At 67.6% G+C, this 56,812-nt stretch carries 52 protein-coding genes, 1 tRNA gene and 1 pseudogene (2 of these 54 cut by a window edge); 26 read left to right on the forward strand and 28 right to left on the reverse strand.

Going from position 1 to position 56,812, the window contains the following annotated elements:
* From LRA98_RS01050 to LRA98_RS01090, 9 genes are all read left to right on the forward strand, one after another.
* Positions 1–77: the final stretch of a helix-turn-helix domain-containing protein gene (locus tag LRA98_RS01050; RefSeq protein ID WP_201167496.1), read on the forward strand. It extends 142 nt beyond the left edge of the window; only the last 77 of its 219 coding nucleotides appear in the window; its start codon lies beyond the left edge, outside the window; it ends in the stop codon at positions 75–77.
* Between the two features lie 218 nt (positions 78–295).
* Complete coding sequence (locus LRA98_RS01055) at positions 296–1,444, forward strand: ABC transporter substrate-binding protein (protein ID WP_238632823.1); 1,149 nt, start codon at positions 296–298, stop codon at positions 1,442–1,444.
* Positions 1,445–1,565: 121 nt separating this feature from the next.
* Positions 1,566–3,248: an ABC transporter permease gene (locus LRA98_RS01060; RefSeq protein ID WP_238632825.1), complete on the forward strand. Its 1,683-nt coding sequence runs from the start codon at positions 1,566–1,568 to the stop codon at positions 3,246–3,248.
* Positions 3,245–4,417 carry an ABC transporter ATP-binding protein gene (locus tag LRA98_RS01065; protein WP_238632827.1) on the forward strand — a complete coding sequence of 391 codons (1,173 nt, stop codon included), beginning with the start codon at positions 3,245–3,247 and terminating at the stop codon, positions 4,415–4,417. The genes LRA98_RS01060 and LRA98_RS01065 overlap by 4 nt, the downstream gene beginning before the upstream one ends.
* 77 nt (positions 4,418–4,494) lie before the next feature.
* Positions 4,495–5,700: a glycosyltransferase family 4 protein gene (locus tag LRA98_RS01070; protein WP_274519794.1), complete on the forward strand. Its 1,206-nt coding sequence runs from the start codon at positions 4,495–4,497 to the stop codon at positions 5,698–5,700.
* Positions 5,685–6,215, forward strand: coding sequence for a phosphatase PAP2 family protein (locus LRA98_RS01075; RefSeq protein WP_201167505.1), 531 nt, complete (start codon positions 5,685–5,687; stop codon positions 6,213–6,215). The genes LRA98_RS01070 and LRA98_RS01075 overlap by 16 nt, the downstream gene beginning before the upstream one ends.
* A gap of 39 nt (positions 6,216–6,254) precedes the next feature.
* Positions 6,255–6,686 (forward strand): arsenate reductase (thioredoxin), encoded by a 432-nt coding sequence (arsC, locus tag LRA98_RS01080; RefSeq protein WP_201167508.1) that lies wholly within the window; start codon positions 6,255–6,257, stop codon positions 6,684–6,686.
* A 151-nt stretch (positions 6,687–6,837) separates the two neighbouring features.
* Positions 6,838–7,347 (forward strand): CBS domain-containing protein, encoded by a 510-nt coding sequence (locus tag LRA98_RS01085; RefSeq protein WP_238632831.1) that lies wholly within the window; start codon positions 6,838–6,840, stop codon positions 7,345–7,347.
* A gap of 44 nt (positions 7,348–7,391) precedes the next feature.
* Positions 7,392–8,687, forward strand: a complete 1,296-nt coding sequence (locus LRA98_RS01090) for an arsenic transporter (RefSeq protein ID WP_238632833.1) — start codon at positions 7,392–7,394, stop codon at positions 8,685–8,687.
* Between the two features lie 152 nt (positions 8,688–8,839).
* Here LRA98_RS01090 and phoU read toward each other — a convergent pair whose 3' ends face one another.
* The 7 genes and pseudogenes from phoU to phoB all read right to left on the reverse strand — a co-directional run bounded on the left by phoU (position 8,840) and on the right by phoB (position 17,764).
* Positions 8,840–9,580 (reverse strand): phosphate signaling complex protein PhoU, encoded by a 741-nt coding sequence (gene phoU, locus LRA98_RS01095; protein ID WP_201167517.1) that lies wholly within the window; start codon positions 9,578–9,580, stop codon positions 8,840–8,842.
* An 11-nt stretch (positions 9,581–9,591) separates the two neighbouring features.
* Positions 9,592–10,344, reverse strand: a pseudogene (gene pstB, locus LRA98_RS01100) (phosphate ABC transporter ATP-binding protein PstB); the annotation flags it as partial.
* 116 nt (positions 10,345–10,460) lie between these two features.
* Positions 10,461–12,137: a phosphate ABC transporter permease PstA gene (gene pstA / locus LRA98_RS01105; protein WP_201167522.1), complete on the reverse strand. Its 1,677-nt coding sequence runs from the start codon at positions 12,135–12,137 to the stop codon at positions 10,461–10,463.
* 19 nt (positions 12,138–12,156) lie between these two features.
* Positions 12,157–14,490 (reverse strand): ABC transporter permease subunit, encoded by a 2,334-nt coding sequence (locus LRA98_RS01110; protein WP_238632836.1) that lies wholly within the window; start codon positions 14,488–14,490, stop codon positions 12,157–12,159.
* 185 nt (positions 14,491–14,675) lie between these two features.
* Positions 14,676–15,641, reverse strand: coding sequence for a PstS family phosphate ABC transporter substrate-binding protein (locus LRA98_RS01115; RefSeq protein WP_201167534.1), 966 nt, complete (start codon positions 15,639–15,641; stop codon positions 14,676–14,678).
* A gap of 68 nt (positions 15,642–15,709) precedes the next feature.
* Positions 15,710–17,050 (reverse strand): phosphate regulon sensor histidine kinase PhoR, encoded by a 1,341-nt coding sequence (phoR, locus tag LRA98_RS01120; protein WP_201167536.1) that lies wholly within the window; start codon positions 17,048–17,050, stop codon positions 15,710–15,712.
* A gap of 24 nt (positions 17,051–17,074) precedes the next feature.
* Complete coding sequence (gene phoB / locus LRA98_RS01125) at positions 17,075–17,764, reverse strand: phosphate regulon transcriptional regulator PhoB (protein ID WP_238632838.1); 690 nt, start codon at positions 17,762–17,764, stop codon at positions 17,075–17,077.
* 196 nt (positions 17,765–17,960) lie between these two features.
* Here phoB and LRA98_RS01130 point away from each other — a divergent pair, with 196 nt between their 5' ends.
* Positions 17,961–19,127, forward strand: coding sequence for an OprO/OprP family phosphate-selective porin (locus LRA98_RS01130; protein WP_238632840.1), 1,167 nt, complete (start codon positions 17,961–17,963; stop codon positions 19,125–19,127).
* 172 nt (positions 19,128–19,299) lie between these two features.
* On the opposite strand, the gene LRA98_RS01135 is transcribed toward LRA98_RS01130, so the two are convergent.
* Positions 19,300–21,204, reverse strand: coding sequence for a pyruvate kinase (locus LRA98_RS01135; protein ID WP_238632841.1), 1,905 nt, complete (start codon positions 21,202–21,204; stop codon positions 19,300–19,302).
* 253 nt (positions 21,205–21,457) lie between these two features.
* Here LRA98_RS01135 and LRA98_RS01140 point away from each other — a divergent pair, with 253 nt between their 5' ends.
* From LRA98_RS01140 to phnE, 3 genes are all read left to right on the forward strand, one after another.
* Positions 21,458–22,357 carry a PhnD/SsuA/transferrin family substrate-binding protein gene (locus LRA98_RS01140; RefSeq protein WP_201167557.1) on the forward strand — a complete coding sequence of 300 codons (900 nt, stop codon included), beginning with the start codon at positions 21,458–21,460 and terminating at the stop codon, positions 22,355–22,357.
* Positions 22,358–22,436: 79 nt separating this feature from the next.
* Complete coding sequence (phnC, locus tag LRA98_RS01145) at positions 22,437–23,228, forward strand: phosphonate ABC transporter ATP-binding protein (protein WP_238632842.1); 792 nt, start codon at positions 22,437–22,439, stop codon at positions 23,226–23,228.
* A 54-nt stretch (positions 23,229–23,282) separates the two neighbouring features.
* On the forward strand, positions 23,283–24,086 hold the full coding sequence (phnE, locus tag LRA98_RS01150; RefSeq protein WP_201167561.1) for a phosphonate ABC transporter, permease protein PhnE: 804 nt from the start codon (positions 23,283–23,285) through the stop codon (positions 24,084–24,086).
* An 86-nt stretch (positions 24,087–24,172) separates the two neighbouring features.
* On the opposite strand, the gene LRA98_RS01155 is transcribed toward phnE, so the two are convergent.
* The gene (locus LRA98_RS01155) at positions 24,173–24,589 is read right to left on the reverse strand and encodes a CBS domain-containing protein (protein WP_238632845.1); all 417 of its coding nucleotides are present in this window, start codon (positions 24,587–24,589) and stop codon (positions 24,173–24,175) included.
* A 274-nt stretch (positions 24,590–24,863) separates the two neighbouring features.
* Here LRA98_RS01155 and LRA98_RS01160 point away from each other — a divergent pair, with 274 nt between their 5' ends.
* A complete protein-coding gene (locus LRA98_RS01160) occupies positions 24,864–25,487 on the forward strand; it encodes a Yip1 family protein (protein ID WP_238632846.1) in 624 nt (207 codons plus the stop codon).
* Positions 25,488–25,562: 75 nt separating this feature from the next.
* Complete coding sequence (gene bcp / locus LRA98_RS01165; RefSeq protein ID WP_238632848.1) at positions 25,563–26,033, forward strand: thioredoxin-dependent thiol peroxidase; 471 nt, start codon at positions 25,563–25,565, stop codon at positions 26,031–26,033.
* 24 nt (positions 26,034–26,057) lie between these two features.
* Here bcp and LRA98_RS01170 read toward each other — a convergent pair whose 3' ends face one another.
* From LRA98_RS01170 to LRA98_RS01185, 4 genes are all read right to left on the reverse strand, one after another.
* On the reverse strand, positions 26,058–27,287 hold the full coding sequence (locus LRA98_RS01170) for a hypothetical protein (RefSeq protein WP_238632850.1): 1,230 nt from the start codon (positions 27,285–27,287) through the stop codon (positions 26,058–26,060).
* 57 nt (positions 27,288–27,344) lie between these two features.
* Entirely contained in the window at positions 27,345–28,352 is a 1,008-nt protein-coding gene (sohB, locus tag LRA98_RS01175) for a protease SohB (RefSeq protein ID WP_201167576.1), read from the reverse strand.
* A gap of 95 nt (positions 28,353–28,447) precedes the next feature.
* A complete protein-coding gene (locus LRA98_RS01180) occupies positions 28,448–29,062 on the reverse strand; it encodes a hypothetical protein (RefSeq protein ID WP_201167579.1) in 615 nt (204 codons plus the stop codon).
* Positions 29,063–29,439: 377 nt separating this feature from the next.
* A tRNA-Glu gene (locus LRA98_RS01185) sits at positions 29,440–29,516 on the reverse strand.
* A gap of 128 nt (positions 29,517–29,644) precedes the next feature.
* On the opposite strand from LRA98_RS01185, the gene LRA98_RS01190 reads away from it, so the two are divergent.
* From LRA98_RS01190 to LRA98_RS01200, 3 genes are all read left to right on the forward strand, one after another.
* Positions 29,645–31,144, forward strand: coding sequence for an AAA family ATPase (locus LRA98_RS01190; RefSeq protein ID WP_238632852.1), 1,500 nt, complete (start codon positions 29,645–29,647; stop codon positions 31,142–31,144).
* 73 nt (positions 31,145–31,217) lie between these two features.
* Entirely contained in the window at positions 31,218–32,276 is a 1,059-nt protein-coding gene (gene fliK / locus LRA98_RS01195; protein ID WP_238632854.1) for a flagellar hook-length control protein FliK, read from the forward strand.
* Positions 32,263–32,532: a hypothetical protein gene (locus LRA98_RS01200; protein ID WP_201167585.1), complete on the forward strand. Its 270-nt coding sequence runs from the start codon at positions 32,263–32,265 to the stop codon at positions 32,530–32,532. Before fliK ends, LRA98_RS01200 begins: the two co-directional genes overlap by 14 nt.
* On the opposite strand, the gene LRA98_RS01205 is transcribed toward LRA98_RS01200, so the two are convergent.
* The 3 genes from LRA98_RS01205 to gltX are packed head-to-tail and all read right to left on the reverse strand — an operon-like array spanning position 32,493 to position 35,744.
* On the reverse strand, positions 32,493–32,918 hold the full coding sequence (locus LRA98_RS01205) for a DUF2802 domain-containing protein (protein WP_201167587.1): 426 nt from the start codon (positions 32,916–32,918) through the stop codon (positions 32,493–32,495). The two genes, LRA98_RS01200 and LRA98_RS01205, sit on opposite strands and share 40 nt — an antisense overlap.
* Before the next feature lie 13 nt (positions 32,919–32,931).
* A complete protein-coding gene (gene cysS / locus LRA98_RS01210; protein ID WP_238632855.1) occupies positions 32,932–34,311 on the reverse strand; it encodes a cysteine--tRNA ligase in 1,380 nt (459 codons plus the stop codon).
* Positions 34,311–35,744, reverse strand: coding sequence for a glutamate--tRNA ligase (gene gltX, locus LRA98_RS01215; RefSeq protein WP_238632857.1), 1,434 nt, complete (start codon positions 35,742–35,744; stop codon positions 34,311–34,313). The genes cysS and gltX overlap by 1 nt, the downstream gene beginning before the upstream one ends.
* A 115-nt stretch (positions 35,745–35,859) precedes the next feature.
* On the opposite strand from gltX, the gene LRA98_RS01220 reads away from it, so the two are divergent.
* Positions 35,860–36,588, forward strand: a complete 729-nt coding sequence (locus tag LRA98_RS01220) for a UDP-2,3-diacylglucosamine diphosphatase (RefSeq protein ID WP_238632859.1) — start codon at positions 35,860–35,862, stop codon at positions 36,586–36,588.
* Between the two features lie 19 nt (positions 36,589–36,607).
* On the opposite strand, the gene dusA is transcribed toward LRA98_RS01220, so the two are convergent.
* A complete protein-coding gene (gene dusA / locus LRA98_RS01225) occupies positions 36,608–37,594 on the reverse strand; it encodes a tRNA dihydrouridine(20/20a) synthase DusA (RefSeq protein WP_201167595.1) in 987 nt (328 codons plus the stop codon).
* Positions 37,595–37,691: 97 nt separating this feature from the next.
* Between dusA and LRA98_RS01230 the strand changes: the two genes are divergently transcribed.
* The 3 genes from LRA98_RS01230 to LRA98_RS01240 are packed head-to-tail and all read left to right on the forward strand — an operon-like array spanning position 37,692 to position 38,883.
* Positions 37,692–37,946 (forward strand): glutaredoxin family protein, encoded by a 255-nt coding sequence (locus LRA98_RS01230; RefSeq protein ID WP_201167597.1) that lies wholly within the window; start codon positions 37,692–37,694, stop codon positions 37,944–37,946.
* Positions 37,947–37,951: 5 nt separating this feature from the next.
* Positions 37,952–38,530, forward strand: coding sequence for a L,D-transpeptidase family protein (locus LRA98_RS01235; protein ID WP_207189875.1), 579 nt, complete (start codon positions 37,952–37,954; stop codon positions 38,528–38,530).
* Positions 38,531–38,583: 53 nt separating this feature from the next.
* On the forward strand, positions 38,584–38,883 hold the full coding sequence (locus LRA98_RS01240; RefSeq protein ID WP_238632861.1) for an Lpp/OprI family alanine-zipper lipoprotein: 300 nt from the start codon (positions 38,584–38,586) through the stop codon (positions 38,881–38,883).
* A gap of 160 nt (positions 38,884–39,043) precedes the next feature.
* Here the strand turns inward: LRA98_RS01240 and LRA98_RS01245 are convergent, their stop codons facing one another.
* From LRA98_RS01245 to lipA, 3 genes are all read right to left on the reverse strand, one after another.
* The gene (locus LRA98_RS01245; protein ID WP_238632930.1) at positions 39,044–40,018 is read right to left on the reverse strand and encodes a L,D-transpeptidase family protein; all 975 of its coding nucleotides are present in this window, start codon (positions 40,016–40,018) and stop codon (positions 39,044–39,046) included.
* A gap of 96 nt (positions 40,019–40,114) precedes the next feature.
* Complete coding sequence (locus LRA98_RS01250; protein WP_201167624.1) at positions 40,115–40,720, reverse strand: CoA pyrophosphatase; 606 nt, start codon at positions 40,718–40,720, stop codon at positions 40,115–40,117.
* A gap of 7 nt (positions 40,721–40,727) precedes the next feature.
* Positions 40,728–41,732 carry a lipoyl synthase gene (gene lipA, locus LRA98_RS01255; RefSeq protein ID WP_238632863.1) on the reverse strand — a complete coding sequence of 335 codons (1,005 nt, stop codon included), beginning with the start codon at positions 41,730–41,732 and terminating at the stop codon, positions 40,728–40,730.
* A 176-nt stretch (positions 41,733–41,908) separates the two neighbouring features.
* Here lipA and LRA98_RS01260 point away from each other — a divergent pair, with 176 nt between their 5' ends.
* Entirely contained in the window at positions 41,909–43,039 is a 1,131-nt protein-coding gene (locus LRA98_RS01260) for a ChaN family lipoprotein (RefSeq protein WP_238632865.1), read from the forward strand.
* A 77-nt stretch (positions 43,040–43,116) separates the two neighbouring features.
* Here the strand turns inward: LRA98_RS01260 and LRA98_RS01265 are convergent, their stop codons facing one another.
* Positions 43,117–43,425, reverse strand: coding sequence for a c-type cytochrome (locus LRA98_RS01265; RefSeq protein ID WP_201167644.1), 309 nt, complete (start codon positions 43,423–43,425; stop codon positions 43,117–43,119).
* A gap of 209 nt (positions 43,426–43,634) precedes the next feature.
* Positions 43,635–44,495, reverse strand: coding sequence for an alpha/beta hydrolase (locus tag LRA98_RS01270; protein WP_201243115.1), 861 nt, complete (start codon positions 44,493–44,495; stop codon positions 43,635–43,637).
* A 102-nt stretch (positions 44,496–44,597) separates the two neighbouring features.
* Between LRA98_RS01270 and pepN the strand changes: the two genes are divergently transcribed.
* Positions 44,598–47,234, forward strand: coding sequence for an aminopeptidase N (pepN, locus tag LRA98_RS01275; protein ID WP_238632867.1), 2,637 nt, complete (start codon positions 44,598–44,600; stop codon positions 47,232–47,234).
* Positions 47,235–47,285: 51 nt separating this feature from the next.
* Positions 47,286–49,406 (forward strand): carboxy terminal-processing peptidase, encoded by a 2,121-nt coding sequence (locus tag LRA98_RS01280; protein ID WP_238632868.1) that lies wholly within the window; start codon positions 47,286–47,288, stop codon positions 49,404–49,406.
* Between the two features lie 39 nt (positions 49,407–49,445).
* On the opposite strand, the gene recJ is transcribed toward LRA98_RS01280, so the two are convergent.
* From recJ to alaC, 5 genes are read right to left on the reverse strand one after another with little or no spacing between them, the layout of a single operon-like run.
* On the reverse strand, positions 49,446–51,179 hold the full coding sequence (recJ, locus tag LRA98_RS01285) for a single-stranded-DNA-specific exonuclease RecJ (RefSeq protein WP_201167657.1): 1,734 nt from the start codon (positions 51,177–51,179) through the stop codon (positions 49,446–49,448).
* Positions 51,172–52,173, reverse strand: a complete 1,002-nt coding sequence (locus tag LRA98_RS01290; RefSeq protein WP_238632870.1) for a hypothetical protein — start codon at positions 52,171–52,173, stop codon at positions 51,172–51,174. The genes recJ and LRA98_RS01290 overlap by 8 nt, the downstream gene beginning before the upstream one ends.
* Positions 52,170–53,309, reverse strand: coding sequence for a threonine synthase (thrC, locus tag LRA98_RS01295; protein ID WP_201167663.1), 1,140 nt, complete (start codon positions 53,307–53,309; stop codon positions 52,170–52,172). The genes LRA98_RS01290 and thrC overlap by 4 nt, the downstream gene beginning before the upstream one ends.
* A 4-nt stretch (positions 53,310–53,313) precedes the next feature.
* A complete protein-coding gene (locus LRA98_RS01300; protein ID WP_201167665.1) occupies positions 53,314–54,624 on the reverse strand; it encodes a homoserine dehydrogenase in 1,311 nt (436 codons plus the stop codon).
* A gap of 50 nt (positions 54,625–54,674) precedes the next feature.
* On the reverse strand, positions 54,675–55,877 hold the full coding sequence (gene alaC / locus LRA98_RS01305; RefSeq protein ID WP_238632872.1) for an alanine transaminase: 1,203 nt from the start codon (positions 55,875–55,877) through the stop codon (positions 54,675–54,677).
* A gap of 101 nt (positions 55,878–55,978) precedes the next feature.
* Between alaC and LRA98_RS01310 the strand changes: the two genes are divergently transcribed.
* A complete protein-coding gene (locus tag LRA98_RS01310) occupies positions 55,979–56,350 on the forward strand; it encodes an Mth938-like domain-containing protein (protein WP_238632873.1) in 372 nt (123 codons plus the stop codon).
* Here the strand turns inward: LRA98_RS01310 and LRA98_RS01315 are convergent.
* On the reverse strand, positions 56,347–56,812 hold the final stretch of the coding sequence (locus tag LRA98_RS01315) for a diguanylate cyclase domain-containing protein (protein ID WP_238632875.1). It continues 1,355 nt past the right edge of the window; 466 of the gene's 1,821 nt are visible here — the last part of the coding sequence; its start codon lies off the right edge, out of view; it ends in the stop codon at positions 56,347–56,349. The genes LRA98_RS01310 and LRA98_RS01315 overlap by 4 nt on opposite strands.

Raw genomic sequence — 56,812 nt, forward strand, 5'->3', positions numbered from 1 at the left:
CTGCCCGCCGTAAGCACCCGACCCATGGCTACCCCGCAGAGCCCCGCCAAGTCAAACCCCAGCGGGCGGCACTCTGATCTGACCCGCGCAGGGCGGACGATACGGCTGTCCGCCGCTCACCCCTTTCCTCAGCACCCCCTCCCCCTAGCGCCGGCATACGCCGCGCGCCGTCTATGCCCGCGCGCAAAGAGCCCGCAACCGCAACGTCTTCCCACCGTTACCCGGCCGTAACCGAAGCGCAACACAGGGCTCCCATACTGCCGCACTGTTCCTACCGCAACTGAACAGGTGCGCCATGAGTCGACCCCAAACCTCCCGGCATGATGCCGCCCGCATTGGCCTCCCCAACCCGGGTACGCGCAGCGCCGTGCTCGCCCTCATCGCCGGAGGTATCCTGATGACGGCCGGCTGCTCCGGCGACGAGGACGTCCCGACCGGCGCGATCGATGCCGATGACGTCGACGCCGGTCAGGTCGAGCTGCGCGACGACGTGCTCACCGTCTACCTCCACGACCACGGCGATGCCATCGCCGAGCGGTTTACCGACGACACCGGGATCCCGGTCCAGATCGTGGACATGAGCGGCGGCGAGATCCTCGCCCGCATCGAGGCGGAGCGCGCCAACCCGCAGTGGGACGTGGTCTACGTCCAGGGCCACGGCAGCGTGAACCGCCTCTACCAGGAGGGACAGCTCCTCGACGATGGCTGGCAGCCGGACAACGCGGCTCGCTACAACGACCTGGGCCGCCAGATCTACGACCAGGACCCGGATGCGGCATGGTGGCCGGTCACCGTCAACGCCCCGGCGCTCCTGGTCTACAACCCGAACTGCGCCGACACGGAGCGGGTCGAGGAACTCGGCTGGGATGCCCTGCGCGACCCGGCCTTCGAGGGCAAGGTCGGCATGCCCGACCCGGCCATCTCGGGCCCGGCCTACCCCTACGTGTCCTGGTTCTTCGAGGAGAGCATGGACGACGGCTACGGCTTCTGGGAGGACGTTTTCGACAACGGGGTCCGCATGTACCGCTCCAACAGCCCGGTGGCCGAAGCCCTGGCGGCCGGGGACATCTGCGTCGCCGGCCTTGAGGAGCCGAACACCTACGGCGAGGTGGAGAAGGACGCCGACATCGAGATCGTCTACCCCGCGGAGGGCACCCCCGGGGCCGCCCGCGCCACCGGGATCAGCGCTGACACCACCGTGGCCGATGACGCCCGGGCCTTCATCGAGTGGATGCTCGAGGCGGACACCCAGACCTATCTCACCCAGATCGAGCACCGCAACAAGTACTTCGTGCCGCTGGTCGAAGGCGCTGATCCCAACGAGCTGCTGCCGCCGAACGAGTTTCTCGACCGTGTGACCCCTTACGAGTTCACGGACTACGAGTGGGCCGGCGACGTCGAGAACGAGATCAAGCAGTGGTTCGCCGACCAGTCGGGGTCGTGAGCCGGTGCAGGCAGCTCGACTCTCTCAGGTAGCAACCAGCACCATCGCCCGGCAGGCGGCCCGCAGCGGGGCCGCATTGACCGGGCGGTGGCGCCGCCTTTCCGGCCCGGGGGACCGATCAGTGGCTTGGGCGGTGACGGCCGCCCTGATCGTTTTGGTCGGACTCCCGCTGGCCGCCATGCTGGCCCACCTGGCCTTCCCGCAGCTGTACCTGGGCAGCCTGCAGCTGGGCAATTTCGATCTGTTCAGCGACCTGTGGGAACGCAGCCTCTGGCGCAACGCGGTGCGCAACTCGCTGCTGCTCGGCCTTGGGACGATGGTCCTCGGCGCGGCCATTGGCGTCGGACTCGCCTGGATGCGGCACCACTGGCGCTTCCCGGGATCGGGGTTGATCGACTTCTCCGCCTGGTTCGTCCTGGTGATGCCGTCGTTCATCATCGCCCAGGGCTGGGTGCTCTTCGCACGCAGCGGCGGCACCGCCTCGCTGCTCGGCATCCCGTGGGCCGGGGACGTCATCTTCTCGTTGCCGGGGCTGATCCTGGTGATGAGCCTGGCCAACTTCCCGCTGGCCTATCTGGCCTTCAGCGCCGCGCTGCAGTGGGACGTCAGCCGGTACGAGCACGCCGCCCGGCTCTCCGGCGCGCGGCCGTGGACGGTTTTCCGCGCCATCCGGCTACCACTGCTCCTCCCGGCCCTGCTGGCCGCCGGCATCCTGGTCTTCGTGGATACCATCGGTGACTTCGGGCTGCCAGCCGCCTTCATCTCGGTGTTCCGTTTCCCGCTCATTCCCTACGTCATCCGCACCGAGATCCAGACCGTACCCGTGTCTTTTGAGGGGGCCGCCGTGCTGGCCGCGGTCCTGGTCTCGATGGTTGCCGTGGCGATCGCCATCCAGATCCGTGTGCTGCGCGGCGGCGGCCGGGATTTCCTCACCGCGGCGGCAACGCCGCGGCAGCGCCCCAGGCCCCGGTTCTGGCCGCTCCTCTCGGCGATCACCTTCGCGTTCCTCGGCCTGGCGGTCTTCGCCCCGCTGGGAACCAGCCTCTCCGTCTCGTTCATGGAGCGCTACGGGGCCGGCCTGAGCTGGGACAATCTCACCCTGGCCAACTACCAGGCCGTGCTATCCAGCGGCTCGGCCTTGCTGCCGGCGCTCAAGAACAGCTTCGGCATCGCCTTCGCCGCTGCCGCCATCGCCCTGGTCATTGGCTTCCTGGCGGCGTATCTGCTGGCCTACAGCGGGCACCGGCTGCGGCGCTTTATCGATGTGGCCTCGACCGTCACCCTGGCAGTTCCCGGCATTGTTCTGGCCGTAGGCTACATCTTCTGGTGGAACCAGCGCTGGCTGGCCGACATCGGCATCCAGGTCTACGGCAGCGCCTGGGCCATCATCCTGTGTTCGGCGGCGGCCTCCGTGCCCATTGCCGTGCGCGTGCTCCTCGGAGCCATGTCCCAGACGCCGGGATCGTTCCTATCGAGCGCCGCACTCCAGGGAGCCGGCCTGTGGACGCGCATCCGCGCCATCCTCCTGCCGCTGACCCTCTCCGGCCTGCTCTCCGCCGGCCTGGCCGTCTTCGCCACCAGTGTCTTCGACCTGGCCATCACCACCATGCTGCAGCCCCCGGGCTTCCCGACCATCCCCGTGATCATCGACGAGCGTTTCCGCACGGTGCAGTACGAATGGGCGACCGCAGCAACGGTCGTGGTCTGCCTGATCACCGCAGCGGTCATCGTCACGGTCCGTTTCACCGCCCGACGGCTGTTCCGTAGCTACTTCGAAACCACGACGGAGACATCACGATCATGACCACCACGAAACCCGCCAACCGGGCGCAGGCCGCCGGCGTGGAGGTAGACGCCGTCAGCCGCCACTTCGACGGGGTCCCGGCGCTGGGACAGGCCTCCCTGAACATCCACCCCGGCGAGGTGGTTGCCATCCTCGGCCCTTCCGGTTGCGGGAAGTCCACCCTGCTTCGCCTGATCGCCGGGCTCGACACGCCCAGCGCGGGGGCCATCCGCATCGGCGGCCGGTGCGTATCCCGGCCCGGCGCGGTCGTTCCACCCGAGCAGCGCCCCGTGAACATGGTCTTCCAGGACTTCGCCCTGTGGCCGCACATGACCGTCGAGCGCATTGTCCGCTTCGGTATGCGTCATCGCGGTGTGCCCAAGGGCGTGTGGGCTTCGCGCACGGCGGAGCTGCTCGGCATGCTCGGCCTGGACGGCATGGCGCAGCGCTACCCGCGCCAGCTCTCCGGCGGGCAGCAACAGCGGGTGGCCATCGCCCGCGCGCTGGCCACGGACCCGCAGGTGCTGCTGTTCGATGAGCCCCTGTCCAACCTCGATGCCCAGCTGCGGATCCAGATGCGCATCGAGCTCGCCGAGCTGCTGCAGCGGCTCGAGACCACCGCCATCTACGTCACCCACGATATCCACGAGGCGGTCGCCCTGGGGCATCGGCTGGTGGTCATGCGCGGCGGTCGGGTCGAGCAGGTGGGCTCGGCGAAGGAGGTCTTCCAGTCACCGTCCAACGCCTGGATTGCCGGACTGGTGGGCTACAACAACCAGCTGCAGGCCGAGATCCTCGGCCGCGAGGGCGAAGGCCGCCTCAGCGTCCGCAGCGGCGGCTCGCACATGACGGTTCGCAGCCATGCCCGGGGCGAGCTCCACGGCACCGGAGCCACGCTCCGCATCCGTCCGGAAGCCATCCGTCCGCTGCGCGCGGACGAGCCGGCACGCGCCGACGAGCAGCTGGTCACGGCCACCGTGGAGCAGTGCTGCTTCGAGGGTTACCACTGGCGGGTGGTATGCCGCCTCGGCGATGAGCCGCTGACGTTCTTCTCCCGCCATCCGCTGGACGCCGCCGGCCCGGTGCAGCTGGCCATCGATACCGAAGGGACCTGCGCCTACAGCGACGAGCCAACCGCTGCCAACTCCGCCCCGGAAGGCGCCGCAGACTGCCAGCTGCGGACAGCCTGACGCCGGCGGATCACTGTCATCCCCGGCTCACGCAGCCATCACGACCCTGCAACATGGCCCCCGCAGACTCGGGGGCCATGAGCAAAAAGATCTTACCCCCGCCCGCCCCGTTGCAACGCGTGAGCATCGTGTCCGAAACCTACGCCCCGGAAGCCAACGGGGTGGCCACGACGCTCTCGCACCTGGTCGCCGGTTTGAGACAGGACACGACCCGGGTTGACCTGATCGTGCCCCACCACCCGGCGCGTCCACGCGGCCAGGAGACCAACCTCTACCCGGTCTGCGGCGTTTCGATACCGGGCTACCGGGAGGTCCGTTGCGGCCTCGTCCGCCCCCGCCTCCTCGAAGAGCTCTGGCGCAGCCAAAGACCGGACGCCGTCTATATCGCCACGGAAGGGCCCCTGGGCTGGTCGGCGCAGCGGGCGGCGGCCCGCCTGCGCCTACCCACCGTCAGCGGCTTCCACACGCGCTTCGATACCTACGCCAGCCACTACGGGCTCGGCCCGCTGAACGGGGCCGTCCAGCGCTACCTGCGCCGATTCCACAATCGAACCGACCGGACACTGGTTCCTGAAACCCGCTTGGCCGAGGCACTGACCGAGCGGGGCTACCGGAACGTCGAGACCCTCGGCCGGGGGGTCGACACCCACCGCTTCCACCCGGACCGGCGCTCGGCCACGTTGCGCGCTGGCTGGGGAGCCGATGACCGTGCCCCGGTTCTGCTCTATGTCGGGCGTCTGGCCGCGGAGAAGAACCTAGGCCTGGCCGTCGAGGCGTTCCGCCATATCCAGCACGTACAGCCGGCGGCAAGACTGGTACTTGTCGGCGACGGCCCGATGCGCGCGGAACTCCAGCGCCAGCACCCGGATCTGATCTTCGCCGGTGTGCGCCGCGGCGCGGACCTCGCCAGCTATTACGCCTCGGCGGATCTGTTCCTCTTCCCCAGCCTGAGCGAGACCTTCGGCAACGTGACGCTCGAGGCACTGGCCAGCGGGGTGCCAGTCATCGCCTTCGACTACGCCGCTGCCCATCGCCACGTCGAGGACGCCGTCAGTGGCCGCCTTGTTGCCCGGGACGACCCCGGCGGCTGGATCGAGGCCGCCGTCGGATCCGCGCTCCTCGCTCCGGAAACCCGCCAGCGCTGGCAAAAGGCCGCCCGCGCCGGGGTTGAATCCCTGAGTTGGCAACACGTCGCTCGGCGTTTCGGCCACATCCTGGCCGAGGCCGTGCGGGGACACGATGGCCTGAACCGAGGAGGGGTCACGCTATGCAGCAAGCCCTGATCCGCTTTCAGCAGTGGGAGCTGCTTCTCTGCCTGGCGCTGCGCCGGGTCCAGCAACGGCAGTTGTCGCGCCGGGTGTTCGTCGCGGCGAGTCGTCTGGGCGACGGTGGGCTCTGGTACGGCCTCATGGCCGGTATCCTCCTGATCGAGGGGATCAACGGAGCGACTGCGGTGCTGCACATGGCCGCAGCGGGCCTGGTCGGCACCCTGCTCTACACGCTCATCAAGCGCGGCACGCGTCGGCTCCGGCCGTATGAGGCAGACCCCTCCCTGACCCCGGGGACACCGGCCCTCGACCGCTACAGCTTCCCCTCCGGGCATACCTTGCATGCGGTCGGATTCACGCTGCTGGCTAGCGCCTACTACCCGGCCCTTGCCGTGTGGCTGATCCCGGTCGCCGGGCTCATCGCCGCCTCGCGGGTGGTCCTGGGGCTCCACTACCCGACGGACGTCCTCGCCGGTGCCCTGATCGGCGCCCTGATCGCCCATGGCAGCCTGTGGCTGTTCGTGGTTTAGACTCGGGAGCTACCGCGCCCCCATCCATGGAGGATGCCCATGACCAACACGCGCACCCTGCTCTTCCTCTGCACCGGCAACTCCTGCCGGTCCCAGATGGCCGAAGGTTACGCCCGAACGATGGCGGACGAAAGCTGGCGGGTGCTGTCCGCCGGCATCGAAGCGCACGGCCAAAATCCCCGCGCGATCGCCGTCATGCGCGAGGACGGGGTTGATATAGCCAACCAACATTCGACCGTCTTGACCGAGGATATGCTGAACCAGGCCGATATGCTGGTCACGGTATGCGGACACGCCGACGAGCACTGCCCCGTGGTGCCCGGCCGGGTTGTTAAACACCACTGGCCGCTACCGGACCCGGCCCGCGCCGAGGGCACCGACGAGGAGATCCTCAATGCCTTCCGTGCCGTTCGGGACGACATCAAGCAGCGTGTCCGCGCGCTCCTCACCGATCCGATCTCCACGACCTAGGAGAATCCACGCGGCAACCGGTCTGGCGGGCACCCGGTCTGTCGGGGTCCCGTAAAGCGCGTTTATATACGGTTGACCGGATATACGGACAAACGTACTCTTGCCGGATAACCGGAGAGATGGGCCGCGTCGATCCGCAGGAGGGCAGGCGATGAAGATCGAACGGATCATGACCCGGGAGCCGACCACGGTCCCCCCGGAAACCCCGATTCACGAGGTGGCGAATGCGATGCTCGCGCAATGCCTGAACAGCATCGCTGTGGTCGACGCGCAGGGAACCCTGATCGGCATCGTCTCCACCGGCGATCTCACGCACAGGATGGCGGATCTGCGGGTCCCGCAGCGTGAGTCCTGGTGGGTCGAGTCCCTCTACCGCTCCCCCCTGCGCGGCGCCGCTGCCGACGAGCCGGATCGGGTGGAAGGACGCACGGCGCAGCAGGTCATGACCCGCAAGCTAGTGACCGTCACCCCGCAGGATGACACGAGCGTGGCGGCCCGTATGCTCCTCGAGCACCGCATCCATGCAGTGCCAGTCGTCAACCGCGAGGGACGTCTGCTCGGGATGGTCACGCGCTTCGATCTGATGCGCTGCCTGACGCAGCACCCGGAGTGCTGTAACCCCATGAAAGGGGATCTGCCCAGCGACGACTCATCCCCGTGACCCCAACCACCCCAACACCCTCCTGACCCCGAAGACCGGAAGCCATGCTATTAGCCGCCATCGCGATCTTCGTCATCACCATCGCTCTGGTCATCTGGCAGCCCAAGGGGCTGGGCATCGGCTGGAGCGCGACCGCCGGTGCCCTGGTGGCGCTGGTCACCGGCGTGGTCGAGCTAAGCGATGTCCCCGTGGTGGTGGATATCGTCTGGAACGCCACCCTGACCTTCGTGTTCATTATCATCATCTCGCTGCTGCTGGACGAGGCCGGATTCTTCGAATGGGCGGCGTTACACGTGGCGCGCTGGGGCAAGGGCAGCGGCCTGCGCCTCTACGCCTTTATCATCTTCCTGGGCGCAGCAGTGGCGGCGATCTTCGCCAACGACGGCGCTGCACTCATGCTGACTCCGATCGTCCTTGAGATGCTCTTGGCGCTCGGCTTTTCGGCCGGTGCGGCGTTCGCCTTCGTCATCGCGGCGGGGTTCATCGCCGATACCGCCTCGCTGCCGCTGGTCATCTCCAACCTGGTGAACATCGTCTCGGCGGACTTCTTCGATATCGGCTTCAACCAGTATGCGATGGTCATGGTGCCGGTGACGGTGGTCTCGGTGCTCGCCTCACTGGCCGTGCTCACGCTCTTCTTCCGCAAGCAGATCCCGCGGGTCTACTCCGCGGCAGGCCTGCGCGAGCCGCGTCAGGCAATCAAGGATCCGGCCGTGTTCAGGGCCGGCTGGGGCGTACTGGCCCTGCTGCTTCTAGCCTTTCTGGTGATCGAGCCGATGGGCGTGCCCATCTCCGCGATTGTCGGCGCCGGTGCGGCCATCCTGCTGGCCGTTGCCGCCCGGGGCCACGCCATTGCCACTCGACAGGTGCTGAAGAACGCGCCGTGGCAGATCGTGATCTTCTCGGTAGGGATGTACCTGGTCGTCTACGGGCTACGCAACCAGGGGCTGACCGCCGAGATCGCCGGCGCGCTCGATGTCATCGCCGCCCAGGGCGTGGTCGTGGCGACGCTCGGCACCGGCTTCATCGCCGCGTTCCTCGCCTCGGTGATGAACAACATGCCCGGTGTCATGGTGGTGGCACTCTCCATCGATGAGTCCGGCGCCACCGGGTTGGTCAAGGAAGCCATGATCTACGCCAACGTCATCGGCTCGGACCTGGGGCCGAAGATCACCCCGATCGGCAGTCTGGCCACGCTGCTCTGGCTACACGTACTGGCCCGCAAAGGGGTGCACATCACCTGGGCGAAATACTTCGCCATCGGCATTGTCATCACCCCGCCGGTGCTGTTCGTCACGCTCCTCGCCCTCGCCGGCTGGCTTCAGGTGCTCCACGGCTAGGCCCTCACCGGCGAAAAACGGGGCTCAAGCGGCTTTACTGCGCCAACCAAGCCGGGGCGCTATTCAAGCCGACGCGCTGCGCCCCTGGCCCGCACAGACGGGCCCGGGGGCGCCAAGCGGGGGTACCGGGTGGTTGGTTGCGCGCCGTAGCCCTAATGCCGGTCTCCGGTGGCCTCCTGGGCCATCTGCTCGAAGCTGGTGTGGCGCACGTTCTTGCCGCGGACGAAGTAGACCACGTATTCGCAGATATTGCGGGCGCGATCCCCGATGCGTTCCAGCGAGCGGGCGGTCCAGACCACGTCCATGACCCGCGGTACGGTCTCCGGGCTGCGCATCATCTGCTCCATCAGACGGTGGACAATCACCTCGTACTGACTGTCCGCCTGGATGTCCTGCTGCGCCACGCGCACGGCCTGCTCGACATCCATGCGGGCGAAGGCATCCAGTGAACCGCGCAGCATCCCCTGCACATGCTCGCCCATCTCGCCGAGTTCCTCGATCGGACCGTTCTGCCGGTCCAGCTCGAGGAAGTGCAGCGCCATCCGCCCGATCCGCTCCGCCTCGTCGCCGATGCGCTCCAGGTCGGTGATGGTCTTGATCACCGCCATGACCAAGCGCAGATCCGAGGCGGTGGGCTGTCGGCGCACCAGGATCTGGGTGCAGTCCTCGTCCAGGGCCACCTCCAGGGCGTTGATCTGGTAGTCACTGGTTACCACCTTCTCCGCCAGTTCCGTCCGCGACTCGGCCATCGCCGCCACGGCATCGGCCAGTTGCTGCTCCACCAGGCCGCCCATGCTCAGAACGCGGTCGTGGATCGCCTCCAGCTCGGCGTTGAACCGCTGGGAGATGTGCTCCTGGAAGAAGCTCTTTTCGGTGGGGTTCTCGTCGGTCATCGGCGGTCTCCTCAGCCGTAACGGCCGGTGATGTAATCCTCGGTCTGCTTCTTGCCGGGATTGGTGAAGAGCGTATCGGTATCGTTGTGCTCAATGAGCTCACCGAGGTAGAGGAACGCCGTGAAATCCGACACCCGCGCGGCCTGCTGCATGTTGTGGGTGACGATGGCGATGGTGTAGCGCTCCTTGAGCTCGAACATCAGCTCCTCGATCTTGAGCGTAGCCAACGGATCGAGGGCTGATGCCGGTTCGTCGAGCAGCAGCACCTCCGGCTCCACGGCGATGGCCCGGGCAATGACGAGCCGCTGCTGCTGCCCACCGGAGAGGCCGAAGGCGTTCTCGTGGAGCCGGTCCTTGACCTCGTCCCAGAGTGCGGCCCGGCGCAACGACTTCTCGACAACCTCATCGAGGGTACGGCGATTGCGCACGCCCTGAAGACGCAGACCGTAGGCCACATTTTCGTAGATCGACTTCGGGAAGGGGTTCGGCTTCTGGAAGACCATGCCGACCCGGCGGCGCAGCTCGGGTACATCCATGCGCCGGGCGTGGATCTCGTCACCGTCGAGGGTGATGCGCCCTTCGATCCGGCAGTTGTCGATCAGGTCGTTCATCCGGTTGAAACACCGCAGAAGCGTCGACTTCCCGCAACCTGAAGGCCCGATGAAGGCGGTGATCTGGCCTCGGGGGATCTCCAGGTCGACCCCTTTGAGCACCTGCTCCTCCCCGTACCAGAGGCTGAGCTCATGGGTCTGCAGACAGATATCGCTGCCCAGCCGTTTTCTCGCCGCCGAGCCATCCCGCTGGCGGTCCTGCAGCGCCTCGCTGCTGAAACCGTGGGTGGGTGCGGACGGGGAATTGGTGGCGTTCATAGCTCCCTCTCTTAATCGCTCTCGGCCTTGTACTTCTCGCGCAGGAAGTTGCGGATCGAGATGGCCGTCAGGTTGAGCACAATGATGACCAGCACCAGGATCAGCGCCGTGGCGTAGACCAGCGGCCGCCCGGCCTCGACGTTGGGGCTCTGGAAGCCGACGTCGAAGATGTGAAAGCCCAGGTGCATGAAACTGCGCTCCAGGTGGATGTACGGGAAACTCCCATCCACCGGCAGCTGCGGGGCCAGCTTGACCACGCCGACAAGCATCAGCGGCGCTACCTCGCCGGCCGCACGGGCCACGGCCAGGATCAGCCCGGTGATCATCGCCGGCGTCGCCAACGGGATCACCACCCGCCAGAGCATCTCCGCCTTAGTCGCCCCCAGGGCCAACGCCCCTTGCCGGATCGACCCGGGGATGCGCGAGAGACCCTCCTCGGTGGAGACGATCACCACCGGCAGGGTCAGCAGCGCCAGGGTCAGCGAGGCCCAGAGCACGCCGCCCTTGCCGAAGGTTGGCGCCGGTAGGCGCTCCTCGAAGAAGAGCTGGTCCACTCCACCCCCGACGAAGTAGACGAAGAAGCCGAGGCCGAAGACGCCGAAGACGATGGACGGGACGCCGGCGAGGTTGTTCACCGAGATGCGGATCATCCGCGTCAGCGGCCCCTGTCGGGCGTACTCACGCAGGTAGATCGCCGCGAGCACGCCGAAGGGTGTGACAAAGACGGCCATGACGATGGTCATCAGCACCGTGCCGAAGATCGCCGGCAGGATGCCGCCCTCGGTGTTGGCCTCCCGCGGATAGCCGCTGACGAAGTCCCAGAAGTCGCCGACGTAGAAGCGGGCCTTGTCCCAGACGCTCATGGCGTTCGGTCGCCATGGCTTGACCACGTCGCCCATGGCGATGACCACCTCTTTACCCGCGGCGGTCTCCATCCCCACGGCGTAGCGTCCGACCTCCTCAAGCAGCTCGTTGCGCCGCTGCTCGAGCTCCGCGTACTCCCCCTCCCAGCGGTCCCGTTCGGCCTCCAGGGCCTCGAGCTGCTCGGTGCGCTCCTCCTCGCTCAGGGTTAGGTCGGCCTCGATTTGGCGCTCGGTCAGGCGGATCTCCTCGATCTCGGCGTTAACCGCGCCGATCTCCACGCGCTCGATGCGCTGGATCTCCTGGATCCGGGAGCGATTCTCCTCGTAGAGTTCCAGGAAGCGGTCCCAGGTCGCGTCGCCCTCGTCGCTGACCGTCTCGACCTTCTCCCCGTCGATGCGCACGTCGCGCAGGTAGCCGATGAAATCCCCCCACTGCCGGCGCTCGATGACCACCGCATCCTTGGGGTGACTCCACTCCGACATGTTGACGTCGGCGTACCAAACAAAGTCCCGGCCATCGACGTCCCGGTTGCCGCGCTTGATCCGGTAGCGGGTGATCAGCGCATCGTCGTCGTCCACCTCGAAGCCGCGCTCGCGGGCCGCCGGCGCGGTCAGGGTCTCCGCGGCGTCGACCTCGCCGAGAACCTGCTCGGCGTCACGCCCGGGCTCTTGGTATTCGAAGGCCACGACATTGCTGGGCCAGAAGTGCTGCAGGCCGTTGTAGGCAATATGGCCGATGAGCCCCGCCACCATGACCAGTGATACGGCCACGGCCCCGGCGTTGAGCCAAATCCAGGGTGTTCCCTTGTTGAACCAGTCGCGCATCGTTGCGGCATCCTCCGTATCAGAGCGCGCTGTACTTCTTGCGCAGGCGGTGGCGCACGATCTCCGCCACGGTGTTGACCGCGAAGGTCAGGACGAAGAGCACTAAGGCGGCAAGGAATAGGATCCGGTAGTGGCTGCTCCCCTGCGCGGTCTCCTTCATCTCCACAGCGATGTTGGCCGAGAGCGTGCGCATGCCCTCGAAGAGGTTGAAATTGGTGACTGGCGAGTTGCCGGTGGCCATGACCACGATCATGGTCTCGCCGACGGCCCGGCCGAAGCCGATCATCACCGCCGAGAAGATGCCGGGGCTGGCCGTCAGCAGGACCACGGTGGCCACTGCCTGCCAAGGCGTCGCGCCGAGCGCCAAGGCCCCCTGCGAGAGGTGGCGCGGCACGTTGAACACCGCATCCTCGGAGATGGAGAAGATCGTCGGGATCACCGCGAAGCCCATGGCGATCCCCACAACCAAGGCGTTGCGCTGGTCGTAGTCGATCCCCTGATTGGTGAGCCACTGGCGCATATCACCGCCGAAGAAAGCGAGCTCCATGTAGGGACTGGCGGTGACGCCGAGCCACCCGACCCCGATCACCACCGGGATCAGCAGTGCGGCCTCCCAGCCCGGCGGCACCCGGCTGCGGATGCCCTCGGGGAAGACCCGGGTCCACAGCCAAGCGGCCATCACCATGGCGATGGGCAGGGCGATCAGGATGGAGAAGACTGCCGGGAGATTCCGCTCGAACAACGGCGCAGCCCAGAGCCCCGCGAGGAAGCCGAGGATGACCGTTGGCAGCGCCTCCATGATCTCGATGGCGGGCTTGGTCATCTGCCGCATGCGTGCGGACATGAAGTAGGCCGAGTAGATCGCCCCGAGGATCGCGATGGGTGTCGCAAAGAGCATGGCGTAGAACGCCGCCTTCAACGTGCCGATGGTCAGCGGTACCAGCGAGAACTTGGGCTCGAACTCGTCGGTAGCGGAAGATGACTGCCAGACGTAGGCGGGCGCATCGCGGCCCTCGTACCAGACCCTCTGCCACAGGGCCTTGAACGAGACCTCCGGGTGCGGGTTGTCGACGTCCAGGTAGTTGAACCGCTCATTGGCACCGACGGCCATCAGCGCGTTCTGTCGCGGCGCCATCGACAGCGCGGCCACTGAGGGGCCGCCCTCCAGCGCCAGCTGCGTCAACGTGCGCGACGAGGTGGCGTAGTGCAGCTGCAGCGTGCCGTCGGCGGCGCCGGTAGCGAAGCCTTTACGGGCGTGCTCCGGTGCGATGCCAGTCACCGCCGCCGGGTGGCCATCGAAGGTACGGATGCGCGTGAGCTGCCGATCCCCCGCCTCGTCCCGGGTCACCATGTATTGCGACACCGATCCGTCGGAGCCACCGGCGATCATCGACGCGGCCCCGAGCAGGAACTGAAGCTGCGTGACCTCGGCATCGTCCCCCTCGATTGCGCGCACTGTGCCGACCAGACGCGGGCGGTTCAGGTTTGAGACATCGAAGTAGTGCAACCGCCCCTTGGCATCGCCAACGAAGAGGTTACGCATGGTGGTGTCGAGGAGGATCCGTGTGACCTCGATCCCCGACTCCGGCCAAGGCAGGTCGTAGACCTCGCGCTCAACGGTCGCCTCACCGGTGATGAAGTCCGTCTCCTCCTCGAAGAGCACCAGGCGCAGGGCCTCCTGCTCGTTGCTGGCACCCACCACGGCGGAGCCACGGCTCCCCCGCTGGACCCCGATGGCGTCGAGCGGATGGCCATCCTCGCCCCAGATCGCCAGGGGTTCGCCCTCGCCCTCCGGATAGGTGATCGACGGGGTGACCTGGCGCTCGCCGTCCGGGTAGCTGACGTCGTAGTCGTGACGGGCGAAGATCGCCGTGCCGTCATCGAGGCCGTAGCCCACCAGCCGATGGCGGGCTTCGGCCGTGTCGAAACTGCGGATCTGTGCCCCGGACGGCTTGTTCAGCTGCCCCTGCTCGATCAGCTCGCCGCTGCGGGGGTCGAAAAAGGCGTAACCGGCCCGGTCGGTGAAGCGCACCCCGACCTCGCGGTAGCGCTCCATGGCGACGTGGACCGTCTCGCCAAGTTCCGGTCCGCCGGGGGCGGCGTAGCTGGCGGCGGGCCGGATCTCCGGCTCGCCAAAGATGGGCATGGTCTCGGAGAAGAGGTAGACGAACATCAGCGCCAGCGCGCCGATGACCCCCACGCCGAAGGTGGCCACGCTGCCACGACTGATCCAGTCCTTGGCCCCGCGCCAGCGGCGCAGGCGGCGCCGACGGGCCGCGTCCGGCAGGCCCCGGGACGGACCCTTGCCACTGCCTCGGCCCGGTTCGGTGAGCCCTGTCGTCTGATCGCTCATGATCTTTGATCGCACCCTGCGAGAAATGAACGCTGACGCAGCCTAAGGGGGGCGGATGACGGTTTCGTGACGAAACGATGAACACCCGCTGAACCCCCTAAACAGAACGGGCCGGCGTAGGGCCGGCCCGCGTAGCGCTCAACGATGGAGCCGGGGCGTATGGGCCCCGGCCAGTGGGTTGCCCCTTACAGACCGAGACGCTCGCGCTCGCGCTCGGCGGCCTGTGCGGGCATGGGGATGAAGCCGTCGCGGCGGACCACGTCCTGGCCTTCCTCGGAGAGGACCAGCTTCAGGAACTCCCGCTCAATGGGCGGCAGTTCGCCGTTGGGGTCCTTGTTCACGTAGACGTAGAGGAACCGCGACAGCGGGTAGTCGCCGCTGACCGCATTCTCGGCGTTGGGCTCGTAGAGGTTGTCCTCGTCGTCGCCCAGGGCGATCGCCTTCACACCGGAGGTCTGGTAGCCGATCCCGGAGTAGCCGATGCCGTTGAGCGATTCGGACACACCCTGGACCACCGAGGCGGAGCCCGGCTGCTCGTTGATGGCGTCCTTGAAGTCGCCGTCGCACAGGGCGTGCTCGCGGAAGAAGCCGTAGGTGCCGGAGACGGCGTTGCGGCTATAGAGCGTGATGTCCCGATTCTGCCAGGGGCCGTCCAGCCCCACGTCGCCCCAGCGCGTGACATCGCTGCCACCACAGCGCTGCGTGGCCGAGAACATCCCGTCCACCTGCTCCATGGTCAGCCCGTCGATCGGATTGTCGCGGTTGACGAAGACCGCAATGGTGTCGATGGCCACCCGCACCTTGGTGGGCTCGTAACCGTGGGCATCCTCAAAGCTCTCGATCTCCGAGGAACGCATATCCCGGCTCATCGGGCCGAAGTTCGCAGTCCCCTCGGTCAGCGCCACCGGCGCCGTCCCCGAGCCGGCCCCCTCGATCTCCACCGAGACGTTGGGGTAAAAATCCTGGAACTCCTCCGCCCATAGCGTCATCAGGTTGTTGAGGGTATCCGAGCCCTGACTGCCCAGGTTGCCGGAAATGCCCGAAACCCGCTCGTAATTCGGCAGGTCGTCATCCACCTCGGCAGCACCCAGCGGCCCGCCGGCCACCAGGGCCATGCTGGCCATGCCCAGGAAACAACCTCTCTTCCACATGATCTCTGCTCCACTCAGCTTGTTCGGGAAGCCTGACTCCAGGCACGAAAGAGTCTGCGCCGCTTCCCTTACCGGCTCGTGAAGGCAGGGTGACGATTCGATGAAACGCCGTCGCGCTCCAAAGTCCGCGCCGGGAAGACCAACGTGAAGGTGGATCCCTGGTCGGGCTCGCTGCGCACGTTCAGCCAACCACCGTGGCGATGCATCACGTGCTTAACGATGGCCAGCCCCAGCCCGGTACCCCCGGTGGCGTTGGAGCGGGCCTTGTCCACCCGATAGAAACGCTCGGTGATCCGCGGCAGGTGCTCGCGCGGGATGCCGATGCCGCTGTCCGCGACCTCGCACCGGGCCGTGTGCGCATCGGCCTGCCAGCGCACGCGGATGGCACCACCGCCCGGTGTGTAGCGCACGGCGTTAGAGACCAGGTTCGCAACCGCGCTGCGCAACTCTCCGTACGATCCGCGCACGAACAGGCCCGGCTCCGCCTCAAGCTCGATCCGATGATTCTGGTCTCCGGAGAGCGTCCGCGCCTCGGCACAGACCTCCTCGAGCAGGGCCTGCATATCCACCGGATCCTCTTCCTCAGCCAGCGACCCGGTCTCCAGACGGGACAGGGTTAGCAGATCCTGGACCAGTCGCTGCATCCGCGCGGATTGCTCCTGCAGCAGCCGAATCGATCCCGCCCAACCCGGTTGCTCCGGGGCCAGCTCCTCACCCATCTCCTCGGCAACGCCGTAGATCACGGTCAAGGGGGTCTTGAGCTCGTGGGACACATTGGCCACGAAGTCCCGCCGGATCGTCTCGAGCCGCTGCGTGCGGCTGATATCGCGGGCGATGAGCAACCGCTGATTGCGGCCGTAGGGAACCAGACGAAGCTCCAGTGTGATCCGCGGGTCGACCGGCGACGGCATGGTCAGCGGCGCGCTGTGTTTGGTGGCGGTATCCAGGAAGGCCCTGAACTCCGGTTGCCGGAGCAGGTTGCTGATACGCTGCCCCTCGTCGCCCGGCCAGGTCAGGCCGAGGAGCTCGCGTGCCGCATTGTTCCACCAGAGCAGACGATCATCGGCGTAGAGCACCATGGTGGCATCGGGCATCGCCTTGGCGGATTCCCGGTACTCGCGGATGACCCGGCGCAGCCGGTGCCTGCGCTCCCGCTGTCGGCGCTGGCGGCGATGCAGGGCATGGAACACCTCGCCCCAGACCCCGCGGGAGATCGGCGGATCCAGCTTGCGGCCGACCCGCAGCCAGCGCTCCAGCCGCCAGAGTTGATACTGGTTCCACAGGTAACCCAGCGCCAGCAGGATCGCCGCGGCCTCCACCCACCAGCCGGTGGCCAGCCCGGCAATCAACCAGACCGCCAGCGCGGCGAGGAGCGTCAGCAGAAACCCCGGCCAGGGATTGCGTGTCATGGGATCCGCTCTCTCAGCCGCGGATCAGGTCTGTTCCGAGAACCGATAGCCGGCCCCACGGACCGTCTGGACCAGGGCGTCGTGGCCCGTCGCGGCCAGGATCTTGCGCAGTCGGCGGATGTGCACATCCACGGTGCGCTCTTCGACATAGACATTGGTGCCCCAGACTTGATCGAGCAGCTGCGTGCGGGTAAAGACGCGATCGGGATGCGCCATGAAGAATCGCAGCAGCCGGTACTCGGTGGGACCGAGTTCCAGCGCCTGGCCGTGTCCGGTGACCCGGTGGCTGACCAGATCCAGGCGCAGGCCGGCCGCCTCCAGGGGGGCATCGGTTGTCGCCGGGGCCGTGCGCCGGAGGACGGCCTTGACCCGGGCAGCCAGCTCGCGCGGCGAGAACGGTTTGGTCACGTAATCATCCACCCCGGAATCGAAGCCCCGCACCTTGTCCTCCTCCTCACCCCGGGCGGTGAGCAGGATGATGGGGATCCCGCGGGTCTGCTCATCCTCCTTGAGTCCCCGCGCCCACTCGACACCGCTGACCTGCGGCAGCATCCAGTCGAGCAGAATCAGATCCGGCGGCCGCTCGCGCAGCTGCTCCGAGGCCTGCATGGCATCAACCACCGGTATGACGTCGAACCCCTGCCGCTCGAGGGAGGTGATCAGCATCTCACGCACCGCCGAGTCGTCCTCAACCACGAGTATCCTTGCTGCCATCAGGCTGTATCCCCTTTTCGGCATGGCCGTTCATGCCCGCGTCATTAAAAGGCAAGCACATTGCAGGATTGTGACAACGCAAGCTTCACACAAACCCCACACCACCGTCATCGCGACGTAAGAAACACCGCCTAGCGTGTCCTCCGAGTCGGGGCCGTGCTCCCCGGCGACGCTCCAAATCCGAGGAGGACCCTTGATGACAACGAGACGAATCGCGCCGTACCTCTCGACCACCGCCCTGCTGGGCGCGGGCCTGGCCGTGGCCTTCCCCTACGAGGCTCTGGCCAACCCCGAGTTCGTCATCCGCGGCCGGCTGCAGATGGACTACCACCTGGCCGATGAGGATGACGAAGCGGAGTTCGTCGATGGCTTCAACAACCGTCGCGCCCGCCTGGGTATGGACGGCAGCATCGATGAGCACTGGGACGGCCGGGTGGAGATCAACGTGGCCGAGGGTAGCGTCAGCGCCGCCGACTTCCGCCTGCGCCGCAGCCTCGGCCCCGGGCGGCTGTGGCTGGGTCAATACAAGGTGCCGCAGGGTCTGAACCAGCTGACCAGCTCCAACGACTACACCTTCATGGAGCGCTCCTCGGTCAGCAACATCATCCCCGACTCGCGGCGCATCGGCATCGCCTACGAGCAGACCGGCGACGAACTCGGCTTCAAGACCATGTTCTTCGGCCGGTCGCTGGGGGACGACGGTGATGGCGATGACTACACCGGCGATCAGCCCAAGGGCTACGCGGTGCGCGGCGTCTACGCCCCGTTCCTGACCGCCTCCCGCCACAACGAGGCGCCGCGGCTACACCTGGGCGCCTCGCTGGTCTACGAGGACCAGGACGAGCCGCACGAACTTGGCTTCAGCGATCGCCCCGAACTGCGCGATGGCGACGGCGGCGGTACCCGCCTGCTTGAGGTGGACGTCTCCGACGTGACCGACACCACCAAGCTCGGCCTGGAGGCGGCCTACATCGCCGGCCCCCTCTCCGCCGAGGCGGAGTACCTCACCGTCTCGATGAACAGCGACAACGGCGACGAGCCCACCTTCAGCGGCTGGCACGTCCAGGGCAGCTACGTGCTCACCGGCGAGAGCCGCACCTACTCCACCGGCGGCTTCGGCGGCGTCACCCCCAGCGGCTCCGGCGGGGCGTGGGAGCTGGCGGCCCGCTACAGCCACATGGACCTGAACGACTCCGGGGTCGCAGGCGGTGAGCAGAACAACCTCACCCTGGGCATCAACTACTACGCCAGCAGCAACCTGCGCTTTATGGGCAACGTCGTCTTCGCCGACGTCAAGGACCGCGATGGGGATCCGGACGAGAGTCCGACCCTGGTCGGCTTCCGCGCCCAGTACAACTGGTAGGTGTCACTGCGACGGGAGGTCCCGGAGACCGTGACCGGGCCTCCCGTACATGCCATGGATCCCGGCAGCGCCGGGATCGGGTGCTCCCTCTGGCCACGGCCAGCTTTAGGCGGCGGTCCAGTCGGGCTGCCGCCGTTTTCTATATTGAGTATGGCGCCGGGCCCCCACGGCACTACTCGTCCGCCGCAGGCTGCGGCGCCGGCTGATTCTGCACAATGCCGAGCGCCCGCAACCGGGGGGTCTTCTTGCGCTGGTGCTGCTGCATTCGATGGAGGATACCGTCGAGCGTGCGCAGGGCCGTCACGATGTAGGGCCCCTTGTTCAGCATCACGCACTCGGCGCGGCCGGACATCGCCGCATCGGTCAGTTCCGGCCGCGAGGCAATGCCTTTCTTGGCCAGGCTCTCCAGGACCTGTGTGGCCCAGATCACCGGCACGTGGGCAGCCTCGCAGAGCCAGAGCAGTTCCTCCTGAACCTCTGCAAGACGCTCGCCGCCGATCTCCACGGCAAGATCCCCCCTGGCGATCATCACGCCCAGATCGAACCGCCCCATCCCGCCGAGCAGGATGTCCGGTAGGTTCTGCACCCCGCGTTGGGTCTCGATCTTGGCGATAACACCCAGGTCCACGGCGCCGCGCCGGGCCAGCGCCGCCCCCAGGGCTTCCAGATCCGAGCGGGACTCCGTAAAGGAGAGGGCCACCGTATCCGCGAGCTCGGCGACGAAATCCAGATCCTGCTCATCCCGCGCGCTCAGCGCCGGCAGACCCAGATCGAGCCCTGGAAAGTTCAGGCCCTTGTCTTCATGCAGCACGGCACCTTGCGGACGGCTCCGCGTAATGCGTAACCGGGCGCCGTGGGCGTCGACACACTCCACCTCGGCACCGATCTTGCCGTCGTCGATCCACACCGCCTGGCCAGGGCCGAGCTGGTCGATCACCTGCGGGTGCGAGCACGCGATGCGCGCGGGCACAACCATCCCCCCGTCCTCGTCCCGCCGCCCGGGGGTTCCCGGCTCGGGCCGACGCAGGAGCACCAGGGTGTCCCCTTCAAAAAGGCGGATTTCCATCTGCGCTTCCGCAAATCCCCCGCACCGGAGGCCGCGAATCACGGTCTGCCACTTACCAGCGCCCCGCCGTTGGAGGGCAAAGCGGGTCCTGGGCGTCACGTAAGCCGTGCTCCCGATATCCGCCCGAAAGCCGCCCGGGATCGCCTCGCGGACCGCCAGCAGGCGACTGGATTTCCGGGCATCCCGAAAGCGCAGACGGTCCCCGACCCTCATACTGGCCAGGGTTTCACCGTCCAGGCAGAGACGGGGGACACCGCCCCGGCCGGTGTCACCGGTCTGCTCAGGGTGCACCAGATCGACCTGTGCGCGTCGAACAGCCCGGCCGTAGGCATCCCGCATTGGTTTCAGCCGAACCACTGGAGTCCGCGGGGCAACAGGGCCGGTGCGCACCTTGTGGCCAGCCAGGTCCATGTGGACCCGACAGGAACGCCCGGTACGGGCCTCGGCGTCCCGCACATGCCGAGCCATGCGGCGCCACATGGCCGGATCGTCGTGGGCGCAGTTGATTCGCGCCATATCCATCCCGGAAGCGACCAACGAGCGCACCAGATCCGGATCATCGGCGGCGGCGGATGGCAGGGTCACCATGACACGGCTGTCACGGCCTTCCGGCACCGGACCGAGCAGATCGGCTGCATGCGTCGCCAGGCGGAGGTGGGCCTGCTCGAAAGTCGGTCCACCGCGCCTTCGTTGCGTCACCCGCCCGACCCGGGCACCCAGGGCCTCAATGACCTCATTCAAGCCCGCGAGTACATGGGGTTCGTGACGCCCCAGCGACGAAAGCCCGAAGCGGGCCAGGGAGCGCTGCACACTGCGCAGATCGCGGTTGCGCAATGCCAGGTAGTGGGCGAAGTTTTCGGCGCTGGTGGTGACCCCATCCGGGAAGGCGTCCTCGTAGCGACGCAGCCAACGCTCTGCGCCCTCCTCGATGTCCCAGCGCAGCGCCTCCAGGACGTCCAGCAACGCCTCCGGCTGCCAGACAGAACCGTCGAATCCGGTTTTCTCGTTCATAGCGCCACCGAGGCTAACCCCGCGCGGTGACAGCCGCGTGACAGGCCGGTGACGTCCCGGACATCGTCCCACCGCTGGTGCTGCTCCTGAACCGGTCCCCGGTGCCATCGCTAGCCGCAGCCCGTGTGTCATCCGAACGTCATCGGCATTTCAAAGGCCTGTAAGCGGCATTGCATACGGTGCACCGCGAGTCACGACGGGACCACGGGACGGGCCGTCTTAAGTCCCCTACGGCAACCACCAGGAGTGATCGATGAGACCTACGAGCCAAGCCCTCAGCACCGTGACCGCCGTCGCCCTGCTCAGCGCCGGCATGACGGCCGCCCACGCCGACGTGGCCGAACAGTGTCCGAGCACCCTGCGTCTGGCCGATACCGGCATCGAGGGTGCCGAAGAGCTGCGCCGCGCTTTCGGTCCCTTTGCGGAGCAATTCAGCGAGATCACCGGCGTCAACATGGAGTTCTTCGCCGTCAGCAACCGCACCGCGGCCGCCAACGCCTTGCGCTACGACTCCATTGATCTGGCCCTGGCCGGCCCCTCCGAGTACGTCGTCATGAGCAGTGAAGCAGACATCGATGTCGCCTTCGGCCTTGAGCGCGACGCCTACGGGGCCAAGATTGTCGCCAACGCCAATTTGGGCGCCGAGGACATCGAGGACCTGCGGGGCACGACCCTGGCCTTCGGCGATGTCGGCTCGACGACCAACCACATCACCCAGGGTTGGATGATCGAAGACGCCGGCCTTTCGTTGGATCGTGACCTCGACACCGTCCACGCCGGCGATGCCCGCATCCAGGCTCTGGTCAACGGCGACGTGGACGCCGCCGCTCTCGGCTATCGCGACCTGGATCTGATCCCGGAGTACGACGCGGACTTCGATTACGACGTGGTCGCCGACAGCGGCACCATGCCCAGGGACCCGATGGTCGCCCGCGCCGAGCTCGGTGAAGGTTGCATCGCCGCTATTCGGGATACCGTCCAGGAGCACGAGGAGGAGCTCTTCTCGGCCTTCGTCGAGCCGGGCAAGGATGAGGGCTTCAACGAGGCCCAGGAGCGGGCGAAGTACCTCGGCGCCCGGTTCGTCTACGACATCTCGGACGACGAATACGACATGGTCCGGGAGGCGTACGACTACCTCGGATTCGACCTTTAACCCCTTGCCATCAGCGGGACAAGCCCGACCCCGGCAGCATGACCCGCTACCGGGGTCCCATTCATTGAGGTAGGCGGATATGGCCATCATCGAGTGCAACGACCTGCACAAGAGTTACGAAAAGCTTCGGGTACTGCGCGGGATCGACTTCCGCATGGAAGCCGGCGAGGGTGTCGTTCTCCTCGGTGCCAATGGATGCGGGAAATCGACCCTAATGAGGTGCATCAGCGGGCTGGAACGACCACAACAAGGCGGCGTCCGTGTACTGGGTACGGATCTGGCCCAGTCCGGGCGCCGCTCACTGCGAGAGGCACGCACCCGCATCGGTATGGTGTTCCAGAAGTTCAATCTGGTGCAGAACCTGAGCGTCTTTCAGAACGTCCTTTACGGGGCCAGCGGCCGCCACCGCAGTTTCTGGTCCGTCACGGCCCCCTTCGCGGCGACCGAGGAACGGGACTACGCCATGCACTGCCTGGAGCGGGTCAACCTCGCCGATCGTGCTGACCAGCGCGCCGACCAGCTCTCCGGCGGACAGCAGCAGCGGGTGGCCATCGCCCGTACGCTGATGCAGCAACCCACCGTCGTCCTCGCCGACGAGCCGGTTGCGAGTCTCGATCCGCGCTCGGCCCGCGAGGTCATGGAGCTGCTCTGGGGGATCGTCCGAGAGGAGCGACTCAGCCTGCTCTGCTGCCTACATCAACTCGACTTTGCCGAAGAGTTCGGTGAACGGGCCCTCGGCATGAAGGCTGGCCGAATCGTGCTCGACCGCCCCATGGCGGACATCGGCCGCGCTGAGCTTGACGCCCTCTACGAGGGCGCCGTGCGCGTCGATGAGGCGGAGACGAAACCCCGGCTCGCCGTCGCTTCCTGAGCCGGACCGCCCTACGTCAAACACCGCACCAATCCGTCTTCGAAGAGGTCAGCGATGACTAGCCACGAGCCCCGCTCGACGGCCACGCCGGAGCGTTTCCAGCGGCCGTCGGTCTTTACCTGGGTGGTACTCGTCGGGTTCCTGGCATTCCTCATCCAGGGACTGAGCACGATCGACACAACCTTCGAGCGCCTTCTGCAAGGCATGGGCAACCTGGGCGATTTCTTCGCCCGTGCGGTACCACCTGATTTCAGCCGCTTCGACAGCATCGCCGGGGCGATGCTCGAGACCCTCAACATGGCGGTGGTCGGCGTCACCGCAGGCGTCATCCTGAGCGTGCCCATGGCGCTGCTCTGCTCCCGCAACACCACACCGCACTGGAGCATCGCGTGGATCTCCCGGGGCGTCGTGGCCACCCTACGGACGGTCCCCGAACTCGTCTGGGCGCTGATCTTCGTAGCCGCCGTTGGCCTAGGGCCTCTGGCCGGCATCCTGGCCATCGTCATGGACACCATCGGCTTCGCGGCGCGGTTCTTTTCAGAACGCATCGAGGAGATCCCCAAGGGGCCCTCCGAGGCACTCGCCTCCACCGGCGCAAGCCGAACAGGGACGATCATCGGCGCCATCCTCCCGGAAGCGAGCGCGTCGATGACGGCCACCAGCCTCTACAGCATCGAGAAAGGGATTCGCTCGGCCATCGTTCTGGGACTGGTCGGCGCCGGCGGGATTGGGGTGGAACTGAGCACCGCCATGAGCATGTTCAACTACGACGCCGCACTGGCGATCATCATCGTGATCCTGCTGGTGGTCATCGGCGTCGAGCAGGTCTCTTCGGCGATTCGACAGCGGCTTCTCTAGCCGTCGGCACGCTGCGTTCCCTGCGCAGCCTGTGCTGCGCAGGGGACAGGCCCTTCGGACAGAGTCAAACGGGAGCGGCTCGCGATCTACGCGATCGTGGTCGCGCGACGCAGCAGGTCGATGGTGGTCACGATGCCGACGTAGCGTCCCTCTTCATCAACGACCAGGCACTCGTCCCCGGCCGAGGGCAGCCCTTCCCGGAAACGGCCGAGCATAAGGCGCCAGGGCTCCTCGGCGCGCCAGATGGCGCGTGGCGGTCGGGACAGCTCATGGACGCGACTCGGCCGTTCCACCGTCACCCAACCGTCGTTCTGGCGCACCCACGCGGTCAGTTCGTCCCGCCGCAGGATGCCAACCGGGAGCCCGCACTCATCAATGACCGGCAGACTACGCAACCCGTACCAGTACCCGGCCGATAGAGGGACCGCAACCAACGGGGCAGTGGCCGCGATGGCCGGCACCCGCCGGGCGAGTTCACCCAGCGTTGCGGGATGGCCTGCCATAGCCGGTGCCGGTTCGCGGATTCCCCCTGGGTCGGACGTCAGCGCGGAGACCGGGGCACGGTCCGGGGAACTTTCCAGGGACATCATCATAGCGGCACCTCCATTGCGGTCAGAAACTGTCGAGGAGGCTACCCGCCAATGTTGTCCGGAACGTGAATGTCGCGCGACTTTTGCGTTGCGCTTATCGACTTCACGACGGTAGCCAAGCACATCCGGCGTACTTAGCATCCTCCGTTCAGGCTGCCGACCCACATACAGACTCCGAGGACTATCGATGGCTGACGCCCCCGCGCTACCCGGTCGCTGGCACACCCTCGCCAGCGTCTTTTTCCGGCCACGCCGGATCCTGGAGGAGTGGCACGACGCCGATCCGGACGTGCCGTGGATCCTGGCGCGGCTGACGGTACCGTTGTTGCTGGCCAGCGTGCTCGGGGCCGGGATCGCCCACGCCCTGATCCCCAGCGGGTTCCCGCCAGAGACCCGCCCCGACCCCATCGGTTTCGGCATCTACAGCGCCCTGACCCAGTTTGTCGGCGTCATCGCCCTGGCGGCCGCAGCGCACTATCTTTGCGACCTATTCCAGGGCTATTCGGACTTCCGGCGTCCACTGACCGCGGTCTCCGTGGCTCTGATCCCCGCCTGGGTAGGCAACGTGGTGGCTGCCCTGCCCTGGCCGGTGGGGCCACACCTGGCCCTGTTGCTGATCCTCTACAGCCTGGGGCTGCTTTACGCCGCCTTTGCCGTCATCGCCGGGGTGCGCAAGGGCAACCGCCTGGGCCACTACCTGGCCGCGCTTGGCACCGCCCTGCTGGTGACGTTTGCCTTCGGCTGGCAAGCCATGAGCCTGATCCCCGGGGCTGCACCGGAAGTTCGCCTGGGTACCACCTGGTTGATCTAGCGACGGGCTGCAACCCTGGCCTGGTGACGCTATCCTCCGTGCAAGAGCCCGGTGCCGCCCACGGAGAATACGCCCATGTCGATCGAAGAAGGCCAGCCCGCCCCCGATTTCACTTTGTCAGATGCCGACGGCAAGCACGAGACCCTCAGCGCCCTGCGGGGTCAGCCGGTGGTCGTCTACTTCTACCCCAAGGACGAGACGCCGGGCTGCACCAAGGAGGCCTGCGCCTTTCGCGATATCTGGACCGATTTGCAGGAGACCGGAGCGGCCGTGCTGGGGATCTCCCCCGATGACGCAGCCTCGCACCAACGCTTCCGGGACCGGCACGAACTCCCTTTCACGCTGCTCAGTGACCTGGATAAAGAGGTCATGAGCCGCTACGGCGCCTGGGGCGAGAAGAACATGTACGGGCGCAAGAGCATGGGCGTGATCCGCTCTACGGTCTTGATCGACGCCGAAGGGGTTGTCCGCAAGCATTGGCGCCGGGTCTCGAAGGCCGAGGCCCATCCTGACAAGGTCCTGGAGGCCCTGCAGCAGCTGACCTAGTCGCGCCCGGAAGCCGGTCGTGGATCAGTCGACCTGCCACAGGCGCAGGCGGCGGTCCTCGCCCACCGAGACGCCCCGCGCACCGTCACCGCTGAAGGCGACGCCGCGCACGGCACGATCGTGCCCGAGGTACCTGCGCAGTGGCTCGATCGGCTCATCATCCTCCGGCTCCGCGTCCAACGGCCAGAGCTTGAGCGTGCCATCCCGCGCCCCGGTCAGGGCCCGCCGACCGTCAGGGCTGACGGCCACCGCCACCACCTCCGCGCGATGGCCCTCCAGGCGCAGAGCAAGGTGGCCGCGGTCGAGCTGCCAGAGTTTGACCGCACCACTCTGGGTGCCGGCCAGCGCGTGCCGACCCTGCGGGGTGAACGCCACCGCCCCCACCGGCCCTGACTCATCCGGCGCAAAGGCGCCGATCGCGCGACCGTACGTGGCATTCCAAAGCACCAGGGGCTCATCGCCAGCCCCGGCGGAAAGGGCCCGAGCACCATCAGAGTCGTAGGTCACGGCGTGGAAGGCGGCCTGCTGCTCGCGGAACGTGCGCAGCTGACGGCCGCTGGCCGTGTCCCAGAGCTGCAGCTTGCCCGCCTCGGTGGCCACCACGGCCCGCTGCCCCCGAGGGCTCAGCGCCAGTGCACGGATCGGCGAATCGGCCTCAACCAGGGTTCGCTGCGCCTGATCCCGGTCGGTCTGCCAGAGCTTCACCACCCCGGCCGCATCGCCCGAGAGGAAGCTGCGCCCATCGGCACTGGCCGTCACCGCGTTCACCGCCGCGGCGTGCCCCGGGTAGGTGCGCAGCACCTGTCCGTCCTCCAGGCGCCATAGCTTGATCCGGCGGTCCGCCGACGCGGTGAGCACCCGGCCGTCCGGCAAAGACGCGACGGCCCGCACGGCGTCGCGATGCTCCCGGTAGCTGGCCAGCGGATCGCCCGGGCCACTCAGCGTCAGGTGGAAGGTCTGCTCGGTGTCGGCACGCAGGGTCACCTCCCGTTCGGCGCGCATGGGCTCACCGTGGTCGGTATCCTCGGCAGGGATCTTCGCCTCGATGGCATACGTGCCCGGCGGCAGCCGCACCATGAAGGTGTCCCGCGTCCGCTGCGGCGAGATCCCGTAGGGTTCGCCGTCGATGCGCAGCTCCGCCTCGCCCGGCTCGGTAGAGATGCGCAGGGTCGCGGTGGAGTCGCCAGAAACCGCAGGAGTCAGGCTCAGCAGCGCCACGCCGAGCCAGCCGACCAGGAATCGGTACCAACCCATCGCCCAACCCTCCCGGTTGATCGGTCGCACCCGCACTCGGGCGACGGTACGTTACACCTACCCGAAGCCGGGCCCGAACCGGTCCAGCACACCGCGCTGCCCGAGCAGGCGCTCGGTGACCATCGTCAGGCGCTGCGACCAGCCCTCCCGTTGACGGAAATCGACCTCCAACAGGTGCGCCTGCTCGCGCTGAGCCATGATGCAGTCATCACTGGTCTGCAGCGCGTCGATCAATCCCGCTTCCAGGGCCCGCTCAGCCAGCCAGAACTCCCCAGTGGCCACCGTCTCAACATCCAGCTGCGGGCGGTAACGACGGAGGAACCCCTTGAACTGTTCGTGGATGTGGGCCAGGTCCTCGCGAAAGCGCTCCCGGTCGGCCTCGGTGTTTTCCCCGAACAGGGTCAGGGTCCGCTTGTACGCCCCGGCGGTATGCTGCTCGAAATCGATGTCACGGTTGCGCAGCCAGCGGTGGAAGTTCGGCAGGCTCCCGACCACACCGATGGACCCGATCAACGCAAACGGTGCCGCCACGATACGGTCCCCGACCACCGCCATGAGATACCCGCCGCTGGCGGCAACCCGATCCACACATACGGTCAAGTAAATCCCGGCCTCGCGCAGGCGCGCCAGCTGCGAGGCTGCCAGCCCATAGGCCGGCACGGCACCGCCGGGGCTCTCGAGGCGGAGGATCACCTCGTCCTGCCCGGGGCGGGCCGCGGCGATCACCGCGGTAATCTCCTCGCGCAGCCCCTCCACGGCACGGGCCCGGATGTCGCCGCGGAAATCCAGGACGTAGACGCGCTTATCCGGCAGCTCGGCGGGCGGTGGATCCACCGGTTTACGCTGCAGCTTCCTGCGCAGCCGACCTCGCCAGGAGCTCGGGGCACCGGCGCGGCGCAGCGCCTCCGCACGCTGCCGGTAGACACCGTTGAGCGCTCGCACCTGCAGCCGACCCGCCCCAGCGCCTCCCTCCTGGCGCATGCGGAATACCGCCGCGAGGATAAACAGGACGGCGAGCACCACAGTAGCGGTCTTGGCCAGGAACAGCAGGTATTCGTTTAGCATCCGTCGGATCTCGGCAGGGCATCGCTTCGGTAACCCTAGCATGCGCGCGGCCCGATGCTCCTACCTTCCGGAAGCAGCGGCCGATCCCCCGCCTCTCAGAGCCGCTGGAGCGCGATACGCAAGGCGTCCCCCTGGTCCTTGGCCTTGAAGTAGACCTCGTGATAGGGGGTATCCGGGTCGGTGAGATCCACGCGCACCCGCAGCTGCCGGGCCAGGGGCATGGATCGACTCTCCACCTTACGGATCTCATCGACCTGTACCTGCAGGGCCCGGGCCGCGGTCACAAAGAACGCATGCCGGTTCTCTTTGTCGAGCACCGCCCATTCGCCCCGCCCCTGAAAGACCTCGCTGATCTCAAAGCCTTCCTTCGCCAGCCGGCTCACGTTGCGCTGTCGGAGGAAAGGCGCCAGCAGTAGGTTGTAGAGCACTCCGACCACCATCGAGACCAAAACCAGGGCGAAACCTGCGACGACCACGTAGAACAGCCGCACAGCGGCATCCGCCTCAAGGCCCAGCTGGAGCAACCCGGCCGGCAGCACCCCCTGGAATAGACCGAGCACCGCGGCCCAGGTATCCGCAGCGAGGAAGACGCTGACAAAGGAGAAGACCAGCATCACGAGCAGCCCCGTGAACGCCAGCAGGAACAGCAGCGACTCGAAAGCGACACCGACCGGATTCTTGACGATCAGCCGGGAAAATACACTGGCCATACGCGACTCCACCCCTCTGTTTGGTCAACGAGACACCCCGCGGCACCGATCCGCTGTGGGCCGCCGACTCATCGAAAACCGATGGATGGTAACGGCAACGACGTTAACCTGGCACCGCAATGCGTCCAGATACCGCGCTGGGCGTGCCCAACGGACATTCGATCGATGTTTGATGACGGATGCGCTCCGCCCCCCCCCAGGGCGTGAGCGTCGGGGAAGGAACGAAGCCGCCGACAGCGCCTGAGCGCCCGGTGAGGCGGATTGGGCGGAGAGCGCGGTCAGGATCGGGAGTTGCAGGCCCTGACAATGCCGCCGGCCGAGCTGCGATAGAGGACAATGGAACCTGGGGCAGGTCGTTTCACGGGCGGGGGAGGAAATGGCGTCCCCAACGGGATTCGAACCCGTGTCGCCACCTTGAAAGGGTGGTGTCCTAGGCCAGCTAGACGATGGGGACGCTGTGTCGTAAAGCGAGCGCAATGGTAAGGGCGGCTGACGGGGGTGTCAACACTTCCGGCCATGACGATCGCACCGGCTCTGTTAAACTGGCGGAACACTGACCGAAGAGCACCCTCCAGGTCCTGCATGGCTCCGCAAACCGGCACGACGTTACGCCTCCCGGAGGCGGCCCTGTACCGACTGGGGCTGACCGCACAGCCCTTCGTCGGTATTCCCGACCCTCCCTTCGAGGACAGCGCCCGAATCACGCAGATCAACGTCACGCTGAGTCTCCTGCAAAGCGGCGAACGCATCGTGCTCATTAGCGGCGACGCGGGCCTGGGCAAGACGACACTCCTGCGCCGCCTGGCCGAATCTCAGCCCCCCGGGCTGAGCATGCAGCGGGTCCAGGGCGACGGTGCCGACATCGATACCCTGTGGGGCGCTCTGGTCGCCGCCGCGGAGGCCGAGGAAGGCACCCTGGCTCCTCGATCCCGCGAACAGGCCTTGAACTACGTGCGGAGTGCCCGCCGTGGCGGCGTTCGCCCCGCCCTGCTTATCGATGATGCCCACGCCCTGCCCGCACGGGAGATCGACGAGCTGCTTGGACTGTGGACAGAACTCGCCGAGGACGACGAGGCCTTCAGCCTCGCCATGGCCCTCGAGCCCGCCGGCCTGCAGAGCCTCCCGGAGACGCCGCCCGCGGAGCGGTTTCACACCACGACCCTGTACCCGCTGAGCCAGGAGCAGACCGGCGCCTACCTGGACCACCGAACCCGAAGCGCCGGTGCCGAGCACACCCTGTTCGACCCGCACGAGATCGAGGACATATTCCGGCAATCCGGCGGACACCCGGAGCGGATCAACGAGGCGGCCTATCGACGCCTGACCGCCCGGCTGGCCAGTTCCGACCAGCCGGCGCCCAAGCCGGGGCCGCGCCCGGCGAAATCGCCCGGGCTCCGCGGCACCGGCTTACGGTGGGCCCTGGCCGGTGTCACCGGGATCACGGCCGCGTCGGCGGGCACCTACTGGCTGCTCACGCACCAGCTATCCACCGGCCCGGCGACGGAGGAACTCGCCATCGAGGATTTCGAGGAACCCGAGGAGGAGACAGTCGCGGCCGAAAGCGAAGAGATCGAGCCGGCAAGCGACACACCCTTTGGCCTGGATCTACCCGGGCGCTACAGCTTCCGGGACAGCCCTGACGAACAGGAGCCACCCTCCCCCACGGGACAGTCGACGACCAACCTGCAGCTCCTCGACACCCCGGATGCTGCGCAAGGGCCAACTGACAGCGGTCCGACCGAGGGCGAGCCGGGCACCGAAACCGCGGAGGAGGACCTGGCCGATAGCGCGGACTGGATCCGCGGCGAGGACGGGGAGCGCTACACCATCCAGCTGCTGGCCGCCTCTGAGCCAGCTCCGCTGCAGGAATACGCGGGGCAACAGCCACTGGATGAGCCGACCCACGTGGTCGCTACGGAGCGCGACGACGGCGATCTGTGGTTCCTGCTATTACACGGCTCCCACGAAGACCGAGAGGCCGCTCACGCAGCCCTTGACGCCCTCCCAGAAGCGGTCGCGGAGCGCGGTGCGTGGGTGCGCTCCTTCGAGTCCGTAGCCGAGAGCCTGGCGGCCGAGGACTAGTCCGGCGTCACCAGGGCGACACCTGTAGCAGAGCGACATTTTTTTGACGCACCAAGGGTGTCAATTGCTTGACATGTCAGCACAACGTCCCACGGTGTGGATCCGCTTCCCAGAGGCCAGCGGCCGGCCGGATCTGCCATTGCGCCTGGGGGACACCCTGGAGGCGCGGGCCCGGCTCACCGGGGCCGGGCTGATCCTGATCCTCGGCGCCCACCGCCTCCCCGCACGGGCCGATGTACCGGTGGCCGACGGCGATCGCCTGCGACTGCGTGTGGCCAGCGTGGGCTACCCCCTGGTGCTACAGGTCACCGACCACCTTGGCCCCCGCCCGGCGCTGCAGTGGACCCTGCGCCAGGCCCTGCCCCGCCAGGCCACTGCGGAATCGCTGGTAGGCGACCTGCGCAGCGCACTCCGGCGCCCTCTTACCAACCTTGATATGCACACAGCGTGCCAAGAGTTCCAGGATGCCGTGCCGTCGGCACGCTCACTGAGCTCCGCCGCCGGTATCCGCGAGACCTTGGCCCACGCCGGCCTCTACTTGGAGGCCCGACTGGCCCGCGGTGCCGACACGGGCGCGGATCTCAAGGGGCGGTTGAGCGCCTGGCTCGCTGCATTGCGCCCACGCCACCCGGAGGGGGGCGACCGCAAGAGGCCCACGCCGGAGTTCCCGCCGGCCGAGCGCGCCCTGCTCGACCAACTGGAGGCCTTCTTCTGGCGCATCCAGGCCCTTCAGGCCCACCGTGCCCTCCACACCCGCGGGACACGCGACTGGACGCTCGACATCCCGGTACGCCAGGGCGACGCCCTGCACGCCCTGCGACTGCGCATCCGCCCCGCCACCGGGGCAGACGGCGGCGCAGCGTGGACCATCGAGGCCCGTCTGGCACTCGAGCGACTGGGCCCGGTGGCTGTCTCGCTGCACCTGGCCGGCGGGCGCGCCGATCTGGCCTGGTGGGCCCAGCAGCGTGTCAGCGCCGAGCGCCTGGCCAACGCGCTCCCGAAGCTTGAACAACGCCTCCGCGCCGCCGGCCTCGAACCCGGCGCGATTACCTGCTACCACGGGTGGCCGGCTCACGACGGTACCGCCCCTTCACCCACCGCGACCCAGGGGATCATCGATGAGCAGATCTGATCCGGAGCCGGACGAGTTCGGGCGGACCCTCCTGGAGCGAGCCGCAACCCGGGGCTTCGCGCTACCCGACGACCCCGACCTGGCCGCGGCACTGGCCCGCCTTGAGGACGACGCGGAACCACCCCCCGAGGTTGCGGAGGCCATCGCTGCCCTACTGGCGTTCACCTGGACCGTGGAGCAGGATGTCGGGCCCGCCGGCGCCGGCCCGTCACTCGATCACCCGGAGGCGCCGCCCTCTCCGCGCCCCGGACCGTGAAGCAGAACCACCAGGTCCGCCTCCACCTGACTGATCTCGCAGGTATCGGCGATCTCCCGGGCCTCGGCCCCCTTGCGCGCCATGCGGATCGCCTGATTGAAGCGGCTGCCATCCGTGCCGCCGGCTGCGGCCACCTGATCCAGACGCCGCCGCAGCCGGGCCAGGTTCTGCTCCAGCCGGGCCAGGTGCTCCCCCTGGCCGACCGCCCCCGCGGAGAGCCCCCGGAAGTGCTCGAGGATCTGCCGGGTCGTGGTCTCGACGCTCTCCATGCGTTGCTCAGCCTGCTGGACCCGCTCCAGTGTGCGCTGCACGCGGTAAACGGCATAGGCCGACGCCACCAGGGCACCGGCTAGAACGGCGAGCACCACCCCGATCAGCCACGCCATGCGGCCCTCCTCGTTAGCGGGTTCGCCGCCACTTGGTCCCCTCCGGCGTGTCCTCCAGCTCGATCCCACGCGCCTGGAGTTCGTCCCGGATCCGATCGGCCTCGGCGAAATCCTTCGCCTTGCGCGCCGCTGCCCGCTGCGCCACGAGCGCCTCGATCTCGTCGACCTCGGCATCCGCAACATCGCCGCGCAGGTAGCTCTCCGGGTCCTGCTGCAACAGCCCGAGGACCGCGCCGAGCTCACGCAGCTCGGCGGCTGCCGCAGCAGCTCCTGCCTCGTCACCGCCCTCGCGCAGCCGGTTGATCTCACGGGCACTCTCGAAGAGCACCGCGAGGACTTCGCGGGTATTGAAGTCGTCGTCCATCGCCTCACGGAAGCGCTCCCGCGCCCGGCTGCACGCCGGTTCTGCCTCCGGCAGTCCGCGCAGGGCGTTGTAGAGCCGCTCCAGCCCCCCGCGGGCCTCGCCCAGTGCATCCCCCGTGTAATTGAGCGGGCTGCGGTAGTGACTCGAGAGCAGGAAAAGACGGACGGCCTCGGCCGGATGCTCGGCCAGGACGTCGCGCACCGTAAAGAAGTTGCCCAGCGACTTGGCCATCTTCTCGTCATCGATGCGCACGTGGCCGTTGTGCATCCAGTAGTTGACGAAACGGTGACCGCTGGCGCACTCGCTCTGGGCGATTTCGTTCTCATGGTGCGGGAACTGCAGATCGACCCCGCCGCCGTGGATGTCGAAATGGCTGCCGAGTAGGTCACGGGACATGGCCGAGCACTCGATGTGCCAGCCGGGCCGACCATCTCCCCACGGTGAGGGCCAGGCCGGCTCACCGCTCTTGGCCGCTTTCCAGAGGACGAAATCCACCGGGTCGCGTTTGGCCTCGTCGGGCTCGATACGCGACCCCGAGCGCAGTTCCTCCACCCGACGCCCAGAGAGCTTGCCGTAGTCCGGGAAGCTGGCCACCGAGAAGTAGACGTCGCCGTTCTCCCCGACGTAGGCGTGGCCGCCGGCGATCAGCTCCTCGATCAGCGCGATCATCGACTCAAGGCGCTCGGTGGCACGCGGCTCATGGTCGGGGGGCTCGACGCCCAGCGCCGCGCAGTCCTCGTGCATGGCCTGGATGAAGCGATCGGTGAGGGCGCTCATCGGCTCGCCGTTCTCCGCTGCGCGGCGGATGATCTTGTCGTCGATGTCGGTGATGTTGCGCACGTAGGTCACCTCGTAACCCAGCCAGCGCAGATAGCGCACCACCGCATCGAAGACCACCAGGGCGCGGGCGTGGCCCAGATGGCAGAGGTCGTAGACCGTCATACCGCAGACGTAGATCCGCACCCGCCCCGGTTCGATGGGCTGGAACGGCTCCTTGGTACCGGTCAGACTGTTATGGATCTTGAGCATCACTCCCCCTGCGCGCCTTGCTCGGCGGCGAGCGTGGCGGCGCGCCTGAGCCGCTCAACCACCCGCTCGCCACCCATCAGGTCGACCACCGGCTGCAGTTCCGGACCGCTACATCGACCGGTGAGCGCTGCGCGCAGCGGCATGAAGAGTTGCTTGCCCTTGACCCCGGTACGCTCCTTGACCGCCTCGGTCAGGCCCTTAAACCGGGTATAGCCCTCGTCGGCTGCCGCCGTCGCCGCCTCGAAAAACCCCGGCCCGGCCGAGACGATCGCCGCCTCGGCGTCGTCATCGAGTTCCGGCGGCCCGGCGAAGACCCGTTTGGCCCAGTCCCGCGCATCCGCCGGGAAGCGCACGTTATCGCGCACGGCGTTGACCAGGTCGTCGGCGTACCCCGGGGGCACCAGGGCATCGATCCCCATCCACGGCCGCAGGCGCCGCGCCGGGCTGCCGTGCACGGCCTCGTCCTGCCAGTGGCGCAGGTGATCCGGGTCGAAGCGCGACGGCGCCGTGCTGATTCGCGCCGGCTCGAAGACCTCGGCAAGACCGGCGAGATCGAGCAGCGCCTCGGACTCACAGGTGTGCCCCACCCGCGCCAGGTAATTGAGCACGGCCTCGGGCAGGTAGCCCTCCTGGGCCAGCTCGCCGACGGAACGGCTGCCGTTGCGCTTGGACAGCGGCGCGCCATCGGCCCCGGTGATCAGCCCCATGTGGCCGTAACGCGGCGCCGACAGCCCCAAGGCCTTCAGGATGAGCAACTGCCGCGGGGTGTTCGTAAGGTGATCATCCCCCCGCAGGACATCGGTGATCCCCATCAGCGCGTCATCGACAGCGTTGGTGAACAGATACGCGGCGGTGCCGTCGGCGCGGCGGATGATGAAGTCGCCGATGTCATCCGTCCGGAAGCTCTGCTCACCGTGGATGCGATCATCGAAGCGCACCTGCTCACCGCTCGGCACCCGGAACCGCAGAGCCGGCTGCCCCCCCTCGGCGCGCTTGCGCGCCACCTCATCGGCGCTGAGGCGTGCGCAGGTGCCGGGATAGCGCGGCGGCTGTCCGGCCGAGCGCTGGGCACGCCGGGCCATCTCCAGCTCGCGCTCGCTGCAGAAGCAGGGGTAAGCCCACCCCTCGGCCTCGAGCTGTCGGTAGTAGGCGTCGTAGAGAAATCCCCGGTCGAACTGGTGGTACGGCGGCGCCGGACCGCCCACCTCCGGGCCTTCCTGCCAGTCCAGTCCCAGCCAGCGCAGATCGCCCATCAGCGAGCGGGTCGCCTCCGGGCTGTAGCGTTCGCGATCGGTATCCTCGATCCGCAACACGAACCGCCCGCCGTTGCCGTAGGCCAGCAAGGCATTGAACAGGGCCGTGCGCAGGTTGCCGAGGTGCAGGGCCCCGGTCGGGCTCGGTGCAAAGCGCGTCTTGACGGTCATCTCGTTCATGGCGGGGCATTTTAACAGCGTCGCCCTATTCCGGGGGCATCCCACGGCCTTGCCCGCGCTCCGCCCTCGAGGGACACTGGCGCTCCGTTAATGACACCGGACTCGGACCGACGCCATGCCCCGACCCGTTCTGGTCATCGCCGACCTGCACCTGGACCGCAGCCGCCCGGCTGCGACGGACACCTTCCTGCGCTTCCTCGAGAAGGAGGCGCCGGGCGCCGAAGCCGTCTACATCCTGGGCGACCTGTTCGAGGCGTGGATCGGCGACGACGCGGTCTCCGCCGACGACCCCGTCCTGCAGGCCCTCCGTGCAGCCGCGGCGAGCACGGATATCTACGTCATGCACGGGAATCGGGATTTCCTGCTCGGTGCCGATTTCGCCGCAGCCAGCGGCACCCACCTGCTCCCCGATCCCAGCGTGGTGACCATCCACGGCGAACACGCGCTGATGATGCACGGCGACAGCCTGTGCACCGATGACGCCGAGTACATGGAGTTCCGCGCCATGGTGCGCGATCCCGCATGGCAGCAGCAGTTCCTGGCGCTGCCGGTGGCGGAGCGACTCGAGCAGGCACGCCAGGCGCGCGGCGCCAGCACCGAGCGGAACCAGCAGCTGGACGAGGCCATCATGGATGTCACCCCGTTGGCGGTGGATGCGGCACTCAGGGAGCACCAGGTGCGCTGGCTCATCCACGGCCACACGCATCGTCCGGCCATTCACAACTTGGACACACCCTTCGGTTGGGGCAAACGCTTCGTGGTGGGTGACTGGTTCGATCAGGGCAGCCTGCTGCGCTGTCAACCAGAGGGCTGGAGGCTGGAGACCCTACCCCACGACGCCTAGCGGGCAGCAGACGCCGCCGTCATGCAGCCTCCCCATGGGCGACGCACTTCAGCGCGCGCTCGATCACGTCGGGGCCGGCCCCCGGCTGCTGACTGCCCTCGGTCAGGGTCCGACGCCAGGCGCGGGCACCGGGCAATCCGTTGAACAGCCCCATGAGCACCTTGACCAGCTGGCTCATGGGCACCCCTTCGCGCCGGCGCGCCTCGACATAAGGCAGATACGCGGTCACCACAGCACGACGCCCGGGCAACTCGCCTCCGAACAGCATGCAATCCCACTGTGCCAGCACGTAGGGATTGGAGAAGGCCTCGCGGCCGATCATCGCCCCATCGACCCACTGCAGCTGCTCCCGCAGCGTCGCCGCATCCGCAATACCACCGTTGATCGCCACCTCCAGATCCGGCCGCCGCGCCTTGAGCCGATGCACACGGAGGTAATCCAGGGGCGGGATCTCGCGATTCTCCTTGGGGCTGAGCCCCGAAAGCCATGCCTTGCGGGCATGCACAATAAAGCTCCGGCACCCCGCTGCGGCCACAGCCTCCACGAACGCGTCCAGGAAGGCCTCGCTGTCGTGATCGTCGACCCCGATGCGGGTTTTGACCGTCACCGGCAAGCGGGTGGCCGCCTGCATCGCGGCGACGCAGTCGGCCACCCGGGCCGGCTCGAGCATCAGGCAGGCCCCGAAACGCCCCGACTGCACACGGTCACTGGGGCACCCGACGTTGAGATTGACCTCGTCGTAACCCCACTGCTCGGCGAGGCGCGCCGCGTGGGCCAGCTCCTGCGGGTCGCTACCCCCGAACTGCACCGCCACCGGGTGCTCCGCCGGGTGAAACGGCAGAAAACGTTCCGCCGCCCCGTGCCAGAGCGCCACGGCCGGCACCATCTCCGTGTAGAGACGCACGTTGGGCGCCAGCAGGCGCAGGAAGTAGCGTGCCGGCGGCGTGGTCCACTCCATCATCGGGGCCACGCTCAAACGCCCGTGTATGCACGGCGGCTCGGTCATCAGTCCCTCTCTGCAGTCACTCAGCGATGGTTTGCCGGGGCCGGCCGGCTGGGTATTATACGCCAAGGTACGGTTGCCAGCGGCACACACGCCACCCATGACCCAATCCGTGACGCTCTACGGGACCAGCGGCTGCCACCTCTGCGACGAGGCGCGCGACCTCATCCGCCGTTATGCGGCCTACACCCCGCTGCAGCTGCACGAGGCCGACGTCCTCGACCACTTCCCGGACGACCCGGCGCTCCAGGAGCGCATCCCCTTCCTGGAGGGCGAGCACCCCGGCGGGCGCCTGTTCTGGCCGTTCGATGCCGGGGACCTGCACCAGTGGCTGCAGACCGGAGGCCGACCGTGAGCCGGATGGCGCGGCTGCTCCTGTGCCTGGCAATGCTTGCGCCGGGTCTGCTCGCGGCGCAGCAGGAGCCGCCGAACGACCTGCCGTTCAAGCCGGAGGACGATGAACGATGGGTTCTGGTGGACACCGATACCTACCGGATAACCGTGTTTGAAGGGGACCGCCCCTTCGCGCATTTTGAAAACCTCGCCGTGGGCCGCTACGGCACAGCGGAAACCCGCCGTCGCGGCGACCGGACCACTCCGCTGGGAAAATTCCGCATCAACCGGATCAATGAAGAGAGCCAGTACCATCTTTTTCTCGGGCTGAATTACCCAAGTCTGGAGAATGCGCGCAAGGCCCGGGATGACGGGACCATCGACCAAGAGGAGTATCTTGATTTTCTGGATGACTTTGCCCGCCTGGGTCGTCCGCCCCAGCGGACGGCTCTGGGCGGGCATATCGGCATCCACGGGGTGGGCGATGGTGATGTCCGGTTCCACCGGCATGTCAACTGGACAGATGGCTGCGTGGCGCTGGAAGACGATCAGGTCGAGGCGCTGGCCAGCCTTGTGGGCATTGGCACACGCGTGTATATCCGCTAGCATTCAAACACGAATAGGCGCAAAAAAACCTTCCCAGCACAAGGAGATACTCGATGCATCAACGTTTCGCATCCGTTGCCAAACTCGCCGCCGTCGGCGCGGCCTTTGGCCTCGTGGCCGCCTGCGCCACCGTCGACGAGGACGAGATCGGCGCCGCCGTGGACCGGGAGATGGAGGACCTCTACGCCGAGATGGACGAAACCCGCGCCATCGCTGAAGACGCCCGCGACACCGCCGAGGGCGCTGACGAGCGGGCGGCCGAGGCACACAGCATCGCCGAGGAGGCGCTGCGCAAGGCTGAGGACAACGAGGAGAAGATCGACCGCATGTTCGAGCGGACGATGCAGAAGTAACCAACCGTCGGAACCCCGGGCGTTAACGCGACGCCCGGCATCCCCGGAAGCCCGGCCCCGCGCCGGGCTTTTTTTTCGCTCCGGGCATGGCAGCAAGGGTCGTCGACCCCACGGCGGCGCAGCACCCCGCCGATAGCCGCTATGCGGCTTGGGGGGTGGCTCACTCCCCGGACGGACGATGCGGGGTGGCGTTACTCCGGGACACACGGCGGATCCGCCCGTCCTGCTCATCGGCAGCCGCGCGGACCCGCGCGCCGTCCACCCGATGGGCCGTATCGCCGAGGGCGTGGGCGACACTCTCGACGGCCATCTCGACGCGCTCCGCCCGCGACGGATCGTCTTCCTCGAAGAACGGAAACGCCTGGAGGTGGAGCACCCCGTCGGCAGACCAACCTGCCTGAAACGGCTGATTGACGATCTTCACCGGCGTGCCCACTGACAGCTGATCGTAGAGGTACTCGATATCCCGCGGATGCAGCCGGATGCACCCGTGGGTGGCCCGCATCCCGATGCCCCAGGGGCGGTTGGTGCCGTGAAGCAGATAGCCACTGATGTCGAGCAGGATGGCGTGCCGACCCAGCGGGTTGTCGGGTCCCGGGGGCACTTCGCGTGGCATCGTTTCGCCTCGCTCCTCGGCCTGCTTGCGGATCGACTCCGGCGGGTACCAGGCCGGGTCCTCGATCTTCCCGGTGACCTCGGTACGCCCGAGCGGGGTTGACCAGTCCATGCGTCCGATACTGACCGGGAAGATCTCCACCACTTGCTCGTCTTCCGGGTAGTGGTAGAGGCGCATCTCGGCCAGGTTGATGACCACGCCTTCACGCGGCGCATCGGGGAGGATGTAGCGTGACGGGATGCGAACCTCCGCGCCCTCCCCCGGCAGCCAGGTATCGACGCCCGGGTTGGCCATGCGGATCTGCTCGTAGCCGACCGCATGGCGCTTGGCGACATCCAGCAGGGTATCCTCGGCATTCGCCCGGGCGGTCTGCTCCTCACCAACGACGTCGACGCCGTCCTGCAGCTCGAAGCGGTGAAGGGTCCGATCCCAGTCGTGCTCCTCGAAGGCGTCCTCGTCGACCACCTCGCCCTCGCCCGCCTGCTCGGGCGGAGGGGCTTCGTCAGCCACGACCGGCATCGCCAGCAACAGCAACCAGATCCCCGACCCGAGCAACCCTGCACCTCGCGCAGCGTCCATCCGACACCGCACCCTGCCCGCCATACGTCCCGCCATTTAGCCTATGCCCTGTAATGCTTCTCGGAGTTGCCAGAGCATACCTGCTGTCGCCCCCCAGATCAGCTGCTCCTGATGAATCAGCGCCGGGAAGCGCTCGATCCGTCCGAAGGGGCCGGGCACCCGGACCTCGCCGTCGACACGCCCCTCGAGCAGCCGTTCCAGGGGCAGCTCGAAGACCGACTCGACCTCGCCCGGATCCGGCCGCCAGATGACCGGGCTGCGAATGACGGCAACCACCGGCTGGATCACGAACCCGGTACCCGTATGGTAGCGGCCGAGCCGCCCGAGGACTCGCACCGCGTCGGGCTCGAGCCCAACCTCCTCGTGCGCCTCGCGCAGGGCGGTCGCCTCGGCGCTGGCATCGGCCGGATCGACGCGCCCCCCCGGGAAGCTCACCTGCCCCGGGTGATCACGCAGGCCGCCGGCGCGCCGCGTCAGCAGGATTCGCGGCTGATGCTGCGGCTCAAGCAGGGCGATCAGCACCGATGCCGGCACTGGGTGCCCCGGGGATCGGCGCCACCCGCGCTCAGGCCAGGCCTGCCCGGTCAGGCGGGCCCGCAGGGCCTCCGGGCAACACGCCGGTCCGGACAGGGCGACGGGCATGGCACCGTCAACCAGCGTCCGGGCCGGGGGCTGGCAAGCCGACGTTGTTGCCCTCGAGCACGCGGTCCGCCCGGTAGCTCGAACGCACCAGCGGACCCGCGACGACCTCACGGAACCCCCGCCTGAGCCCCTCCTGGCGAAGGGCCTCGAACTCGTCCGGGCTCACGAACCGCTCCACCGGAAGGTGGTTGCGGGTCGGCTGCAGATACTGCCCCAGGGTGACGATGTCCACCTCCGCCCGGCGCAAATCCTCGAAGGCCTCATGGAGCTCGGCATCCGTCTCACCGAGCCCCACCATCAGGCTCGACTTGGTCACCACGTCGGGGCGCAACCGCTTGGCCGCCCGCAGCACGTCCAGGCTCTGCTCATAGTCGGCACGCGGGTCGCGCACCTGCGGTGAGAGGCGCCGGACCACCTCGACGTTGTGAGCGAAGACTTCTAACCCGGACTCGACCACCGTCCGCACGGCCTCTTCATCGCCACGGAAATCCGGCGTGAGGGCCTCGACCGCGGTTTCCGGATTCTCCGCCTTGATCGCCCGAACGCACTGGGCGTAATGCTCCGCTCCGCCATCGCGCAGGTCATCACGGTCGACGGAGGTCAGAACGACGTAGCGCAATCCCATCAGGCGCACCGACTCGGCGCAGTGCTGCGGCTCCCGGTCATCCAGACGCCCTTTGGGGTTGCCGGTATCCACGGAGCAGAACCGGCACGTGCGCGTGCACACCGATCCGAGAACCATAAAGGTGGCCGTGCCGTGGCTCCAGCACTCGCCCAGATTGGGACAATGGGACTCCTCGCAGACCGTGCTCAGGTGGTGGTCGTGGACGATACCGCGCACCCGACGATAGCCCTCGCCGCCGGGAGCACGCGCCTTGAGCCACTGCGGCTTGCGTGCGCGCGGCGCCTGCTGCCCATCGCCGCGGCGCTTCACGCCGTCCTTGATAGTGCGCACCCCGTCGCGTTCAAAGACACTACCGCTGCTCACCGGAATCCCCTTGAAATCGGTCATACCCTACCCCTGGCCGCCATCGAAACCGCACCGGATGTACCATCCGGTAGGATCCCATTGTACGCGCAGCAGCGCTGCCCTGCCGAACCACCCAGCCGGGGACGAAGCCCGGCAGCGGTCGCCAACCCAGGCCAGGAGCCCTAAGATGGGGCCGAGGCCACAGGAAGGATCGCCCCATGTCCACGCCCCTGCTGCGCAGCACCACCCTGCTCGCCGGCCTTTTGTTTGCCGGCAGCGCCATCACCAGCCCCTGTGCCGAACCGGGGCAATGGTACGATCCGGGTCACCAACGCACCCTCGGCACCCATGAGGTGCTCGATGCCCTCGAGGGCGTCGATTTCATCCTGCTCGGCGAACGCCACGACGATGCCGCCCACCACCGCTGGCAGCTCCATACCCTGGCCGCTTTGCACGGGCGAGGGGAGCTTGGGGCCATTGGCTTCGAGATGTTCCCACGCAGCAAACAGAAACCGCTAGAAGACTGGCGCACGGGCAACCTGACGCGCGAGGCGTTCCTCGAGGAGACCGAATGGCAGCGCGTCTGGGGCTACGACGCCGAACTCTACATGCCACTGTTCGAATTCGTCCGCGCGCACCGCGTGCCGGCCGAAGCCCTCAACGTTGAGCGAGACACCGTGCGCGCCGTGCGGGAACGCGGTTTCGACGATCTGGATGAGGACGAGCGTGAATCCGTCGGCCAGCCGGCAGCGGCCAGCGAGGCGTACCGGGACCGCCTGCAGGGTATCTTCCGTCATCACCCCGGCGCCGGCGAGAACGATGCCGACCTGGATCGGTTCATCGAGGCGCAGACGTTCTGGGACCGGGCGATGGCCGAGTCGATGGTCTCCGCCCTAGAGGCCTACGGCGGCCCGGTCGTCGGCATCGTCGGCAGGGGTCACGCCGAGTACGGTGACGGCATCGCCCACCAGCTCCGGGATCTCGGCCACGACTCGATCCGCGTCCTGCTGCCGCTCGACGCCGCCGCCGCGTGCCCGGACGCCGATCGGGCGGACTTCGTCTTCGCGCTCGAACCCGAGCGCGCCACCCCCGATCCGCCGCGTCTGGGCATCGCCATGGAGGAGGACGATTCGAAGGTGACCATCCTCGAAGTCTTCCCCGATACACCCGCCGATCAGGCCGGGCTGGCCGCCGGCGACCGCATCGTGAAGGCAGCGGAGACCGAGATCCGGCATCCTCGCGACCTGCAGCACATCGTGTCCCGTCAGGCGCCGGGCACCTGGCTGCCGCTGGTCATCGAGCGGAATGGGGAGACCTTGGAGAAGGTGGCGCGGTTCCCCGCCGAGTAGCCGTGAGCGTTGGGCTGGGCTTCGCGCGGGGTTCCGCTTTGGCGGCCGGGCCCGGGCGACCCGGCCGCCCCGCAGGATCAAAGGGTCGAGAGCATGTACTCGATGGCCTTGACCAGATCCTCGCGGTCGGCACGCCCGTCGTAGGCCGGCATGGCGCCCTTGCCCGCGAGCGTGCTCTCGACCAGCTCGTCCACCGAGGAGGGCCGGTCGGCCCAGTCTTCGGGCGCGTTGAGCTCCGGTGCGCCGGCCACCCCGCGGTCATGGCACGAGGAACAGGTCGGTGCCGTGCCGTTGATGTAGATGGATTCGCCGTCGGCAAGGGCCGCCCCCATGCCGCCGAAGATCAGCGCGGTCGCGGTACCCGCGGCCAGAACAATGCGTTTCATGATCGGCTACTCCTCGGTCTTTTAGTCTCTATGCTTGATGCGCCCGGTAGCAGGGCCGCTCAATAGCCCGTCGAGCATCCCCTGGACGGGTGCCGGTGCGCCAGCCGACGTTCTCAGTGGCGCCCCTCGGGTTGGACTATCTCGATCAGTCTAGCCTAACGAGGCGCAAAGCGGTACCACGAATTCCCTGCTTTGTTGCCGGAAAACCTTCAGGACCGACCCGCCCCCGTCCGGACCAGATCGGCCAGCGCCCGTTCCAGGCAGTCCGCGCCGCGGCGCCAACCGGGCTCAAGCATGGTGGCGTGGCCGGCGCCGGGGATCCAGCGTGGCTCCACGCCATAGAGCCACGCCGTCGTGCGCACCATCCACTGCGGGATGATGACATCCTCCTCGGCCCCGATCACCGCCACCGGCACGGACACGCCGCCCCATCGCGGCCAGCGCGGGAAACCCATCTCAAACAGGGCCAGCTGCGACTCCGGCTGCATGCGGCTGGTGTAATCGAGCAGCACCTCCGGATCCATCTCTTCCGCAAACAGGGCCCGATGGGCCTCATCCACATCGACCCAGGCCGGTCCGAACCCCTGAAGAATGCCCATCTGCCAGAGCAGCCGCGGCTCGGTCAGCATCATCTGCATGCCGGAGGGGGCGAGCCCGGTTGGGGGCACCGAGGCCAAAAGCACAGCGCCGGCGGCCGGTACGCCCTGGCGCAGGGCGATATCCACCACCAAACCGCCCATGGAGTGACCGATGAGCACCGGCGGATGTGGCAGCGACTCGACGGCTTCGGCCACGTCCTCGACGTAGTGGCTCAGGGAGGCCGAGTTGAGCGTCTCCCGGCCTGCGCTCGCCCCGTGGCCGCGGAGGCTCAGCGCGTGAGCCTCGTAGCCCAGGCCGGCGAAGTGCGGCAGGTAGTGGACCTCCCAGCACCAGGCACCGGCGAAGGCGCCGTGGATGAACAGCAGCGGCGGGAACACGGCATCCGATGCCCCGTCGCTGCCCGCGTACCGGATCAGCTCCAGCCCCGTCTCCGGGCCGCCGCCCCCGATCCCCCCGAAACTTGCGTACATTCAGCCTCCCGCGTTGGGTCACCCGTGTGCCCGGAGTGCCCTGATCAGGTAAGCTGCTTATTCCACACCGATCACCTCGCTATATTCAACACGAGCGTCCCCATGAGTGCACCCCGACCGCAGACCATCCGCCTGCGCGACTATCGTCCGCCCGCCTTTCTGGTCGACCGGATCCACCTCCGCGTGGACCTCCATGCTGGCATGGCCCGCGTGGAGGCGGCGCTGGAGCTGCGCCGCAACCCTGCGGCCACCGACGATGAGGCGCCGCTGCGCCTGGACGCAGAGTTCCTGGAGCTGGAAGCGCTGACCGTCGACGGGGTCGAACTGGAGCCCAGCGCGCACCAGGATGAGCAGGGGGCGGTGATCCTCTATGATGCCCCCGAGCGCTGCCGCGTGGAGACCGTCAGCCGGTTCGATCCCGCGGCGAACACCGCCCTCTCCGGCCTTTACCGCTCCGGCAGCATGTTCTGCACTCAGTGTGAGGCGGAGGGGTTCCGGCGCATCACGCCCTACCCGGATCGCCCCGACGTCCTGGCGCCGTTCACCACCACCGTGGTCGCCGACCGCGCCACCTGCCCGGTGCTGCTGTCCAACGGCGACTGCATCGAACGGGGAGAACTTGACGACGGGCGCCACTACGCCATCTGGCACGACCCCTTCCCCAAGCCGTCCTACCTGTTCGCGTTGGTTGCCGGCGACTTGGCCTGTCAGGAAGCGTCCTTCGTAACCGCCTCGGGCCGCGAGGTAGCCCTCCATTTCTATGTGGAGCCAGAGAACACGGGGCGTACCGATCACGCTCTAGCTGCGCTGCAGCGAGCCATGCTCTGGGACGAGGAACACTACGGCCTAGAGTACGACCTGGATACCTACATGGTCGTCGCCGTGGGGGACTTCAACATGGGCGCGATGGAGAACAAGGGGTTGAACATCTTCAACACCCAGTTCGTCCTGGCCAGCCCCGACACCGCCACCGACAGCGACTACGAGAACATCGAGGCGGTCATCGGCCACGAGTACTTCCACAACTGGACGGGCAACCGCGTCACCTGTCGCGACTGGTTCCAGCTCTCGCTCAAGGAGGGGCTGACCGTCTTCCGCGAGCACCAGTTTGCCGAGACCACCGGCTCCGAGGCGGTCCAGCGCATTGGTCAGGTGCGCCTGCTTCGTACCGCCCAGTTCCCGGAGGACGCCGGGCCCATGAGCCACCCGGTCCGCCCGGATGCCTACGTGGAGATCAACAACTTTTACACGGCCACCGTCTACGCCAAGGGTGCCGAGGTCATCCGCATGTACCACACGCTGCTCGGCGACGACGCCTTCCGGCGCGGCGTGCGGCGCTACCTGGAACGCCACGACGGTGAGGCCGCCACCATCGAGGATTTCCTCGCCGCCATGGAGGACACCGCCGGGGTCGATCTCCAGCAGTTCGCCCTGTGGTATACCCAGGCCGGCACCCCTGAGATCGAGATCGAGGACGACTACGACCCGGAGCGGAACGAGTACACCCTGATCTGCCGTCAATCCCTGCCCGGCAACTCGACCCAGCCGCACCGGGATCCCATGCACATCCCGCTGGCCGTGGGGCTAATCGGCCAGGACGGTTCGCCGCTAGCGGTCCGCGAGGCCCGGGACTCCACCGCACACAGTCGCACCCGCGTACTCGAACTGCGCGAGTCCGAACAGCGCTTCGTTTTCGAGGACTGCCCAGAGCGCCCCGTGCCCTCGCTGCTGCGCGGCTTCTCAGCGCCGGTCAAGCTGCACTACCCGTACAGCGACGACGACCTCGGCTTCCTGCTCGCCCATGACACCGACCCATTCGCGCGCTGGGAAGCGGGGCAACAGCTGGCCATGCGCGTTCTCCTCGACGAGGCGCGGGGCACCCCGCGGCCCGACGGGGTGGAGCGGCTCGAGCAGGCATTCCGCACCTCCCTCGAGGCGCCCGAAGCCGACCCCGCGCTGGTTGCCGAGGCACTCACCCTGCCCGCCGAGACCTACCTCGCCGAGCAGGTGGAGGTGGTCGACCCGCAGGCCATCCACGACGCCCGCCAGCGCGTCCGTGCCCGCCTGGGCGAGGCGCTGGAGGGGCACTGGCTGATCCTGCACAGCCAGGCGACAGGCCCCTGGCGCTACAACCCGGACGAAGCCGCCCGGCGCCGACTGCGCAACCTGGCCTTGAGCTATCTCCACGCCGGCTCGGAGCGCCACCTGAGCCGGGCGCTGGAACAGCTCGAGCGCAGCGACAACCTCACGGACCGGCTGGCTGCCCTGGCTGTACTGGCGGACAGCTCGCGCCCGGAGGCCGAGCAGGCGGTGGACGCTTTCTACGAGCGCTGGTCCGGGGAACCGTTGGTGGTCGACAAGTGGTTCCGGACGCAGGCCCTGGCCGATCGACCGGAGACCGTCCACCGGGTGCGCCAGCTCACCGAGCACCCGGACTTCACCCTGGAAAACCCCAATCGAGCCCGGGCCCTACTCGGTGCGTTCGCCCAGGGCAACCCGGCCCACTTTCACAGCCCGGACGGCAGCGGATACCGGCTGCTCAGCGATCACGTGCTGCGCCTGGACCGGAGCAATCCGCAGCTCGCCGCCCGGCTGCTGGCACCGCTGACACAGTGGCGCCGCTACGACCCCGGCCGGCGTCGCTCGATGCGCCAGCAACTCGAACGGATCCTTGAGCGCGATACGCTGTCGAAAGACGTATACGAGGTCGCTTCCAAAAGCCTGGGGGCGATGAGCTAAAGTGAGGTAACAAGCCTCGCGGCAACCGAATACTTGGATTGGAGGCGTATTTTGGCCCGAAGTCACCTGTTGTTGACCCCTGTGCTGGCACTCGGCCTGGCCCTGTTCTCCACGGCTCCGCTGCCGGGATCACCGGGTATACCGACGGCAGCTGCCGGCGAGAACGGCGTGGTGCCCGGCCAGACCGAGTTCGAAAAGGCACGCGTGGTTGCCGATCTGCTCCAGCGCTACCACTACGGCGGTCCCGAGTCCGACGAGAAGCTCATGGAGCAGGCCACCGAGACCTACCTGAAGCAGCTCGACCACGGCCGCTTCTTCCTCCTCGAGGAGGACGTCGAGGCGTTCCGCGAGCGCATGGGCGAACTCGGCCCCGGTCAGGGGGACGCGATCCTCGAGGCGGCCTACGATTTGCACGCCCGCTACCGTGAGCGCGTCGCGGAGCAGACCCAATTCGCCCTCGGGCTTCTCGAGGAGGGGTTCGACTTCGACGGCGACGGCCGCTTCGAGCAGGACCGCAGCGAGGCCGACTGGGCGGCCGATCGCGACGCCCTCGACGACCTCTGGCGCCAGCGGGTCACGCATGATGCCCTGACCCTGGAGCTGGCCGAGCGCAGCACCGAGGAGATCCGCGAGAACCTCGAGCGGCGCTACAACACCCTTCGTGACCGTGCCGTGGATGCCGACAACGAAGACATCATGGACCAGTTCCTAAGCGCCTGGGCAGGCGCCTACGACCCCCACAGCACATTCCTCTCGCCCCAGCGCTCGGAGGAATTCGACATGCAGATGTCGCTGCAGCTCGAGGGGATCGGCGCCAAGCTGACCATGGACCAGGACTTCACCGAGATCGTCGAACTCATCCCCGGCGGCCCGGCCGAGCAATCCGGTGAGCTGCGCGAGGGCGAGCGCATCATCGGCGTCGCTGACGGCGACGACGGCGAGATGAAGGACGTGGTCGGCTGGCGGCTCGATGAGATCGTGGACATGATCCGCGGCCCCAAGGAGTCAGTGGTCCGGCTCAACGTCCTGCCGCCAGCCGGGGCCAGTGAGAGTTCACCGCGCGAGGTGCGGCTGGTCCGCAACAAGGTCGATCTGGAAGACCAGGCCGCCCGCAAGGAGGTCATCGAGAAGACCGACGCTCAGGGCGAGGAGCAGCGGGTCGGCGTGATCACCATCCCGAAATTCTACCGGGACTTCGAGGCCGCGCACTCCGGGCAGGACGATTTCCGCAGCACCACGCGTGACGTCCAGCGCCTGCTTGGGGAGTTGCTCGAGGAGGGGATCGACGGCCTGCTGATCGACCTGCGCGGAAACTCCGGGGGGGCCCTGCGCGAGGCCACCGCCCTCACCGCCATGTTCACCGGCGGCGGACCGGCAGTGCAGGTTCGCGACGCCCGCGGCCACCCCGAGCAGGTTGGCGAATCCAGGGGCGAGCCGGCCTACGATGGGCCCCTGGGGGTGCTGGTCGATCGACGCAGCGCATCGGCTTCCGAGATCTTCGCCGCGGCCATTAAAGACTACGGACGGGGCATCGTCCTCGGCGACCAGACCTTCGGCAAGGGCACGGTGCAGCAGATGATCGGCCTGGACAATTACGCCATCCCCGGCGAGGAGCGTTCCGGGCAGCTCAAGCTGACTCTGGCCCAGTTTTACCGGGTCACCGGCGAGAGCACGCAGCTCGAGGGCGTCAAACCGGATATCCACCTGCCCTCGGAGTTCAGCCACGAGGAGTTCGGCGAGCGCGCCACCCGGAACCCGCTGCCGGCAACGGAGATCGCCGGGCTCGATGTCACGGTGCATTTCGAACTCGAGACAATCATCGACGAACTGGCCCGTCGCCACCAGACACGGATGGATCAGACCGAGACCTTCCGCGCCCTGGAGCGGGAGCTTGAGGCCAAGCGCGAGATACGGGAGGACACCTCGGTCGCCCTGAACAAGGCCACCCGGCAGGAGGAGCAGAAGGTACGCGAGGAGCGGTTGCTGGAGCTTCACAATGAGCGCCGCAAGGCCCACGGCAAGGAGCCGGTGGAGCGTTACGCGGATGTTGACGCGGATGAGCTGCCGGACGCCCTGCTCAATGCCAGTGCAGCGATCATCGCCGATTTTGCGCAGCTCCTGCGCGAAGCGGGCGACGAGGTCCTCACCGCGGAGGCCCGGGAAGAAGACTGAGACCGGAGCCGGGAGGCGGCCGGACGGCCCGCCTCCCGGTCAACCTGCGGTGGTTAGGTACTCGATGCGCAGCTGCAGGGTGACACTGCCACGAAACCGGTTGACCTCCGGGCGGTAGATCGCGCGAACCGGACCCTCCAGTTGGTTCCAACCCCGTTCGACCCCACCGAAGGCGATGGCCGGGACAGTGGGCCCATTGCCATGGTCAGCATCCAGCTCCAGCCGCAGGTGGCCACCGCGCAGTTCCCGGCTCTGACGGATCCGGAAAACGCCGTCAAAGCACGGCTCGGGGAACCCCTGGCCCCAGGGACCGCCGTAGCGCAGGGCCCAGGCCGTCTCCAGGTTGAGCTCCTCCGGTTGCAACTCGCCGTCGGTCTCCACACGTAGCTCGGGCAACTCACCACCCAGCGCCTCATCCAGCGCACCGGCGAACTCGCGGCGGAACGCATCCAGCTGCCCGGATTCGATGGTGAGTCCAGCGGCCATCGCGTGCCCGCCGAAACACTCGATCAGCTTTGGCGAACGCCCGTGGATGCGCGCCAATAGGTCGCGGATATGCAGCCCGGGCACCGAGCGCGCTGAGCCGCGCAGCATCCCCTGGTCTGCCGGAGCGAAAGCCACCGCCGGGCGGTGATAGCGCTCTTTCAACCTCGAAGCGAGGATCCCGGTCACCCCCTGGTGCCAGCCCTCCGCCGCCACGCACACGCCGAGGCCTACATCCTCGGCGCGGGCCTCGAGCCCGGCCAGTGCCTCCTCAGTCATCTGCGACTCCACCGCGCGGCGCTGACGATTCAGGTCATCCAGCGCGACCGCCCGCTCCCGGGCTCGATGCGGATCTTCCTCGAGCAGGCACTCGACCCCGGCGGTCATGTCGTCCATGCGCCCGGCTGCATTCAGGCGCGGCCCGACGGCGAAAGCCAGATCGGCCGCCGTCGCCTCGGCAGGCTCGCGGCCGGCCTGCTCCAGCAGCGCGACGATGCCGGGACGGGCAACACCGGCGCGGATCCGGCGCAGTCCCTGCTCGACGAGGATGCGGTTGTTGTGATCTAACGGAACCAGGTCTGCCACGGTCCCCACGGCGACCAGATCCAGCAGCCCCAGCAGCGAGACCGGTTCCTCGCGGAGCCACCCGTCCGCCGCAAGGCCACGCTGCAGCGCCAGAGCCAGGTAGAAAGCCACGCCCACCCCGGCCAGGGCCGTACTCGGGAAGTGGTCGTCATCGCGTAGCGGATCCACAACCGCCTCGGCGGCCGGCAACGCTGCGCCGGGCGCGTGGTGATCAGTCACCACCACGCCCATGCCCGCCTGGTGTGCCGCAGCGACCCCCTCCAGACTGCTGACGCCGTTATCCACCGTCACCAGCCAGGCCGGCTCCGTGGGGCGCAGCCGTTCGACGACGGCCGCGCTCAAGCCGTAGCCCAGCGAGAACCGATCCGGAACGAAAGACTGGACGGCCGTCGGATCACCGCCAGCCGCCGCAGCGAGACGTCGGAGCGCAAGGACCATGAGCGCGGTCGCTGTCGCCCCGTCGGCATCGTAATCGCCGACGACCACGATGCGCTGGCCCCGGCTCAGGGCCGGAACCAGCGCAGCCACCGCACGGTCCAGATCGGCCATGCCGGTCGGCGGTTGCAGCCGCCGCAGGCTCAGATCCAGCTCCGCGGCATCGCGTAGGCCGCGGCGCTGATAGACCCGCCGCAGGACCGGGTGCAGGTCCTGCGCAACGCCGTCCGGAAGTGCACCCGCCGGACGCCGCCGGATGCGCTCAGGCATCCTCGCCGCCCTCCCGGACCCAGGCGCCGAGGGGCCGGGGCCGGCGCCAGAACCGACGCAGCTCCCGCCGTCCCAAAGTGACACCGTGGTCATCGGCCCCAAAACACAGTTCCAGCGCATCCCAGCGCGACCCCTGCGCAGCGGCCTCGCGCAGCGCCACCAGCGCCGGCGCGGCGATCGCGCGCTCAACCGCCGCCACGGCGTCGATCCACGCCGCCCCATCATCCACGGCCAGCGCCTGCTCCGCCCAAGGGACCGCGACCAGCGTATCCGGCCCCGGGAGGATGGGCGTCGATCCAGCCAGATCCGCCACCTCGGCCCCAGCCAGCACCCCGAGCCCCAGCCAGGCCGGATCGTCGCTGAACAGGCGCTGCCAGGGAAACGACGCCGGGGGCGTAGGGCACCGCCCGCTACCCCACGCCCACAGGGCGTTGATGGGCGGCTCGCCGCGCTCTTCCCGATCGCGGTTGACCGGGTGGTCACACAGGGCCATCTCGACTTCGTTGAAGAGCGTCGCCCACCTCAGGGCGTCGCCTCCCCGCGGCAGGTAGGCGTCGATGAAACGGCCGCAGACTTGTTCCGGTGCGGGACGTTCCGGCAGCGGCGCCTGGCTCTGCAGGTACCAACGCCCGGCGGATGTCCGGTGCAGCTGCACGCGCCGTCCGGCCAGCAGATCGGCCAGATCGGTCTCCAGCCGCGCGGCCTCGAACTCGTTGATCGCGACCTGCACCAGGCGCACACCCGCTGCCTCCGGGCGCAGGTGCAATGGCTGCGCACGGCTCCAATAAGCCTCACAGCCCGGATCCCCGCCGTCGGCCAGCCATCCCAGGGCACCGGCCGCCTCGGGCACCGGCGACGGCGTCAACGGGCCGTGCCGGCCCCGGGCCAGCCAGGTCTCCAGCGCCGGCTGGCGTGCCAGCACCCCGGGAGGCAGCCGCCCGGGAAGCGGCCCGAGCAGCCCCGGAATCCGCAGGCGTAAACGGTGGGCGTTCAAAGCCGCTTCAGAATGGCCTCGCGGACGGCCTCGTAGTCGGCATCCACGGTCTGCACCGCATCCCCGGCCTGGGCGCTGGCCACATCCGGGTCCTTGAGGCCATGCCCGGTCAGGGTACAGACCACCGTGCTGCCCTCGGGGATGCGGCCGCTGCGGATATCGCGCATGGCCCCCGCCACCGAGGTCGCCGAGGCCGGCTCGCAGAAAACACCCTCATGATCGGCGAGCATCCGCTGCGCCCGGAGGATCTCCTCGTCACTGAGTTCATCGAACCACCCACCGGACTCCTCGCGAACGGCCTGGGCGTAATCCCACGACTGCGGATCGCCGATGCGGATGGCCGTCGCCACGGTTTCGGGCTCAGCCACTGGCCCGCCCCGCAGGAAAGGTGCGCTGCCGCTCGCCTGGTAGCCGACCATGCGCGGGCGCCGATCCACCAGTGCGGACGCGTAACGACAATGCCCCTCGCAGAAGGCGCAGGCAGCGGTCAGCTGCTCGTCACCCTTGCGTCCGGCGCACTCGCTGTAGCCGATCCAGTGGGCCGTGATGTTGCCGGCGTTGCCCACGGGCAGGCAGTGGTAGTCCGGGGCGCGTTCAAGCTCCTCGATCACTTCGAAGGCCGCCGTCTTCTGACCCTGCAGCCGATACGGGTTGATGGAGTTGACGATGGTCAGCGGCGCGTGCTCGGCCAGCTCCTTGACCAGGCGCATGCCGGCGTCGAAATTGCCGCGGATCTGCAGCACCTGCGCACCGTGCATGATCGCCTGGGCCAGCTTACCCATGGCGATCTTGCCATCGGGAATAAGCACGAAACAGCTGATCCCGGCGCGGGCCGCATAGGCCGCGGCCGAGGCCGAGGTGTTGCCGGTCGAGGCGCAAATGATCGCCTTGGCCCCCTGCTCGACCGCCTTCGTGACCGCCATGGTCATGCCGCGGTCCTTGAACGAGCCGGTGGGGTTCAGGCCCTCGAACTTGACGTAGAGGTCCACGTCGCGGCCGAGCTCCGCCGGGATCCGCGTCAGCTGGATCAGCGGCGTATTGCCCTCGCCCAGCCCAAGAATCCGGGCATCATCGCTGATCGGCAGCCGATCCAGATACTTGGCGATCAGTCCAGTGTAGCGGGGTCGGAAGGGCATGCTCTCACTCCAGGCTCTCGACACGGATGCGCACGACGCGTCCATCGACCTGCTCCAGGTGCTCCAGGCGTTCGATGGCCGCGTCCATGTGACGCTCATGGATACGGTGGGTCAGCAGGATGATCGGGACGTGATCGGCCCCGGCCTGCGGCTGTTTCTGGATGATGGCCTCGATGGAGATCCCGAAATCCCCGAGCACGCGGGTGACGTCGGCCAGCACGCCGGGTTCGTCCCGCGCCGAGAGCCGCAGGTAGTAGGCCGTCTCGACGTCGCGCATGGGCAGTACCGGCTCCCGCGAGAGGGACTCGGTATGGAACGCCAGATAAGGCACCCGGTTCTCGGGCTCCAGGTTGAACTCGCGCACCACGTCGATCATATCGGCCACCACCGCCGAGGCGGTCGGCTCGGCGCCGGCACCGGCGCCGTAGTAGAGCGTCGGCCCGACGGCGTCGCCCTTGACCATGACGGCGTTCATGACGCCGTCGACGTTGGCAAGCATGTGCCGTCGCGGCAGAAGCGTCGGGTGCACGCGCAGCGCGTAGCCGTTCTCCTCATGGAAGGCCAGGCCCAGGTGCTTGATCCGGAAACCCAGCTCCTCGGCGAAGGCCACGTCCTCGCGCGTGATATGATCGATGCCCTCGACATAGACCTTGTCGTACTGCAGCGGGATGCCGAAGGCGATGGAGGCCAGGATGGTCAGCTTGTGGGCGGCGTCGGTGCCGTCGACATCGAAACTCGGGTCCGCCTCGGCGTAGCCCAGGCGCTGCGCCTCGGCGAGGACGTCTCCGAAATCCCGGCCCTCGTAGAACATCTCGGTGAGGATGTAGTTCGAGGTCCCGTTGATGATCCCCGCGAGCCACTCGATGCGGTTACCGGTCAGCGCCTCGCGCACGGCCTTGATGATCGGGATGCCGCCGGCCACCGCTGCCTCGAAGGCCACCGTAACACCGTTCTCCCGCGCCCGGGCGAAGATCTCGTTGCCGTGGGAGGCGATCAGCGCCTTATTGGCGGTAATAACGTGCTTGCCGTTGTCCAACGCACGCAGCACCAGCTCCCGGGCCGGCTCGTAGCCGCCGATCAGCTCGGCGATGATCTCCACTTCCGGGTCGTCGACCACCTCGAACGGATCGGTGGTCAGGCGGATCCCCTCCAGGCGGCAGCTGCGCGGGCGCTCCGGATGGCGCGCCGAGGCGTGGGTAACGCGGATCTCGCGCCCGGCGCGCCGGCTGATCACATCGGCATTGCGCTCGAGGATATTGACCACCCCCGAACCCACGGTACCGAGGCCGAGCATCCCCACATTAACCGGTTTCAATCCTCACCTCCGAATCTGAGCGGTTCCAGCCCGCCGCGCAGGGCGCGGGCTCAGCAAGCATCATCACGCCGCAGCATCTGTTTGATGCCGCGGATCGCCTGACGCGTGCGGTGTTCGTTCTCGATCAACGAGAAACGGACATACTCATCGCCGTAACTGCCGAAGCCGATCCCTGGGGAGACCGCCACCTTGGCATCGGCCAGCAGCTTCTTCGAGAACTCCAGCGAGCCCATCTCCCGATACGCCTCGGGGATACGGGCCCAGACAAACATGGTCGCCTTCGGCCTTTCCACGGGCCATCCGGCCGCCTCCAGCCCATCACAGAGGACATCGCGCCGGGCCCGGTACATCTCGCGGATCTCCTCGACGCAGTCTTGCGGCCCCTCCAGCGCCAGGATGCCGGCGACCTGGATGGGCGTGAACATACCGTAATCCAGGTACGACTTCATCCGTGCCAGGGCGGCGATCAAGTCCGGATTCCCGCAGACGAACCCGATCCGCCAGCCGGGCATATTGTACGTCTTGGACAGGGAGTAACACTCCACCGCCACGTCCTTGGCACCCGGCACCTGCAGGATCGACGGGGCCTTGTAGCCGTCGAAGACGATCTCGGCGTAGGCCAGATCCTGCACGACCCAGATGCCCTCCTTGCGGGCGATCTCGACCACTTTCTCGAAGAAGTCCAGCTCGACACACTGCGCCGTCGGGTTCGACGGGAAGTTGAGGATGAGCATCTTGGGCTTGGGGTAGGTATCCCGGATCGCCTTCTCGAGCTCCACGAAGAAGTCCCCGCCCGGGATCATGGGCACGTGGCGGATATCCGCTCCGGCGATCACGACGCCGTAGGGGTGGATCGGGTAGGCGGGGTTGGGCACCAGCACGGCGTCCCCCGGCCCCAGAGTGGCCAGGGCCAGGTGGGCCAGGCCTTCTTTGGAGCCGATGGTGACAATGGCCTCGCTCTCCGGGTCGAGGTGCACATCGAAGTTCTGGGCGTACCAGTTAGCCACCGCCCGACGCAGTCGCGGGATTCCCCGCGACATCGAATACCGGTGCGTGTCGGGTCGCTGGGCAGCCTCGCAGAGCTTGTCCACGATATGCTGGGGCGTCGGCTGGTCGGGATTGCCCATCCCGAAATCCACGATATCCTCGCCCCGCTGGCGTGCGGCCGCCTTGAGTTCGTTGACGATGTTGAAGACGTACGGAGGCAGCCGCTTGATCCGAGGGAAGTCGGCTTTCGGCAGATCGGAGTCCACGGGCGAACCTCAAGGAATGCAGTGTAGGGACCGGGGGCAATGAAGCCTGTGAACGTACTCACCCGGGGCAGGACTGTCAAACGAGATCGAGGCTTGAGCCCATGAAACTCGCCCAAGATCACGGCAATGCCGGTTACCGGATCCGCGCCTTCGAACCGGGCTGGATCCGCATCAATCAGACCGAGTACCAGACCAGCGTCCTGGTGACACCGACCTTGCTGAGCACGGATATCCGCGCCGAGCGCCTGGAGGAACTCACCCTCGCCGACCTGCAGCCGGCCATCGACCTGGAACCGGAGCTGATCCTGCTCGGCACCGGAAGTGAGCAGTCCTTCCCCGATCGCGAGCTGATGCGGGCGCTGATCGGCTCCGGGATCGGTTTTGAAGCCATGGATACCCGCGCCGCCTGCAGGACATTCAATCTCCTCCTCGGCGAGGACCGCTCGGTCGCCGCGATGCTCCTGCTGCGCTAGTCCGCTGTATACGGTCCGGCCAGGGGCGCCCCGAAGGCGTAGGTACTGCACGAGCGATCGGCCTTAGCGGCGTACATGGCGTCATCGGCGACGCGCTGGAGCTCGTCCGCCGAGCTTCCGTGCTCGGGATACAGGGCAATGCCAATGCTCAGCGAGACCGGGAAAGCCAAGCCGTTGACGGTCACCGGCTCGTCGAGGCTGGCGACGATGTTGTCGGCCACCCGCTCGGCGGCGCGCCGGCTGTCCACGCCCTCGAGCAGGATGACGAACTCGTCGCCACCGTGGCGGGCCACCGTGTCCACCTCCCGCACAGCACCGGTCAGGCGCGTGGCCAACTCTTGGAGGACCCGGTCTCCGACCTCGTGGCCGTGCTCGTCATTGATCGGCTTAAAGTGGTTCAGATCGATGAACAGCAGCGCCACCGACTCGCGGTTGCGCCGCGCCCACTCCAGCGCCTTCTCC

This window comes from Halorhodospira sp. M38 (genome assembly GCF_022227985.1).
GTDB classification, from domain to species: Bacteria; Pseudomonadota; Gammaproteobacteria; order Nitrococcales; family Halorhodospiraceae; genus Halorhodospira; species Halorhodospira halophila_A.

Bases quoted from the DNA above. Each gene is read 5' to 3' on its own strand.
- LRA98_RS01160 (WP_238632846.1), top strand. From the start codon at position 24,864: ATGGCTGACGCCCCCGCGCTACCCGGTCGCTGGCACACCCTCGCCAGC.
- LRA98_RS01090 (WP_238632833.1), top strand. From the start codon at position 7,392: ATGCTATTAGCCGCCATCGCGATCTTCGTCATCACCATCGCTCTGGTC.
- LRA98_RS01130 (WP_238632840.1), top strand. From the start codon at position 17,961: ATGACAACGAGACGAATCGCGCCGTACCTCTCGACCACCGCCCTGCTG.
- LRA98_RS01200 (WP_201167585.1), top strand. From the start codon at position 32,263: ATGAGCAGATCTGATCCGGAGCCGGACGAGTTCGGGCGGACCCTCCTG.
- LRA98_RS01065 (WP_238632827.1), top strand. From the start codon at position 3,245: ATGACCACCACGAAACCCGCCAACCGGGCGCAGGCCGCCGGCGTGGAG.
- LRA98_RS01140 (WP_201167557.1), top strand. From the start codon at position 21,458: ATGAGACCTACGAGCCAAGCCCTCAGCACCGTGACCGCCGTCGCCCTG.
- LRA98_RS01270 (WP_201243115.1), bottom strand. From the start codon at position 44,495: ATGTACGCAAGTTTCGGGGGGATCGGGGGCGGCGGCCCGGAGACGGGG.
- lipA (WP_238632863.1), bottom strand. From the start codon at position 41,732: ATGACCGATTTCAAGGGGATTCCGGTGAGCAGCGGTAGTGTCTTTGAA.
- sohB (WP_201167576.1), bottom strand. From the start codon at position 28,352: ATGCTAAACGAATACCTGCTGTTCCTGGCCAAGACCGCTACTGTGGTG.
- dusA (WP_201167595.1), bottom strand. From the start codon at position 37,594: ATGACCGAGCCGCCGTGCATACACGGGCGTTTGAGCGTGGCCCCGATG.
- LRA98_RS01070 (WP_274519794.1), top strand. From the start codon at position 4,495: ATGAGCAAAAAGATCTTACCCCCGCCCGCCCCGTTGCAACGCGTGAGC.
- LRA98_RS01235 (WP_207189875.1), top strand. From the start codon at position 37,952: ATGGCGCGGCTGCTCCTGTGCCTGGCAATGCTTGCGCCGGGTCTGCTC.
- thrC (WP_201167663.1), bottom strand. From the start codon at position 53,309: ATGCCCTTCCGACCCCGCTACACTGGACTGATCGCCAAGTATCTGGAT.
- LRA98_RS01170 (WP_238632850.1), bottom strand. From the start codon at position 27,287: ATGGGTTGGTACCGATTCCTGGTCGGCTGGCTCGGCGTGGCGCTGCTG.
- LRA98_RS01230 (WP_201167597.1), top strand. From the start codon at position 37,692: ATGACCCAATCCGTGACGCTCTACGGGACCAGCGGCTGCCACCTCTGC.
- LRA98_RS01205 (WP_201167587.1), bottom strand. From the start codon at position 32,918: ATGGCGTGGCTGATCGGGGTGGTGCTCGCCGTTCTAGCCGGTGCCCTG.
- LRA98_RS01220 (WP_238632859.1), top strand. From the start codon at position 35,860: ATGCCCCGACCCGTTCTGGTCATCGCCGACCTGCACCTGGACCGCAGC.
- phnC (WP_238632842.1), top strand. From the start codon at position 22,437: ATGGCCATCATCGAGTGCAACGACCTGCACAAGAGTTACGAAAAGCTT.
- LRA98_RS01260 (WP_238632865.1), top strand. From the start codon at position 41,909: ATGTCCACGCCCCTGCTGCGCAGCACCACCCTGCTCGCCGGCCTTTTG.
- phoU (WP_201167517.1), bottom strand. From the start codon at position 9,580: ATGACCGACGAGAACCCCACCGAAAAGAGCTTCTTCCAGGAGCACATC.
- arsC (WP_201167508.1), top strand. From the start codon at position 6,255: ATGACCAACACGCGCACCCTGCTCTTCCTCTGCACCGGCAACTCCTGC.
- LRA98_RS01180 (WP_201167579.1), bottom strand. From the start codon at position 29,062: ATGGCCAGTGTATTTTCCCGGCTGATCGTCAAGAATCCGGTCGGTGTC.
- cysS (WP_238632855.1), bottom strand. From the start codon at position 34,311: ATGCTCAAGATCCATAACAGTCTGACCGGTACCAAGGAGCCGTTCCAG.
- LRA98_RS01240 (WP_238632861.1), top strand. From the start codon at position 38,584: ATGCATCAACGTTTCGCATCCGTTGCCAAACTCGCCGCCGTCGGCGCG.
- LRA98_RS01190 (WP_238632852.1), top strand. From the start codon at position 29,645: ATGGCTCCGCAAACCGGCACGACGTTACGCCTCCCGGAGGCGGCCCTG.
- pstA (WP_201167522.1), bottom strand. From the start codon at position 12,137: ATGCGCGACTGGTTCAACAAGGGAACACCCTGGATTTGGCTCAACGCC.
- phoB (WP_238632838.1), bottom strand. From the start codon at position 17,764: ATGGCAGCAAGGATACTCGTGGTTGAGGACGACTCGGCGGTGCGTGAG.
- LRA98_RS01055 (WP_238632823.1), top strand. From the start codon at position 296: ATGAGTCGACCCCAAACCTCCCGGCATGATGCCGCCCGCATTGGCCTC.
- phoR (WP_201167536.1), bottom strand. From the start codon at position 17,050: ATGACACGCAATCCCTGGCCGGGGTTTCTGCTGACGCTCCTCGCCGCG.
- LRA98_RS01265 (WP_201167644.1), bottom strand. From the start codon at position 43,425: ATGAAACGCATTGTTCTGGCCGCGGGTACCGCGACCGCGCTGATCTTC.
- LRA98_RS01135 (WP_238632841.1), bottom strand. From the start codon at position 21,204: ATGAACGAGAAAACCGGATTCGACGGTTCTGTCTGGCAGCCGGAGGCG.
- LRA98_RS01155 (WP_238632845.1), bottom strand. From the start codon at position 24,589: ATGGCAGGCCATCCCGCAACGCTGGGTGAACTCGCCCGGCGGGTGCCG.
- recJ (WP_201167657.1), bottom strand. From the start codon at position 51,179: ATGCCTGAGCGCATCCGGCGGCGTCCGGCGGGTGCACTTCCGGACGGC.
- LRA98_RS01245 (WP_238632930.1), bottom strand. From the start codon at position 40,018: ATGCCGGTCGTGGCTGACGAAGCCCCTCCGCCCGAGCAGGCGGGCGAG.
- LRA98_RS01075 (WP_201167505.1), top strand. From the start codon at position 5,685: ATGCAGCAAGCCCTGATCCGCTTTCAGCAGTGGGAGCTGCTTCTCTGC.
- LRA98_RS01310 (WP_238632873.1), top strand. From the start codon at position 55,979: ATGAAACTCGCCCAAGATCACGGCAATGCCGGTTACCGGATCCGCGCC.
- pepN (WP_238632867.1), top strand. From the start codon at position 44,598: ATGAGTGCACCCCGACCGCAGACCATCCGCCTGCGCGACTATCGTCCG.
- bcp (WP_238632848.1), top strand. From the start codon at position 25,563: ATGTCGATCGAAGAAGGCCAGCCCGCCCCCGATTTCACTTTGTCAGAT.
- LRA98_RS01110 (WP_238632836.1), bottom strand. From the start codon at position 14,490: ATGAGCGATCAGACGACAGGGCTCACCGAACCGGGCCGAGGCAGTGGC.
- LRA98_RS01250 (WP_201167624.1), bottom strand. From the start codon at position 40,720: ATGCCCGTCGCCCTGTCCGGACCGGCGTGTTGCCCGGAGGCCCTGCGG.
- phnE (WP_201167561.1), top strand. From the start codon at position 23,283: ATGACTAGCCACGAGCCCCGCTCGACGGCCACGCCGGAGCGTTTCCAG.
- LRA98_RS01085 (WP_238632831.1), top strand. From the start codon at position 6,838: ATGAAGATCGAACGGATCATGACCCGGGAGCCGACCACGGTCCCCCCG.
- fliK (WP_238632854.1), top strand. From the start codon at position 31,218: ATGTCAGCACAACGTCCCACGGTGTGGATCCGCTTCCCAGAGGCCAGC.
- LRA98_RS01115 (WP_201167534.1), bottom strand. From the start codon at position 15,641: ATGTGGAAGAGAGGTTGTTTCCTGGGCATGGCCAGCATGGCCCTGGTG.
- gltX (WP_238632857.1), bottom strand. From the start codon at position 35,744: ATGAACGAGATGACCGTCAAGACGCGCTTTGCACCGAGCCCGACCGGG.